The 57,201-nt window shown below is 61.6% G+C and carries 51 protein-coding genes and 1 pseudogene (2 of these 52 running past the window's edge); 27 read left to right on the top strand and 25 right to left on the bottom strand.

Features of this window, described 5'->3' with window-relative positions; all coding sequences use genetic code 11:
* From AB8A27_RS24405 to murJ, 3 genes are all read right to left on the bottom strand, one after another.
* On the bottom strand, positions 1-51 hold the 5' end (the start) of the coding sequence (locus AB8A27_RS24405) for a universal stress protein (protein WP_092141183.1). It extends 444 nt beyond the left edge of the window; 51 of the gene's 495 nt are visible here — the first part of the coding sequence; the start codon lies at positions 49-51; the stop codon falls past the left edge of the window.
* 157 nt (positions 52-208) lie between these two features.
* Entirely contained in the window at positions 209-1,261 is a 1,053-nt protein-coding gene (trpS, locus tag AB8A27_RS24400) for a tryptophan--tRNA ligase (RefSeq protein ID WP_441244130.1), read from the bottom strand.
* Between the two features lie 93 nt (positions 1,262-1,354).
* The gene (murJ, locus tag AB8A27_RS24395) at positions 1,355-2,905 is read right to left on the bottom strand and encodes a murein biosynthesis integral membrane protein MurJ (protein ID WP_441244129.1); all 1,551 of its coding nucleotides are present in this window, start codon (positions 2,903-2,905) and stop codon (positions 1,355-1,357) included.
* A gap of 160 nt (positions 2,906-3,065) precedes the next feature.
* On the opposite strand from murJ, the gene AB8A27_RS24390 reads away from it, so the two are divergent.
* Positions 3,066-4,067, top strand: coding sequence for an adenosine kinase (locus AB8A27_RS24390; protein WP_441244128.1), 1,002 nt, complete (start codon positions 3,066-3,068; stop codon positions 4,065-4,067).
* Between the two features lie 102 nt (positions 4,068-4,169).
* On the opposite strand, the gene AB8A27_RS24385 is transcribed toward AB8A27_RS24390, so the two are convergent.
* Positions 4,170-5,354 carry a serine hydrolase domain-containing protein gene (locus AB8A27_RS24385; protein ID WP_441244127.1) on the bottom strand — a complete coding sequence of 395 codons (1,185 nt, stop codon included), beginning with the start codon at positions 5,352-5,354 and terminating at the stop codon, positions 4,170-4,172.
* A gap of 274 nt (positions 5,355-5,628) precedes the next feature.
* Between AB8A27_RS24385 and AB8A27_RS24380 the strand changes: the two genes are divergently transcribed.
* Both AB8A27_RS24380 and AB8A27_RS24375 read left to right on the top strand, forming a co-directional pair.
* Positions 5,629-5,958 carry a hypothetical protein gene (locus AB8A27_RS24380; RefSeq protein ID WP_092141193.1) on the top strand — a complete coding sequence of 110 codons (330 nt, stop codon included), beginning with the start codon at positions 5,629-5,631 and terminating at the stop codon, positions 5,956-5,958.
* Between the two features lie 154 nt (positions 5,959-6,112).
* On the top strand, positions 6,113-7,603 hold the full coding sequence (locus tag AB8A27_RS24375; protein WP_115032241.1) for an NAD-dependent succinate-semialdehyde dehydrogenase: 1,491 nt from the start codon (positions 6,113-6,115) through the stop codon (positions 7,601-7,603).
* Positions 7,604-7,729: 126 nt separating this feature from the next.
* On the opposite strand, the gene AB8A27_RS24370 is transcribed toward AB8A27_RS24375, so the two are convergent.
* A complete protein-coding gene (locus AB8A27_RS24370) occupies positions 7,730-7,942 on the bottom strand; it encodes a hypothetical protein (RefSeq protein WP_441244126.1) in 213 nt (70 codons plus the stop codon).
* 279 nt (positions 7,943-8,221) lie between these two features.
* Here AB8A27_RS24370 and AB8A27_RS24365 point away from each other — a divergent pair, with 279 nt between their 5' ends.
* Positions 8,222-8,578 (top strand): hypothetical protein, encoded by a 357-nt coding sequence (locus AB8A27_RS24365; protein WP_441244125.1) that lies wholly within the window; start codon positions 8,222-8,224, stop codon positions 8,576-8,578.
* 37 nt (positions 8,579-8,615) lie between these two features.
* Here AB8A27_RS24365 and AB8A27_RS24360 read toward each other — a convergent pair whose 3' ends face one another.
* Positions 8,616-9,392, bottom strand: a complete 777-nt coding sequence (locus AB8A27_RS24360; RefSeq protein WP_441245007.1) for a hypothetical protein — start codon at positions 9,390-9,392, stop codon at positions 8,616-8,618.
* A 311-nt stretch (positions 9,393-9,703) separates the two neighbouring features.
* On the opposite strand from AB8A27_RS24360, the gene AB8A27_RS24355 reads away from it, so the two are divergent.
* Positions 9,704-10,852 carry an efflux RND transporter periplasmic adaptor subunit gene (locus AB8A27_RS24355; protein ID WP_441245006.1) on the top strand — a complete coding sequence of 383 codons (1,149 nt, stop codon included), beginning with the start codon at positions 9,704-9,706 and terminating at the stop codon, positions 10,850-10,852.
* A gap of 8 nt (positions 10,853-10,860) precedes the next feature.
* A complete protein-coding gene (locus AB8A27_RS24350) occupies positions 10,861-14,028 on the top strand; it encodes an efflux RND transporter permease subunit (protein WP_441244124.1) in 3,168 nt (1,055 codons plus the stop codon).
* A 42-nt stretch (positions 14,029-14,070) separates the two neighbouring features.
* Here AB8A27_RS24350 and AB8A27_RS24345 read toward each other — a convergent pair whose 3' ends face one another.
* The 5 genes from AB8A27_RS24345 to AB8A27_RS24325 form a co-directional block, all read right to left on the bottom strand.
* Positions 14,071-16,263 carry an SLC26A/SulP transporter family protein gene (locus tag AB8A27_RS24345; RefSeq protein ID WP_441244123.1) on the bottom strand — a complete coding sequence of 731 codons (2,193 nt, stop codon included), beginning with the start codon at positions 16,261-16,263 and terminating at the stop codon, positions 14,071-14,073.
* A 250-nt stretch (positions 16,264-16,513) separates the two neighbouring features.
* Positions 16,514-17,431 (bottom strand): phosphoribosylaminoimidazolesuccinocarboxamide synthase, encoded by a 918-nt coding sequence (locus AB8A27_RS24340; protein ID WP_441244122.1) that lies wholly within the window; start codon positions 17,429-17,431, stop codon positions 16,514-16,516.
* A 66-nt stretch (positions 17,432-17,497) separates the two neighbouring features.
* Complete coding sequence (locus tag AB8A27_RS24335; protein ID WP_441244121.1) at positions 17,498-18,415, bottom strand: pirin family protein; 918 nt, start codon at positions 18,413-18,415, stop codon at positions 17,498-17,500.
* A 104-nt stretch (positions 18,416-18,519) separates the two neighbouring features.
* Complete coding sequence (locus AB8A27_RS24330; protein ID WP_441245005.1) at positions 18,520-19,065, bottom strand: 3-keto-disaccharide hydrolase; 546 nt, start codon at positions 19,063-19,065, stop codon at positions 18,520-18,522.
* Between the two features lie 122 nt (positions 19,066-19,187).
* On the bottom strand, positions 19,188-20,108 hold the full coding sequence (locus tag AB8A27_RS24325; RefSeq protein ID WP_441244120.1) for a LysR substrate-binding domain-containing protein: 921 nt from the start codon (positions 20,106-20,108) through the stop codon (positions 19,188-19,190).
* Between the two features lie 52 nt (positions 20,109-20,160).
* Here AB8A27_RS24325 and AB8A27_RS24320 point away from each other — a divergent pair.
* Both AB8A27_RS24320 and AB8A27_RS24315 read left to right on the top strand, forming a co-directional pair.
* A pseudogene (locus AB8A27_RS24320) lies at positions 20,161-20,457 on the top strand (DUF1127 domain-containing protein); the annotation flags it as partial.
* A gap of 96 nt (positions 20,458-20,553) precedes the next feature.
* Complete coding sequence (locus AB8A27_RS24315) at positions 20,554-20,841, top strand: DUF1330 domain-containing protein (RefSeq protein WP_441245004.1); 288 nt, start codon at positions 20,554-20,556, stop codon at positions 20,839-20,841.
* 6 nt (positions 20,842-20,847) lie between these two features.
* On the opposite strand, the gene AB8A27_RS24310 is transcribed toward AB8A27_RS24315, so the two are convergent.
* A complete protein-coding gene (locus tag AB8A27_RS24310; RefSeq protein WP_441244119.1) occupies positions 20,848-22,212 on the bottom strand; it encodes an MmgE/PrpD family protein in 1,365 nt (454 codons plus the stop codon).
* 129 nt (positions 22,213-22,341) lie between these two features.
* On the opposite strand from AB8A27_RS24310, the gene AB8A27_RS24305 reads away from it, so the two are divergent.
* Positions 22,342-23,484 (top strand): FUSC family protein, encoded by a 1,143-nt coding sequence (locus AB8A27_RS24305; protein ID WP_441244118.1) that lies wholly within the window; start codon positions 22,342-22,344, stop codon positions 23,482-23,484.
* Here AB8A27_RS24305 and AB8A27_RS24300 read toward each other — a convergent pair.
* Positions 23,468-23,962: a hypothetical protein gene (locus AB8A27_RS24300; RefSeq protein ID WP_441244117.1), complete on the bottom strand. Its 495-nt coding sequence runs from the start codon at positions 23,960-23,962 to the stop codon at positions 23,468-23,470. The two genes, AB8A27_RS24305 and AB8A27_RS24300, sit on opposite strands and share 17 nt — an antisense overlap.
* A 49-nt stretch (positions 23,963-24,011) precedes the next feature.
* Positions 24,012-24,482 (bottom strand): DUF2867 domain-containing protein, encoded by a 471-nt coding sequence (locus AB8A27_RS24295; RefSeq protein WP_441244116.1) that lies wholly within the window; start codon positions 24,480-24,482, stop codon positions 24,012-24,014.
* A 121-nt stretch (positions 24,483-24,603) separates the two neighbouring features.
* On the opposite strand from AB8A27_RS24295, the gene AB8A27_RS24290 reads away from it, so the two are divergent.
* The 10 genes from AB8A27_RS24290 (at position 24,604) to ccoS (ending at position 33,238) form a co-directional block, all read left to right on the top strand.
* Positions 24,604-25,563: a tripartite tricarboxylate transporter substrate-binding protein gene (locus AB8A27_RS24290; protein WP_441244115.1), complete on the top strand. Its 960-nt coding sequence runs from the start codon at positions 24,604-24,606 to the stop codon at positions 25,561-25,563.
* Between the two features lie 93 nt (positions 25,564-25,656).
* Complete coding sequence (locus AB8A27_RS24285) at positions 25,657-26,031, top strand: nuclear transport factor 2 family protein (protein WP_441244114.1); 375 nt, start codon at positions 25,657-25,659, stop codon at positions 26,029-26,031.
* Between the two features lie 232 nt (positions 26,032-26,263).
* The gene (ccoN, locus tag AB8A27_RS24280) at positions 26,264-27,922 is read left to right on the top strand and encodes a cytochrome-c oxidase, cbb3-type subunit I (RefSeq protein ID WP_441244113.1); all 1,659 of its coding nucleotides are present in this window, start codon (positions 26,264-26,266) and stop codon (positions 27,920-27,922) included.
* 2 nt (positions 27,923-27,924) lie between these two features.
* Entirely contained in the window at positions 27,925-28,665 is a 741-nt protein-coding gene (ccoO, locus tag AB8A27_RS24275) for a cytochrome-c oxidase, cbb3-type subunit II (RefSeq protein ID WP_441244112.1), read from the top strand.
* Positions 28,666-28,667: 2 nt separating this feature from the next.
* A complete protein-coding gene (locus tag AB8A27_RS24270; protein WP_349509566.1) occupies positions 28,668-28,853 on the top strand; it encodes a cbb3-type cytochrome oxidase subunit 3 in 186 nt (61 codons plus the stop codon).
* Positions 28,844-29,725: a cytochrome-c oxidase, cbb3-type subunit III gene (ccoP, locus tag AB8A27_RS24265; protein WP_441244111.1), complete on the top strand. Its 882-nt coding sequence runs from the start codon at positions 28,844-28,846 to the stop codon at positions 29,723-29,725. The genes AB8A27_RS24270 and ccoP overlap by 10 nt, the downstream gene beginning before the upstream one ends.
* Entirely contained in the window at positions 29,722-29,934 is a 213-nt protein-coding gene (locus tag AB8A27_RS24260) for a hypothetical protein (RefSeq protein ID WP_441244110.1), read from the top strand. The genes ccoP and AB8A27_RS24260 overlap by 4 nt, the downstream gene beginning before the upstream one ends.
* A 16-nt stretch (positions 29,935-29,950) precedes the next feature.
* A complete protein-coding gene (locus AB8A27_RS24255; protein WP_441244109.1) occupies positions 29,951-30,751 on the top strand; it encodes a DUF2189 domain-containing protein in 801 nt (266 codons plus the stop codon).
* A gap of 70 nt (positions 30,752-30,821) precedes the next feature.
* Positions 30,822-33,086, top strand: a complete 2,265-nt coding sequence (locus AB8A27_RS24250) for a cation-translocating P-type ATPase (RefSeq protein WP_441244108.1) — start codon at positions 30,822-30,824, stop codon at positions 33,084-33,086.
* A complete protein-coding gene (gene ccoS / locus AB8A27_RS24245; protein ID WP_089263381.1) occupies positions 33,083-33,238 on the top strand; it encodes a cbb3-type cytochrome oxidase assembly protein CcoS in 156 nt (51 codons plus the stop codon). The genes AB8A27_RS24250 and ccoS overlap by 4 nt, the downstream gene beginning before the upstream one ends.
* Before the next feature lie 104 nt (positions 33,239-33,342).
* Here ccoS and AB8A27_RS24240 read toward each other — a convergent pair whose 3' ends face one another.
* Entirely contained in the window at positions 33,343-34,656 is a 1,314-nt protein-coding gene (locus AB8A27_RS24240) for an MFS transporter (RefSeq protein WP_441245003.1), read from the bottom strand.
* Between the two features lie 199 nt (positions 34,657-34,855).
* Between AB8A27_RS24240 and cyoA the strand changes: the two genes are divergently transcribed.
* The 7 genes from cyoA to AB8A27_RS24205 all read left to right on the top strand — a co-directional run bounded on the left by cyoA (position 34,856) and on the right by AB8A27_RS24205 (position 41,860).
* Positions 34,856-36,022 (top strand): ubiquinol oxidase subunit II, encoded by a 1,167-nt coding sequence (gene cyoA, locus AB8A27_RS24235; RefSeq protein ID WP_441244107.1) that lies wholly within the window; start codon positions 34,856-34,858, stop codon positions 36,020-36,022.
* Between the two features lie 14 nt (positions 36,023-36,036).
* Positions 36,037-38,061: a cytochrome o ubiquinol oxidase subunit I gene (gene cyoB, locus AB8A27_RS24230; protein WP_441244106.1), complete on the top strand. Its 2,025-nt coding sequence runs from the start codon at positions 36,037-36,039 to the stop codon at positions 38,059-38,061.
* Complete coding sequence (gene cyoC, locus AB8A27_RS24225) at positions 38,058-38,687, top strand: cytochrome o ubiquinol oxidase subunit III (RefSeq protein ID WP_441244105.1); 630 nt, start codon at positions 38,058-38,060, stop codon at positions 38,685-38,687. The genes cyoB and cyoC overlap by 4 nt, the downstream gene beginning before the upstream one ends.
* Positions 38,684-39,058, top strand: a complete 375-nt coding sequence (gene cyoD, locus AB8A27_RS24220; RefSeq protein WP_441244104.1) for a cytochrome o ubiquinol oxidase subunit IV — start codon at positions 38,684-38,686, stop codon at positions 39,056-39,058. Before cyoC ends, cyoD begins: the two co-directional genes overlap by 4 nt.
* On the top strand, positions 39,058-39,879 hold the full coding sequence (locus AB8A27_RS24215) for an SURF1 family protein (RefSeq protein ID WP_441244103.1): 822 nt from the start codon (positions 39,058-39,060) through the stop codon (positions 39,877-39,879). The genes cyoD and AB8A27_RS24215 overlap by 1 nt, the downstream gene beginning before the upstream one ends.
* 84 nt (positions 39,880-39,963) lie before the next feature.
* Positions 39,964-41,337, top strand: coding sequence for an ATP-binding protein (locus tag AB8A27_RS24210; RefSeq protein WP_441244102.1), 1,374 nt, complete (start codon positions 39,964-39,966; stop codon positions 41,335-41,337).
* Entirely contained in the window at positions 41,327-41,860 is a 534-nt protein-coding gene (locus AB8A27_RS24205) for a response regulator transcription factor (protein ID WP_441244101.1), read from the top strand. Before AB8A27_RS24210 ends, AB8A27_RS24205 begins: the two co-directional genes overlap by 11 nt.
* Positions 41,861-41,881: 21 nt before the next feature.
* Here AB8A27_RS24205 and AB8A27_RS24200 read toward each other — a convergent pair whose 3' ends face one another.
* Genes AB8A27_RS24200 through AB8A27_RS24185 form a run of 4 tightly spaced genes read right to left on the bottom strand, consistent with a single transcriptional unit; the run spans position 41,882 to position 46,006 of the window.
* Entirely contained in the window at positions 41,882-43,321 is a 1,440-nt protein-coding gene (locus tag AB8A27_RS24200; protein ID WP_441244100.1) for an amidohydrolase family protein, read from the bottom strand.
* Positions 43,322-43,333: 12 nt separating this feature from the next.
* A complete protein-coding gene (locus tag AB8A27_RS24195) occupies positions 43,334-44,359 on the bottom strand; it encodes an ABC transporter substrate-binding protein (RefSeq protein ID WP_441244099.1) in 1,026 nt (341 codons plus the stop codon).
* Between the two features lie 27 nt (positions 44,360-44,386).
* A complete protein-coding gene (locus AB8A27_RS24190; RefSeq protein ID WP_092141281.1) occupies positions 44,387-45,160 on the bottom strand; it encodes an ABC transporter permease in 774 nt (257 codons plus the stop codon).
* Complete coding sequence (locus AB8A27_RS24185) at positions 45,161-46,006, bottom strand: ABC transporter ATP-binding protein (RefSeq protein ID WP_441244098.1); 846 nt, start codon at positions 46,004-46,006, stop codon at positions 45,161-45,163. It abuts the gene before it with no gap.
* Positions 46,007-46,214: 208 nt separating this feature from the next.
* On the opposite strand from AB8A27_RS24185, the gene AB8A27_RS24180 reads away from it, so the two are divergent.
* Complete coding sequence (locus AB8A27_RS24180; RefSeq protein ID WP_441244097.1) at positions 46,215-46,880, top strand: GntR family transcriptional regulator; 666 nt, start codon at positions 46,215-46,217, stop codon at positions 46,878-46,880.
* A 27-nt stretch (positions 46,881-46,907) separates the two neighbouring features.
* Here AB8A27_RS24180 and gyrB read toward each other — a convergent pair whose 3' ends face one another.
* The 6 genes from gyrB to dnaA all read right to left on the bottom strand — a co-directional run.
* The gene (gene gyrB / locus AB8A27_RS24175; RefSeq protein ID WP_441244096.1) at positions 46,908-49,349 is read right to left on the bottom strand and encodes a DNA topoisomerase (ATP-hydrolyzing) subunit B; all 2,442 of its coding nucleotides are present in this window, start codon (positions 49,347-49,349) and stop codon (positions 46,908-46,910) included.
* Positions 49,350-49,575: 226 nt separating this feature from the next.
* Complete coding sequence (locus tag AB8A27_RS24170; protein ID WP_441244095.1) at positions 49,576-50,727, bottom strand: FUSC family protein; 1,152 nt, start codon at positions 50,725-50,727, stop codon at positions 49,576-49,578.
* Positions 50,728-50,828: 101 nt separating this feature from the next.
* Positions 50,829-53,000 (bottom strand): hypothetical protein, encoded by a 2,172-nt coding sequence (locus AB8A27_RS24165; RefSeq protein WP_441244094.1) that lies wholly within the window; start codon positions 52,998-53,000, stop codon positions 50,829-50,831.
* Positions 53,001-53,109: 109 nt separating this feature from the next.
* The gene (gene recF, locus AB8A27_RS24160) at positions 53,110-54,258 is read right to left on the bottom strand and encodes a DNA replication/repair protein RecF (protein ID WP_441244093.1); all 1,149 of its coding nucleotides are present in this window, start codon (positions 54,256-54,258) and stop codon (positions 53,110-53,112) included.
* A gap of 185 nt (positions 54,259-54,443) precedes the next feature.
* On the bottom strand, positions 54,444-55,562 hold the full coding sequence (gene dnaN, locus AB8A27_RS24155; RefSeq protein WP_089263411.1) for a DNA polymerase III subunit beta: 1,119 nt from the start codon (positions 55,560-55,562) through the stop codon (positions 54,444-54,446).
* A gap of 240 nt (positions 55,563-55,802) precedes the next feature.
* Positions 55,803-57,201: the 3' portion of a chromosomal replication initiator protein DnaA gene (dnaA, locus tag AB8A27_RS24150; protein WP_441244092.1), read on the bottom strand. 35 nt of this gene lie beyond the right edge of the window; the window shows 1,399 of its 1,434 coding nt (coding positions 36-1,434); the start codon falls outside the window, past its right edge; the stop codon is at positions 55,803-55,805.

The following is a 57,201-nucleotide window of genomic DNA, read 5'->3' as shown; positions in this document are numbered from 1 at the left end:
GAGGCATTTCGGCTTGTGGCCGCTTTCATAGCTACGTCGCTGGGTGCTCATGCATGTCCCGATGCTGTCGCGCTTATCGTGCGCCAAAATGTGAGCGGCTTGGCAATAACGTCATGCTGCCACGGCGCAGCCGCGTTCGACAAGCGCGACGCAGAGAGCATCTGCGTCGCGTCGATTGTGGCGGAGACAAGGGAAAACGACGGCGAAACTACCGCTTGTGGACGAAGCCCATGATGTCCTTCACGGACTTGATGGTTTCGGCGGCAATGACTCCGGCGCGTTCGCCGCCATCGGCCAGAACCTGATCGACATAGGCCAGATCGGATGTTGTTAGCCGCTTCATCTCACCGGCGATTGGTGACAGTTTTTCGACAGCGAGATCGACAAGGCTCGATTTGAAGCCGGAAAACTGTGCGCCGCCGAATTCCGTGAGAATGTCAGCCTTCGACCGGTTGGAGAGGGCCGCATAGATGCCGACGAGATTGTCGGCTTCCGGACGCGGCTCCAGGCCCTTCTCTTCCGACGGCAACGGTTCCGGATCGGTCTTCGCCTTGCGGATCTTCTGCGCGATCGTGTCGGCATCATCCGTAAGGTTGATGCGCGAATTGTCCGAGGCATCCGACTTCGACATCTTCTTGGTGCCATCGCGCAGGCTCATCACCCGGGTCGCTGGGCCGGTGATGACAGGCTCGGGCATCGGGAAGTAGGGACCCTCGTGGCCCTGTGCAGCAATGGACTCCGAGAAGTCGTTGTTGAACTTCTGAGAGATGTCGCGGCACAGTTCGAGATGCTGCTTCTGGTCCTCGCCGACCGGCACGTGTGTGGCGCGATACAGCAGAATGTCCGCGGCCATCAGCACCGGATAGTCATAGAGGCCCACAGACGCGTTTTCGCGGTCCTTGCCGGCCTTTTCCTTGAACTGGGTCATGCGGTTCAGCCAGCCGAGGCGAGCGACGCAATTGAAAATCCAAGCCAGCTCGGCATGGCCGGACACCTGGCTCTGGTTGAAGATGATCTGCTTTTTTGGATCGATACCCGAGGCGATGAAAGCCGCAGTTACTTCGCGCGTGTTACGGCGCAATTCATCCGGGCCGCCCCACACGGAAATCGGCACGGTGACGGCATGCATATCAACCACGCAGTAGAGGCAGTTATGCGTCTCCTGCAGTTTGACGAAATTCACGATCGCGCCGAGATAGTTACCGAGGTGCAGATTGCCCGTCGGCTGGACGCCCGAAAAGACCCGTTGAGTAAAAGCCATAACCAAGTTCCTGCGCGCCCGTGGTGGAATGCGGGCCAAGGGGCGTGACTTGCCATAGGCGCCGGGCGGCGTCCATTGCCAATGTGACCATGGCTAGATGGCAGGAGCCTTTCTGAGGGCGCCGCGGACTTCGGCCCAGCGCACTGCGCCGGTGAGCGTGAGCAGTGCTGCGTAGATTGCCAGCCCGGAAGCGATCAGGAGACCCAGCAAGCCCGCTCTCATGAGGCCGTGGGCCTGCGCCGTCCAGGGCAAGACCATATGCGCCGCGAGCCATAGCAGTCCGCCCATGGTCAGCGACGACAGGACGATGATCGGCAGCCGGCGTTTCGCACCCTTGTCGAGTGAGAAGCCGAAAGCTGCTGCGCTCCGGACGATCAAAAAGGTCGCGCTTCCCCACGCCGCCAGAGCGATCGCCGCCGCGATGCCGCTCGCACCGAATGGCCTATTCAAAACCAGTGCGGAAATGATTGCGACGATCAGGCCGACAAGTGTAGCGAGCAGCGGCGTCGTCGTGTCCTCGCGTGCGAAGAAGGCGGGCGACAAGGCTTTCACAAGCACCTGAGCGGGCAAGCCCAGCGCCAGCCATATCAATGCACTCGCAGTCGAAATCGTATCAGTTGCGCTGAACGCGCCGTGTTCGAACAGGAGCTGCACGATGAGATGGCTCAGGACCATCAGCCCAAGTGTTGCAGGTAGCGCAAGGCCGACTGCGAGTTCAAGCCCGCGCGATTCCGCCTGCGCGATGGCTGCGTGATCGTCTGATCGCACGGCGCGCGTCAATGCGGGCACCAGCACCGTGCCCATGGCCGTACCGACGATGCCGAGCGGCAGTTCAATCAGGCGATTTGCGAAATACAGCCACGACACGGCTGCCGGAGTCGTCGATGCGATGATTGCGCCGGTGACGATGAGGAGCTGCGGCCCGGAATTGGCGACCATGCCAGGCAGTGCCTTGCGGAAGAAGCTGCGCATCTCGCTATCGAGCGACAGTCGCAAGGGCGCCGCAAGATTGCCGCCGGATTGTCGCAAGATCAGCATCAGCAATTGCAGTAGCCCGGCGATGCCGACGGTGGCCGCCATGGCCATAGCGGCAGTGTCCGGCTCTTGCCGCCACACCAGCAGTAGGGTCATGACGGCGATCAGGGCGATGTTGAAGAGCAGTGGCGAAAATGCGGTCAATGCGAAACGGTGCTGCGCATTCAGCAGTCCCATCATGACCGTGACGGGGCCGGCGAAGGCGAGATAGGGCAGCATCAATCGCGCATTGTCGACGGCGAGCTGCAGCGTCGGCTGTCCGACGAAACCCGGGGCAAGCAGTGCGATCACGACCGGCATCGCAAAGCCGATCAGAATGGTCGCGACCATCAGCGCAACACTGATGGTGCCGAGCAAACGACCTGCAAAAGCGGCGGCCGCGATGGCGCCCTGCGTCGCCTGGATGCGCAGCCAGGCCGGAATGAGCGCCGCATTCAGCGCGCCCTCGGTGAGCAGCCGCCGGATTACGTTGACCAGCTGGAATGCGACCAGAAAAGCATCCGCGATGGGGCCTGCTCCGAGCAGCGCGGCGACCATCGCGTCGCGGGCAAAGCCCAGCAACCGCGACGCCAAAGTGCCCGTGGAAACGGTCAGGATGGAACGGATCATAGAACCATCGTAATGGGCTGTCCTTGCTGGCGCGGGGCAGAACGTGATAGTCGCTGCAGCCATCAAACCGGCCTTCACCGATGGCTCAACTTGGGCGACCGCGAGACGAGTTGAAACGGATTTTCAGCCTCATCGCAATTGCCGCAACGGGATATTCTTAATGACCTCAGCGAAATATGACGTGCTCGGAATCGGAAATGCGATTTTCGACGTGCTGGTGCAGGCCGATGACAAGTTTCTCGCCGCGCATGAGATGACCAAGGGCGGCATGGCGCTGATCGACGAAGCCCGCGCCGCTGCGATCTACAATGCGATGGGCCCTGCCACCGAAATGTCCGGCGGTTCGGCTGCCAATACCATCGTCGGCCTCGCCAGCCTTGGCGCGCGCGCGGCCTATGTCGGCAAGGTCAAGGATGATCAGATCGGCACGCTCTACACCCACGACATTCGCGCCGCTGGCGTTACGTTCGACACCAAACCCGCCACCGGTGGTCCGGCCACCGGCTGTTCCTATATCCTGGTGACGCCCGATGGCGAGCGCACCATGAACACCTATCTCGGTGCCGCGCAGGATCTGACACCCGACGATATCGACGCCGCTGCAGTCGCAGCCTCGTCGATCGTCTATCTCGAAGGTTATCTGTGGGATCCCGTCAGCGCCAAGGAAGCCTTCGTGAAGGCCTCGAAGATCGCCCATGACGCCAAGCGTCAGGTCGCATTGACGCTGTCGGACGCTTTCTGCGTTGGTCGTTACCGCGCCGAGTTTCTCGATCTGATGCGCTCCGGCACAGTCGATCTCATCTTTGCGAACGAGGCCGAGCTGACCTCGCTCTACGAAACCACGGATTTCGATGCGGCGCTGAAGCAGCTCGGTCAGGATACCAAGCTCGGCGTCGTTACCCGCAGCGAGAAGGGCTGTGTCGTGACATCAGGCGATGGCGTCGTTGCGGTGCCTGCCCACAAGATCGAGAAGCTCGTCGACACGACGGGCGCGGGCGATCTGTTCGCGGCGGGGTTCCTGTTCGGCCTGGTGCGTAACGCTGGCTATGAAAATGCCGGCAAGCTCGGAGCGATGGCCGCCGCTGAAGTCATCCAGCATATCGGCGCGCGTCCGCAGGTCTCGCTGAAGGACCTGGCCGGTAAGAACGGGTTGCCAGTTTAAGACGGCGACTCTCTGACTTTCCCTCGCGTCATGCCCGGCCAAAGCGCGAAGCTCGCTTCGCGCTGCTCGGCCATGACGTGGTGTGAGATACGCGCGTCGTAACTACGCCGCTTGCTTCGCGCCGAGCCCCGCATAGATCGCCTGCTCGAAATCCGAAAATACCTTCAAGCAAGTCGAATCCGCAAACGGCAGCACCTGCATCATGATGACGCCGGTGATATCTAGCGCGGGATCGATCCAGTAATAGGTGTTGGCGAGGCCGGCCCAGGCGAGGCTGCCGGCGCTGCGGCCTTCGGCTGACTGCGCAGTGTTGATCATGAAGCTGAGGCCGTATTTCTTGTCGATGCCCGGAAGGAAGTCGACATTGTTGCTGGCGGTCGGCACCGCTGAGGTCATCGGCGTCATGTTGAGTTCCCCGATGTGATTTTGACTCATCAGCGCGACAGTCTCCGGCTTTAACACCTGATGGCCATTGCCCGTCCCGTTGTTCAGCATCATTTGCGTAAACTTGATGTAGTCGGGAGCGGTACCATAGAGCCCTCCGCCACCGGCGAAGAATTCCGGATCCTGTTTGATCTCGAACGGGATCGGGCTCAGTGCACCGTCGGTGCCGCGGCTGTGCATGGCAACGAGGCGCTTGCGCTGCGCATCGCCAATCACGAAGGCGGTGTCGCTCATCCCGAGCGGCGCCAGCAAATGGTTCTGGAAATAGGCGTCGAGGCGTTCGCCGCTGACGGCCTCGACGACCTTGCCCACGAAGTCGATATTGGTGCCGTACTCCCAGCGGGTCCCGGGATCGCGCATGATCGGCACTTTCATGGCGGCGTTCAGTCCGGAGCGAAACGGCGGAATGCCGGTTGTTTCGAGATAGCGCACCATGTCGCCGTTCCACATGTCGTAACAGAAGCCGGCGGTGTGGGTCAGCAGATGCCGCAAAGTGATGGGTTGGCGCGGAGGGCGTAGTTTCGGTGTGCCTTCGCTGTCGAAGCCATCCAGGACCTGCGTCTCCGCGAGGTCCCGAAGCACGGCCGCCAGCGGTGCATCCAGCGTCAATTTGTCCTGCTCCACCAGCTGCATTGCCGCAGCAGCCGTGATCGCCTTGGTCATGGAGGCGATCCAGAACACGCTGTCCGGCGTGATGGTGGTATCCTTGGATGTGTCGCGCTTGCCGAACGCCCCCTGGTAGATGATCTCGTTCCGCGTCGCAGCCACCGCCACCGCACCGGGAATTGCGCCTGTTTCGCTGGCTTGTTGCAGAATCCGGTCAATCTCGACTTGAACTGACATCCGTTTCCTCTCCGATTTTCTTTGATCTTACTGATTTCTGGCGTGGAAACTCAACTTGGGCGCGAGGTCGTCGGTCTCGCGGATGTGATTACATTTGCGCTGGTTTTAGCATTTGAGGGGAACCATATCGGTCTTGGGGCGAGTTTGATCGCGCCTTGGAACGAAATTGGCGCAGCTGTGTTAAAAAAAATGACGTGAACGTCAAAGCGCCTTCCGACACTAATCCGTAAGACCATGAGTACCTGATGCAGCGTATCAGCTGCGGAGACCGACGATGATCGCGAACTGGACCGACTGGAAACATTATCCCCGCGCTTCCCGTGGCGAGAGCATCGAGGCCCCGATCGGTCCGGGAATTTTCGAGGTTCGCGTGGCGCAGACAGGTGCCCTTTTCGCTTTCGATGCGTCCGACAACCTGGCGCAGGCGCTGGCGAAGATCTCGGCCCCACCCAAATCGTTTATTTCCTGGTTCGGTCGCAGCGATGCCGCGATGCTGCCGGAGCTGGAATACCGAACCTTCTCCACGACCACCCGTGCCAACGCCCGCATCGCTTTCGAGCGAATGATCGATCGGCGCGAGACCTATATGCGCGGCGCGGCCTGATCGGGCTCGCGACACTCTGCGACTGTTGAATTCGGGCATTAAATACCCCTGCGAGCGATAGCTGCCATTCGCCGTGAAGGGGAGCTTTCGGGCCTATACTCCTCTACAAGTCCGCGGCTATACGTTCGCGACACTTTCCGCAGGAGAACCGCCCATGTCACCGACATCAGCCGCACGCCAGTCCACCGCCCCTTCGTTGCGCGACCGCCTCAAGGACCCCTCCCTGCTGCGCGACAAGTGCTATATCGACGGCGCCTGGGTCGGCACCGGCGAGACGGTGGTCACCAACCCGGTCAATGATGTCGAACTTGCCAAGGTGCCGAACATGAGCACCAAGGAAGCGACGCAGGCTGTCGAGGCCGCCGAAAGGGCGTTTCCGGCCTGGGCCAAGTTCACCGCCAAGCAGCGCTCCAACATTCTGCGCAAGTGGTTCGAGCTGATTATCGCCAACCGCGAGGATCTCGCGCTGATCCTGACCACCGAGCAGGGCAAGCCGCTGGCCGAAGCGCTGGGCGAGGTCGATATCGGCGCCGCCTATATCGAATTTTTCGCCGAGGAAGCCCGCCGCGTCTATGGCGAGACCATCCCGACCCAGCGTGCCGATGCCCGACTCCTCGCCATCAAGCAGCCGATCGGTGTGTGTGGCGCCATCACGCCCTGGAATTTCCCGAACTCGATGATCACCCGCAAGGTGTCCCCGGCGCTGGCCGCCGGCTGCACCGTGGTGCTGAAGCCTGCCAACGAGACGCCGCTGTCGGCGCTCGCACTGGCTGAACTCGCCGAGCGAGCCGGCGTCCCGAAGGGTGTGCTCAACATCATCACCGGCGATGCGTCGTCCATCGGCCTCGTGCTGTGCGAACATCCCGCCGTGCGCTTCGTTGGCTTCACCGGCTCCACCAATGTCGGTAAGATTCTCTACAAGCAGGCTTCGGTCGGCGTGAAGAAGCTCGGCCTCGAACTCGGCGGCAATGCACCTTTCGTGGTGTTCGACGATGCCGATATTGATGCCGCAGTCGAAGGTGCAATTGTTTCGAAGTATCGCAACATGGGCCAGACCTGCGTCTGCGCCAACCGCCTCTATGCGCAGGATGGCATCTACGATCAGTTCGTCGAGAAGTTGTCGAAGAAGGTCGCGGCGATGAAGGTCGGCGACGGCACCGAGCAGGGCGTCACGCAAGGCCCGTTGATCAACGAAAAGGCCGTCGAGAAGGTCGAGCGTCACATCGCTGACGCGGTGAAGGGCGGCGCGAAGATCGTCACCGGCGGCAAGCGTCATGCGCTCGGCAGCACGTTCTTCGAGCCAACGGTGCTCGCCAATGTGAGGCCGGATGCACTGGTTTCGCAGGAAGAAACCTTCGGTCCGCTGGCGCCGGTGTTCCGCTTCAAGGATGAAGCCGACGTCATCGCCATGTGCAACGCTTCGCCGTTCGGTCTGGCATCGTACTTCTATTCACGCGATCTCGGGCGTGTATGGCGTGTTGCGGAAGCGCTGGAGTCCGGCATGGTCGGCGTTAATACGGGCCTCATCACCACCGAAGTCGCTCCGTTCGGCGGCGTGAAGGAATCAGGCCTCGGCCGCGAAGGCTCGCATCACGGCATGGAAGAATATGTCGAGATCAAATACATCATGATGTCGGGGATCTGAGGCGTTCACCTCCGACCCAACTAGAATTCACTATGCGTCATGCCCGGCCAGCGCGAAGCAAGCTTCGCCAGATGTGCCGGGCATTTGCATTTGGGCTGGCAGTGCCGCTGGTTGAGCCAGCGTCGGTCAGTAGCAGCGACGTACGCGCACGCCATTGACCCAGACGGTGCGGCACGCGACCCCCACCGGGCGGCGCACCACGGCGGCGCCACGATAGCCGGCGCAGCCGGCGCGGTAGACGCCGCGTGCGCAGACGACGGCGTTGGCATCGGTGGCCTCAAATGTCATCGTTGTACCGAAGGTGAGAACGGCTGCAACCATCATCAAGAAAGTACGCATGGTGATCTCCCGGCTGTGTCGGTTGTCAAAGGTTTTGAGCAGAAAGGTTCGTTGGCTTCAGTAGTGGCATAAGCGGAATACAAAAAGAGCTTCGGAAATCGCTTTAACTGCAAAGAGTAGTTCGCAAGAACGCGCAAAAATCTCGCGGGTGATCAGAAATCCTGCAACGGCGCCTTGCGTCCTGATCCGGCATTACATCTACTAAACCTCGCAAATACTTGCCGACTTGAAACATGCGACGGGGCTATTTCACCCGATGTTGAAACAGCAGGAGGAAGCATGTCGGATTTCAGAACCAGGTGGTTTGCTTTTCATGATCGACATATCGAGCCCGTCTCAAAGGAAATATTCGGCCACGTCGAAAAGATGGTGATCGGCACTTTGATTATATCGGCCGGGGCACATGTATCGAGCGATGAGCCCTCTATCGCTCTGTTCGGATACCTGCGCCACGGTCTCATCGGTCGTGGTGTCGAACTGTTCGGAATCGTTCTGTTGCTGCTGAATTTCATCGATGGCCTCTACAAACTTGCAAAGCTGCAATGGCACGTCGCGTTTCAGATCGCGATGTCATTCTGCTACATCATGCTATCTGCCCGGTTGATACAGTTGATCCTTGCGTTTCGTGGAGAGTAACGGATGCGGTCGGCGAATCGCCGTCGCGCAGCCTCAGTCATCGTTGAGCGAACGGCGCCAGGACGCTGGTGCAAGCCGGCGAGAGCGAAGCGCTGTTGCTGGCCAGGCACTGCACGATACGGCCGCCACCCGGCGCAATGCCGCCGCAGAGCGATCTGATGTCACCTCCACACGCTGATCTCATCACGAGCAATTCTTCGCGTGGCCGCATCGGTCGCAGCGCGAGGATTGCGGGTGCGGCGGTCGCGGCTGCCGCAGCCGGAGCTGCAGTTGTGCCTTGCGCAGCGGGCGCCGCTGCGGCGGCCGTCCCGCCGCTGGCTGCACTGACGGCTTTCTCGCAACCCGCTGAAAGCTTGGCCTTGTTTGCCTCGAGGCACTGCAATGCCGGCGCTCCGCCGGTCGGCACGCCCTTGCAGACCTTCGGGTAGTCGCTACTACAGGCGCTGCGGATGGCCGCGATCTGTGCACTGCTCGGTTGCTTCATCGCTGCTGCCTTCGGTGCGGCAGTTGTGGCGGCGGGCTTGGCAGCCGGAGGTGTCGCCTCGGTCTTGGGCGTCGCTGCAGGTGTCGGTTCGGCGGCCTTTGGTGCAGCAGCCGGGGCTTCGACGGCCCGAACCGCGCCCGCACATGCTGACGAAAGGCTCGACATATTTTTCTGCAGGCACTGCAACGAGGCTTCTCCGCCGGGTGGAACGCTCGAGCAATGCGCGATGTAATCGGAGCGGCACTGCGTCTTGATCGCGTCACGCTGCGCCTGGCTTGGTGCCTGCGCAAACGCGGAGCTCGTGATCGTGAGTAGAGTAATAGTTGCCATCGACACGCGATGTCGCGCGGCTGAACCGACTATGAAATTCATCGATGAAACCCTCGTTGCTACGGCCCGATCAATCAGGGCAACTGTGCAAAATCTTCAAGAAGTGTGAGTTCTGAAAGGCATTCGCAAAAACAACTTTGGTCGGACATCATTTTACGGTTTCGGTTTCACTACAAGTGGATTGTTGCTATTGATCCGGACGGCCGTCGAATTTTTTTGGCCGAGGATTTTTTTGAGAGTCATTTGATTGAGGCAGGAAGATGCGATTTGTGCGCGCCTGTTCATCTGGACCGAAAGATCGCATTGAGCGGCTGCAGCATGTCACTGCCATACGCGCTGCCAGCGTTGTGCTGACAAGCCTCTTTTTAAGTGCCTGCGAGCAAAACACTTTCGTGCCGCCGCCGCCGCCGAAAGTTGAAGTCGCGGTCCCTGTGCAGCGCGGTATCACGCGCTTCCTCGAAGCGACAGGCAATACAGCACCGATCAAGAATGTCGATCTCGTGGCGCGCGTTCAGGGCGTTCTGCAGTCGATCAACTATCAGGACGGCTCCTTCGTGAAGCAGGGCACGACGCTGTTCACGATCGAGCCTGAGACATACCAGTTGAAGCTGGAACAGGCGCAGGCTGCGGAAGCCGGTGCGCAGGCATCTGCGAAGCAGGCGGAAACGGACTTCAAGCGCCAATCAGACCTCGTGTCCCGACAAGTTGTCTCTCAGTCAACGCTCGAGCAATCGACAGCGACACGCGAAAACTCCCAAGCCAATCTGCAACAGGCGCAAGTCAACACCAAGATTGCAGCCGTCAATTACGGCTATACGAATGTCATCGCTCCGTTTGACGGCATCGTCAGCGCGCACCTGGTGTCGGTTGGCGAACTGGTTGGTGTCGCGTCGCCGACACAGCTTGCGACGATCGTGCAGCTCGACCCGATTTATGTGAACTTCAACGTCAATGAACAGGACGTGCTGCGCATTCGGGATGAAGCCCGGCGACGGGGGCTGACGGTGAGCGATCTCAGGCAGTTGCCGATCGAGATCGGATTGCAGACCGAGACCGGTTTCCCGCACAAGGGCCAGATCGATTACATTGCGCCTACACTCAACCAGTCGACCGGAACGCTTCCGGTGCGAGGCGTGCTGCCAAATCCGAATCGCATCCTGTTGCCGGGCCTCTATGTCCGCGTTCGCGTGCCTATCGACAAGCAGGACAACGCCCTGCTGGTGCCGGATGTGTCGCTCGGCAGCGATCAGGCCGGGCGCTATGTGCTGGTCGTGAATAGTGACAGTGTCATCGAGCAACGCAAGGTCGTGACCGGCCCGCTGGAAGGTGAGCTTCGCGTGATCGAAAGCGGTCTGAAACCGGATGATCGCGTCGTCATCGCTGGCCTGCTGCGTGCCATTCCGGGGCAGAAGGTCGATCCGCAACTGAAAAAGATCGAAGCACCGACACCGACGAAATAGGACAGGCCATGATTTCGAAGTTCTTCATTGAACGGCCGGTCCTGTCCAATGTCATCGCGTTGCTGATGATCCTGATCGGTGGCGTCTCGCTCTATGGCCTCGCTGTCGCACAATATCCCGACGTGGTGCCGCCGACCGTCCAGGTGACGACGCGCTATCCCGGCGCCAGCGCCAAGACCATCATCGACACGGTTGCGCTGCCGATCGAGCAGCAGGTCAATGGCGTCGAGGACATGCTCTATATGCAGTCCTACAGCGCCGCCGACGGCACCTATTCGCTCACGGTCACGTTCAAGATCGGCACCGACCTCAATTTCGCGCAGGTGCTGGTGCAGAACCGCGTATCGAGCGCGCTGTCGTCGCTGCCGACCGCCGTGCAGAATCAGGGCGTTACCGTTCAGAAGAAGTCGACGGCGATCTTGTTGTTCGTGACACTGACGTCGCCAAAGGCGACCTATGACAGCCTGTTCCTGAGCAACTACGCCACGATTAACATCCGGGACGAGCTGTCGCGTCTGTCGGGGGTTGGCAATGTGACGGTGTTCGGCGCCGGCCAGTATTCGATGCGGATATGGCTCGATCCGAACAAGCTGCAGGTGCGCGGGCTGATGCCGCAGGATGTCATCCAGTCCATCCAGCAGCAGAGCCAGCAGGTTTCTGCAGGGCAGATCGGCATGCCGCCGACGCCTGCGGGCCAGGCCTTCCAGTACACGCTGAACATCAACGGGCGGCTGGATGATCCCGGTGAATTCGAGGACATCATCGTCAAGACCGGCGACAATGGCGATGTCACACGGGTCCGTGACATCGGGCGTGTCGAACTGGGTGCGCAGACCTACAGCCAGATCTTCTCGCTCAACCAGAAACCGGCCGTCGGCATCGGCGTGTTCCAGTCGCCGGGCGCCAATGCGCTCGAGGTGGAAAAGGCTGTCGAGAAGAAAATGGCCACGCTGGCCACGCAATTTCCCGACGACATCAAATACGACACGCCCTTCGACACCACGAAATTCGTCCAGGCATCGATCAACGAGGTCTACAAGACCCTCATCGAGGCCGGTCTGCTTGTGCTGGTGGTCATCCTGATCTTCCTGCAGGACTGGCGCGCGATGCTGGTACCCGCGACCACGGTGCCGGTGACGATTATCGGCGCCTTTGCGGCGATGGCGGCGCTCGGTTTCACGATCAATCTGTCGACCTTGTTCGCCATCGTTCTGGCCATCGGCATTGTCGTCGACGATGCCATCGTCGTTGTCGAAGGCGCGGCCTACAATATCGAGCAGGGCATGTCCGGCCACGACGCTGCGATCAGTGCCATGGACAAGCTGTTCGCTCCGATCATCGGCATCACGCTTGTGCTGATCTCGGTATTCCTGCCGGCGGCATTCCTGCCCGGGCTGACCGGGCGCATGTATGCGCAATTTGCACTGGTCATCGCGGCTACGGCGCTACTCAGCGCCGTCAATGCAGCGACGCTGAAGCCGACGCAATGCGCATTGTGGCTACGCCGCCCGGTGCCGCCGGAGAAGCGCAATTTCTTCTATCGCGGGTTCAACAAGGTCTACGATCGGCTCGAACGGGGCTATGCCGGCCTGATCGGTCGCATGGTCGCGCACAGCAATCTCTCGGTTGTCCTGGCATTGATCCTGATCGGGATCGGCGGTTACGGCCTGTCCCGGATTCCCACCGGCTTCATCCCGATCGAGGATCAAGGTTATCTGCTGGTTGCAGTCCAGTTGCCCGATGGCGCCGCGCTGGACCGGACGCAGCGTGTACTCGATCGGGTCAGCGAGTTGGCCGCGAAGACGCCAGCGGTGGAGCAGGTGGTTACTATTGCTGGCATCTCGGCGCTCGACAGCAGCTCCAGTCTGGCCAATGCCGGTGTCGCCTATCTGATCCTGAAGGAATGGAGCGAGCGCGGACCGGGGCAGGATCTTCGTTCGCTGTTCGTCGGATTGAACGAGAGCCTGTCGGTGATTCCAGAGGCGCGCATTCTGGTGATCCCGCCGCCGCCTATTCAGGGCATCGGCAATGCGGCGGGCTTCGCCATGCAGATCGAGCTGCGCGATGGCAATGCCGATTACAGCAAGCTGCAGGCGATCACCGGGGCGATCGTAGCCAATGCGCAAACGCAGAGCGCTTTGCAGCGCGTCAGTTCGCCGTTCCGCTCGATGGTGCCGCAGTTCGATATCGAGATCGACCGTATCAAGACCCAGACCCTGCATGTGACGACGGATCAGGTGTTCTCGGCCCTGTCGTCCTATCTGGGCTCGTCCTTCGTCAACCAGTTCAACAAGTTTGGCCGCACCTTTCAGGTCTATACACAGGCGGATGCCAAATTCCGGCTGACCGCCCGGGACATCGAGAACCTGATGGTTCGCAACCAGCAGGGAAACATGATCCCGCTTGGCACCGTGGCGAAGATTACGCCTGCCGTGGGGCCGTCGCTGATCAGTCTCTATAATCTCTATCCGACGGCGGCGGTGATCGGCCTGCCGGCACAGGGCTACAGTTCCGGGCAGTCCATGGCGCTGATGGAGCAGATTGCGGCGAAGACTCTGCCTCCGGGGACGGGCTTCGAATGGACGGCGATGTCATATCAGGAAAAGATCGTCGGCAATCAGCTCTATTACGTATTCGGTCTTGCGCTGTTGCTCGTCTATCTGGTGCTCGCGGGGCAGTATGAAAGCTGGTACGCGCCGATTTCGGTGATCCTGGCCGTGCCGCTGTCATTGCTCGGCCCGATGGCGGTACTCACAGCGCTACGGATCGAGAATAATCTCTACACCCAGATAGGCATTATCCTTTTGATCGCGTTGTCAGCGAAGAACGCGATCCTGATCGTCGAGGTGGCGATCGAACTGCATGTGCATGATCGCAAGCCGCTACTGGAGTCGGCGGTCGCAGCTGCACGCGCGCGATTCAGGCCGATCCTGATGACGTCCTTCGCCTTCATTCTCGGCGTGCTGCCGCTGGTGCTTGCGACGGGCGCCGGCGCCAACGCCCGCAAGTCGATCGGCATCACCGTATTTTCGGGCATGCTCGCCTCGACCTGCCTTGCCGTCCTGTTCGTTCCGACCTTCTTCGTCGTCGTCCAAAGATGGGAGAACTGGCGCGCCAGCCGCAAGGCAACGATACCTGCCAGTTCGACTGCCGGTGCCGGCGGCCCCAACGCGTAGCCGGCCGTGACGTTCGTTTCAGATGCGTCGTGCAGGCTGTTCTTACCTTCGCAGCACCGCGATCATCCGGCTGGCAAAGGCCAGCCGCTCTGCCATGACGGACACGAAATAGGTCAGTAGCTTCTGGCTCAAGGCTGGATGGTTCTGCTTGATGTCCTCGAAGGCGTCGGCACGCAGCAGATACAGCACGCTCGCAATTTCTGCCTGGATGGTGGCGCTGCGGGGGGCATAGGCGACGAGGCCCATTTCACCCACCGTCGTGTAGCGTCCGAGGCTGCGTACCCGCGTCAGCTTGCCATCGCCTGCGGGCACCATAATGCCGACCCGGCCGTCGAGAATGAAGTGCATGGAATCGGCAGCGTCGCCGGCCTGAACGACGATTTCGCCGGCGCCGACCTCGACGCGCTGGCAGCGTCGCATCAGTTCTTCGGAATCGTCGGCCGTGCGCAGGATCTTGGTGAACCAGTCGCGCAAGTTGGCTTCTTCTTCGGCGAGCCCGCGATGCCTGACGATCACCTCATTCTCGCACCACTCCAGCGCGTGATCGAGTTCGCCCATGACCTTGACGGCCTCGTCGATAAACAGGCTGGCACGTAAATTGCGATTGGCTGAGGGATGAAGATTGGCGAGCACCAGCGTGGTGCCGTGGCCTTCGGCGATGCGCTTGATCTGGGCGAAGCTGTGGGCCGCCGACGAGTCGATACCGGTCACCAGCTTGAAGTCGAACACCAGATAGCGGCATTCGGGATGACGGCGCAGCAGCGCCTTGACGTGCAGATACAGTCGGTTGGCCGAGCCGAAGAACAAATAGCTCTGCAGATTGAGACCCTGTATTTCGAGGCCATGCGCCGCCAGCGTGCGCTGGTCCTCAAGTGACCGATCAAGCGAACTGCGATACTCCGAGCCATCGAAACCGTATTTGATCGAGGACACTCGCGACACGCTGAGCGCGAAGGTGGTGCAGCCGATCACGATGCCGATCAGCACGCCGGCCACGAAACCCCAGGTGAGAATAATGACGATGATCGCCAGCAGCGACAGGTAATCGAGCAGCGAGAGCCGCTTACGGGAATCGATGATCCAGCGATGAAGTTGCTCTAGGCCGAGATACAGCAGCAGGCCACCGAGCACGAAGCGTGGCATATAAGCAAGCAGCGCGGGGTCGACGACGAGCATCAGCGCGGCTGCCGCGGCGACGGTGAGGCCCGAAAGCCGCCCGGTAGCACCGCTGTTGCGATTCAGGAGCGAGCGGCTGATCGAAATGCAGCCGGCATAGCCGCCGAGTACACCGGTCAGGATATTGGCCGCCCCGGTCGCATTGAGCTCGCGTTCGATATCGGCTTCCCGATGTGCGGCGACTTCGAGGCCCGTCGTATTGAACAGGGTGCTTACGGCCGTCACGAAGATCACAGCGATGAAATTGCCGATGAGTCCGGGAAGCGCCCGCCATGGGTAGCCGTCGCTGAAGAACGCCCAGGGCAAGGTCAGGCTGGCTTTCGGCGGCGATGCGAACGTCCAGCCGATTGCCTGGGCCTCGATTACCGATACGCCTGAGATCCGGAAGACGAGATGCGCAGCTATGACGCTCCCGAGAAGAATCATCGGCAGGCCCAGTGGCTTACGGGACCGATGCCAGGTCGCATAGATGGTCAGTGCCACGGCTGCGGCGGCCAGCAATTCGTAGAGCGTCATGGGATTGGCGAGTTTTGCCAGGTTCGCCCATTGCAGCTTGTGGCCGGTGATCACCTGAAAGGCGCCGGCGACAATCAGGCTGGCGGTGGCTCCGAGAAAGCCGCCGATGACCGGATAGGGCACATAGCGGATCGCGCGTCCCATGCGGGTAACGCCGAAGCCGCACAGCACGATGCCGGTGATGATCGTGGCCGAGGACAGGGTGATGAGTACCGGGCCGAGCAAGGCAGACGGTGCATCGGCCGTGACGATGTGCTCGACCAGGGCTGCCGCCAGGATGGCGGTGACGGCCGCAGTAGAGCTCTCGGGGCCGGCGACCGCGAAGGGAAACGAACTGCCGAGCGCGATCACGGCGGCGATGACGCTTGCAGAGATGAAGGTCGCGGCGATGCCGTAGGGCAGCAGCGAGGCCAGCGGCCCGGTGAAGATCAGCACCGAATAGGACAGGCCGAAGCTGATGGTGAGGACGCTGGCGATTAGGCCGCCGAACACGTCATTACGCCATGCGCGCAAAACATCTGGGCTGACAAGGGAGTCAGCCATGGGCGGCCACTTTCAAGGCGGAGAGGATGCTGGAGGCGGGCCAAAAGTATGTCACGCGCGAACCTGTAGGAGCGCTGCACGACAGGCGCAATCGCCGCCGTCTCTGGTAGACGACGGTGAGATGTACGGACAAGACTATTTTTATGACAGTCCGCTGGAAGGACGGTCAGACGCTCGGAGTTCGGTTCGGGACCCTTGGGCCGAACGCCAACTGTGTATGGTCGTTCACACCCGGATTTCCGGATCGGGCTCAGCTGACCACAAGTTCATGCCCGGTCAGGCGCCGATAGGCTTCCAGATAACGCTTGCTGGTGGCGTCGATCACCTCGGCGGGCAGCGGCGGCGGCGGGGCTTCGCCGTTCCAGCGGCCGGCTTTGCGCTCGATATCGAGATAGTCGCGCAGTGGCTGCTTGTCGAAGCTCGGCTGCGGCTGGCCCGGCTTATAGACGTCGGCGGCCCAGAAACGGGAGCTGTCCGGGGTCATCACCTCGTCGATCAGGATGATGCGGCCGTCGGCTTCCTTGCCGAATTCGAACTTGGTGTCGCCGATGATAATGCCGGCCTCGCGGGCGATCTCCTCGCCCTGGCTATAGACGGCGCGGGTCATGCTCTCGAGCGTGAAGGCATCTTCCTCCCCGATGATCTCGCGCATCCGGGCGATGGTGATGTTCTCGTCATGGCCGGTTTCGGCCTTGGTCGCCGGGCTGAACACCGGTTCGGCGAATTTCTGGCTTTCGAGCAGCCCCGCTTCCAGCTTCTCGCCGGCCAGCGTGCCTGACGCAGCATATTCCTTCCAGGCCGACCCCGAAATGTAACCGCGAATCACGCATTCGATCGGGAACACGGTGGTGCGCCGGCACAGCATGGCGCGTCCGGCCAGCGCGGCGCGATGGCCCTGGAGCGCCGGCACCTGCCTGATGATCTCGTCGGCATCGGCCGAGATCATGTGATGGGGCACCACGCCGCCGAGCTGGTTGAACCACCAGGCGCTGATCTGGGTGAGCACCGCGCCCTTCATCGGGATCGTTTCGTTCATGACAACGTCGAAGGCGCTGATGCGGTCGGTTGTCAGCAGCAATACGCGGTCGTCGCCGACGGAATAGATATCGCGCACCTTGCCGCGACCGATCTTGGGGAGTGGGAGATCGCTGGTGGCCATCGTGGTCATGTCAGGGTCTTTCGAAAGCAGAATCGTCCGGCGTCTGGCCGGTGGCGGCGTGATGAAGGAGTGAGCCTATTCCGGCAGTGGGATGAATTCGTGTTCGTTGGGCACATGGGCGAAGCGGCCGGTCTTCCAGTCCTCTTTCGCCTGCTCGATGCGCTCCTTGCTGGAGGATACGAAATTCCACCACAGATGCCGCGGACCTTCCAGCGCATCGCCGCCGAGGAACATCATGCGGGTATTGCGTGTCGCCTTGATGGTGATCGCGTCGCCGGGCCGGAAGATCAGCAGTTGCGGTGCTTCATGGCGATCGCCGGCGATCTCGATCTCGCCATCGACGATATAGACCGCACGCTCTTCATGGTCGGGATCGAGCGGCACGCTGGTGCCGGCCTCGACGGCGACTTCGGCATAGAACCATGGCGACACCATCGACACTGGCGATGATTTGCCGAAGGCGCTACCGGCGATCACGCGCGCGGTGAAGCCGGTATCGGTGATGGTTGGCAGGCTCTCGGCGGCATAATGCTGGAACGAGGGCGCGATCTCTTCGGAGCCCTTGGGTAGCGCGATCCAGCTCTGCAGGCCGAGCATCTTCTGCCCGCTCGCGCGCTGCACGTCGGGCGTGCGTTCGGAATGGGCGATGCCTTTTCCGGCCGTCATCAAATTCATGGCGCCCGGCTGGATCTCGCGGATATTACCCTCGCTGTCGCGATGCATGATGGCGCCGTCGAACAGATAGGTCACCGTGGCCAGGCCGATATGCGGATGCGGTCGCACATCCATGCCCTTGCCGGAAATGAACTGCATAGGCCCGAAATGATCGAAGAAGATGAAGGGACCGACCATCTGGCGCTTGCCATGGGGCAGGGCGCGGCGGACGAGGAAGCCGTCGCCGAGATCGCGGGTACGCGGTACGATCACAAGCTCCAGCGCGTCGCAGGTCTGCGCGTCGCCGAGGATCGGATCTTCTGATGGTTGCCAGCTCATGAGGGCTCCGTGGGGTTGGAGCCATCATAGCAGCATTTGGCGGGGCGGGTAAAACGGGCTCAGCCCGGATGGATCACTCCGTCCGGACTGAGGAATGGCTGTGCTTACAGCGGCTTGATCTGGACCTTGCGGAATTTCACCACACCGGAGCCGTATTGCAGGGCGATCGGGCCAGCGGCGTGCTTGGTGTCCTCGACGTCAACAGTCTTTTCGCCGTTCAGGATCACGGTGAGCTTCGGGCCCTTGGCGGTGATCTCGTAGGTGTTCCACTTGTCCGCTGCCTTGGGCATCGGATTGACCTTGGCCACATCGACGATGGCGCCGGTGCCATAGGACGGGTCGGGCCGCTTGTCGAAGATGTTGACCTCGTAGCAGGTCTTGCCGTCGATCACTTTCGGGTTGTCGCAGCGGATGAAGATGCCGCTATTGGCTTCGGCATCGGTCCAGAACTCGGCCTTGATCTGGAAATCCTTGTAGGGTGTCTTGCTGACGAGATAAGCGAGATCCTTGCCGGAGAGCAGCTTGTCGGCGGCGAGCGCCCCGTCCTTCATCTCCCAGTTGGCGTCGCCAACCTTGTCCCAGTCGCCCATCTTGGTGCCGTCGACCAGCGTGACCCAGGCGTCCGATTGGCTCGATGCCGATCTGATCATGTTAAACGCAGAAAGGCCGATCGCGACGCAGGCCGTGATCGCGGTGATGCGATTCATAAAGGTCTCCTCCCGTTTGCTTTTTATTGCCGTGACGTTAGCCACGGGAGGACTGGGTTGTAAATCTACTTCACATTGTGCAGTGCGCTAACGCTTGATGCTTTGTGCTTGGCTGCAGGGCCGCGAGCCGGTCGCGTGTCCAACAGCACTTTGTGTAGCGCCTGGACGTTCGGCGAAGCCGCGCCCTTGCGCCAGATCAGCACGGTCTCGGCGTGATTTTCTCCGCGCGGCAGGCGATGCACGGTGAGCCGCTTGCCCTCCGGGAATGTCGATAGCACGCTTTCCGGCAGCAGCGCGATGCCCATACCCGCGACTACGCAGCCGAGCATGGCGTGATAGGAGCCGAGTTCGATGGTGCGCTCGGGCATCTCGCCGCGCTTTGCATACCAGTCTTCCAGCCGCTTGCGATGCGGGCAGCCGTTCTCGAACACCAGTACCGAGCGCGGTGCGCTGTCCGTGCGGCCGATCGGCGGATGGCGTGGCGATGACACGATCACAGGTTCTTCGTCGAACGCATGCATGCGATCGAACGGCGCCGATGCAACCGGCTCGGCCACGAAGGCGGCGTCGAGATCGCCGGCGAGGATGCCCTTCGCGAGTGTCTCTGGATTACCGATGCGCATTTCGAGCTGCACATCGGGATAGCGACGGTGAAATTCATTGAGCGGTCCGGGCAACCGTACCGCTGCGGTGCTCTCCATGGCGCCGAGGCGGAAGATGCCGCGCGGCCGCGGGTCCTGCACCGCGTCTCGGGCCTCGTCGGCAAGTGCCAGCAGCCGGTCGGCATAGCCGAGCAGCGTTTGCCCTGCAGGCGTCAGATGCAGGCGCTTGCCCTCGCGCACGAACAGCGCCGTGCCGAGATCGTCCTCGAGCTGGCGCACTCGCGTCGTCACGTTGGACTGCACGCGATGCAACCGCTCCGCGGCGCGCGTCACGCCGCCTTCGCGTACCACAGCCCGGAAGATACGCAACTCGGACAGATCCATGCATCTCTCCATGAGATCAAGATGATCTTGATTATTCATTTTATGGGATGAAATGCGCCGGGTAAACCCGCCATGGCCAACGTTACCGCATAAGCAGAGAGGGGCGGACATGATCGACAATGAACCCAAACCGCACGCGCATGACGTCCGCTGCCTGACGCCGCTGCAATGGACCGCGCTGAAGCAATGCATCGTCCAGCGCGCCCGTGCCGAGCGCGGCCGGATGTTGCGTTTGGTCGCGATCGCCGCTGTCGCAGCGCTGTGCCGCGGCTGGCGCCGCCCGCGCGAGCGGCAACAGGCGCGCAATGAACTGCGCGCCATGAGCGACTACGAATTGCGCGATATCGGCGTGACCCGCGCCGGCATTGATGCGGTGACCCGCCGCGACGCGGTCGATGCGACGCAGGGCGCGCCACAACGATCACAGCAAAACTGGAGAGCCATGATGTCGAAAGCCTACTGGATTGTCCGCGTGTCGGTGCGCGACGAGACTCGTTACCCGGAATATCTCGCAGCGGCCAAGCCGGCGTTCGACAAGTTCGGCGCACGGTTCATCGTGCGCGGCGGCGCTTTCGAAACCATGGAAGGCGCCGCCCGGGATCGTAATGTGGTGGTGGAATTTGCCGACCACGCGACAGCAACAGCCTGCTACCGCAGTCCGGAATACGAAACTGCGAAAGCCATTCGCCAGAAATACGCTGAGGCCGACTTCATCATTATCGATGGCGTCTAATGCCTTTTATCGTCCCAGCGCGGTGGCGGTCGCAACGCGGTCGAAATTCTCGAGCGAGAGAATGGCGTCGGCGAATTTCTCGGCGCGATTGTTCAGTACGGGGCGTGCGAGCTGCAGGAACTTCTGCTGCATGGCCGCAGCATCCGGGAACGAAGTCGGCTCGCCCGACGGATCGGCATAGATGCGTTCATGCATGCCGTCTTCGGTGTGGATGCTGACGCGGGCGCCGAACGGATGGCGCTTGCCTTCGAGGCGTTCGTCCTGAACCACGTCGAAACGATCGGCCAGCGCGTCGATGGTCTTGTCGCCGAGGCGCTTGTAGTCGTCCCAGCCGAACGAGCCCTGATCGAGTGCCAGCGCGCCGGTGAAGAACATCGAAAACTGGCCGCCGACGATGGAGGTCGGGTGGCGCTTGGTGGCGGCGTCGCCGGTCAGGGTAATGCCGTTGCGATGCAGGCCGATCTCGACGCGCTTGACCTGGTCGGGCGTGAGATTGTGCTCACGGCGCATCGCGACCAGGGCGTCGATGGCAGCGTGGGTATAGCGGCAGCTCGGATAGGGCTTGATGCCGATCTTCATGGTCTCATAGACCGAGCCGAGATCGGCGACAGCCTTCTCCGGATGCGCGTCGTCGCTATAGCCGACCAGCAGGCCGTGCTTGCCCTCGACGGATTCTGTCGCGCCGATGAATTCGTTGCGCGCCAAAGTCGCGGCGATCACACCGTTCATGGCGGCGGCGCCGACCTGATAGCGCTTGTTCCAGGCGCCGTTGACGAGGAATTGCAGCGAGCCTGCCGCCTGGCTGCCCGACACGCCGAAGGCCGAGATGAGCTGATCCTTCGAGAGGCCGAACAATTTGCCGGCGGCCGCCGCGGCGCCATAGGTGCCGGCCGTCGCAGTGGGGTGGAAACCCTTGGCATAATGCGAGGTCGGGTCGAGCGCGTTGCCGAGCCGGCAGCAGACCTCATAGCCGGCGACGATAGCGGTCAGCACCTGCTTGCCGGAGGCGCCGACCATTTCGCCGACGGCGAAGGCGGCGGGCACCACGGGAGCGCTGGGATGCAGCGAGGAATCGGCATGGGTGTCGTCGAAATCGAGCGAGTGGCCAAGCGCGCCGTTGAGCAGGGCGGCGACGGCCGGCGTCCAGGTTTTGCTGTCACCAAACACGGTGGAATCGCCCTTGCCGTCCAGCGACAGGGTTTCCAGCATCTTGAGCAAGGAGGGGGTGGATTCGGCCTCGCTGCGGGCACGGATCGTGCTGCCGAGATAATCGAGGGTGAGGACCTTGGCGCGTTCCAGCACGTCCCGCGGTATGTCGTCGAATTTCAGGTTTGCGACATAGGCGGCAAGCGTTGCAGTCTCATTGGCCATTGTGTTTCCTCACTCTTATTGAAATAGCCTTAAGCGGACCAAATCGGCGTTTCAAGCCGGCAGGACGACGCGTGGATCAGCCATGCCGAAACCGGTTCGCCAAAGTTCGTTTCAGGGATCAATTTGGACATGTCCGCATCGAAGCGAATTCTCGGCTTCCTGAAACGGGTGATTGCCTTCTTCGGGGAGCGGAAGGTCGAACTCGGCCTCGGCGTCCGGGTGACCACAGCGGCGCTTGCTGCGCTGATCGTGGCCCTGACCGTTGGGCTGAAACTGCCGCTGTGGGCTGTGCTGACAGCCATCATCGTCACGCAAATGAGCGTTGGGCGCTCGCTGAAGGCGACGCGCGATTATCTGGTCGGTACGATCGGCGGCGCCATTTATGGCGGCGCGGTTGCGATCCTGATCCCGCATTCCAATGAAGGCGCGCTGCTTGCCGTTCTGGTGCTGGCGGTGGCGCCGCTGGCCTTCATCGCGGCGATCAATCCAAGCCTCAATGTCGCGACCGTGACGGCGATCATCGTGCTGCTGCTGCCAATGATGAATCACAATACGCCGCTGGAATCTGCGGTCGACCGCGTGCTTGAAGTCACGGTGGGCGCTATTACGGGTCTACTAGTGTCGTTCCTCGTGCTGCCGTCGCGGGCGCATAGCCAGGTCCGGGCCAGTTCGGCAGAGGCGCTCGATCTGATCGCGACGGCGCTCACGGAGTTGCTGGCTTCGCTGACGCGCGGGCGCGACAATGAGGCGCTGCACCGACTGCAGGATGGCATCGGTCATGCTCTTACAAGTCTGCAGGCGATTGGAGCCGAAGCCGAGCGCGAGCGTGCGGCGCATCTGTCCCGCGGCCCCGATACAGGTCCGTTGCTGCGTACGACGCTGCGGCTGCGGCATGACCTGGTGATGATCGGCCGCTCGACCGTGGTGCCCTTGCCATCCGCGCTTCAGGTTCGTCTTGCGGGCCCGCTGTCGCGCGTGAGCGATGCCATGGCGACGTTTCTGCATTCGATGGCCGTGGCGCTGCGCAGCGGCACCGGCGCGCCGGCGATCTGGCCGGTGCAGACGGCACTACAGGCCTATGCGGGAGAGGTCGCGGCGCTTCGTCAGGAAGGTCTGACGCGCGGATTGCCTGGCGATGTCGCCGAACGCTTCTTTGCCATCGGCTTTTCGCTGGAGCAGATGCGGCAGAATCTGAAGGATCTCGAACGCTGTGTCGCAGAATGGGCGGCTGCGGACCCGGATCCGGTCAAGGAGCCTATTGACGTGACCTGAGCGTCGCCAGAGCGTGGAGTTGAAGCTTTTCCGGGTCGCGCTCGCCGCGCGACGCTTCATCAAGGATGCTGCTTGAGAGCAGCTGAACGGCATCCGACGAAATCCGCAGTGGCAATTCGTCGAGGCAGAGATCCAGCGCCGTCGACATCGCAGCCACCGTCGCCGGGCCGAACGTCTGGTTTCGCGGGTCGTCGGCCTGCGGCGCGAGATCGGGCGACGCCACATCGCGAATGCGGGCCGACAGCCGCGTGGCTTCGGCGAGCACCCGCAGGTAAATCAGTCCGGCCTCGCCGAGTGCGTCTTCGTCGGTTTGCCCGGATCTCGCAACAGCGACAATGCGTGCCGCAAGACGGCGGCGGTTCTCGGCTGTATCGGCCGCTTCACCTTCATGCGCGACAAAAGGCTGCCATGCAGCGTCGAACGCGCGTGCCAGCGTCACCTTCAGCTCGTCATTCTGCGGGTCGATCTCGGATGTCATGCGGATTAACGGGTGGCGGTGGCACCAGTTCCCGCTTTGGTTGATAAATTCAGCGGGTTACCTGCTGCAGCATGGAACGGACCACCATCCGGTGAAACGGCTTGATGACCGCCAGATAGATGCGTCCGAGCCAATTGTGCATCAACACCACGGTGGTTGCCGTGACGCGCTGGCCGGCGCCCTCTGCTGCGACATCGATCACGACGCGGAAATCGAGATGGTTGTCGTTGAAGCCTGCGACCAGACGCTGTGGCGTCTGGCTGAGCACCGGGAAGAAGCCGACTTTGTCGATATCGGCTTGGCGCGCAGAATGTGCGGTCTTCAGTCCGAATGGCGCGACGATCAGATCCCGCAGCCGCATCAAGGCGTCCACCCAGCGCGGGGAGCGGCTGAGCATGCGTTCGGCGGCCTCACGGGCAGTGAGGTTCGTCGCGATGGAGATGCTGAACGCGTCGGCGAATTGTGCACCGCTCAAAAGGCTGTTGGTATCGATTGTCGGGTGAACCATCGAGACGGTCATCAGGACCTCCGTAAATATCAGGCGCGGCGCGCGGCGGTTACGCCGCTCTGCAGCATAACATGTCTTTGCGTCCGGCGCTGGATGCTCCCTAAGATGACGAAAAAATCAGGGAGGACTTGGAATGGCTTGGTTCAGGCTTGCTCCGCTCTGTCTGGCGCTGCTCGCGCCCCTCTCCGTGTCCGCGCAGGACTATCCCACGCGCCCCATTACACTCGTCGTGCCATTTGCCGCAGGCGGCAGTTCCGACGTCAATGCGCGGCTGATTGCCGAACAGATGAGCCGGCATCTCGGTCAGCCCATTGTGATCGAAAATATCGGCGGTGCGGGTGGCGCTGTGGCGCTGGCCCGTATCGCGCAGGCGCCACCTGACGGCTACACCATCGTGCAGGGCAATAGCGGCACCAATACCGCGGTCTATCTGTTCACGCCTGATGTGAAATTCGCGCCGTCGGATTTCGCCAGCATTGGCATGTTCAACAAGAGTTCGGCCATGGTCGCCATCCGGCGCAATTTCCCGGCGGAGAATCTCGCGCAATTCATCGCCCATGCGAAGCAGAACCCCGGCCGTCTCAATATCGGTCACTCTGGTGTGGGGTCGCAGAACTATCTGTTCTGCAAGGCGTTCGTTCAGGCTGCGGGCATCGATGTCACGCTGGTTGGCTATCGTGGTGGCGGTCCGGCTCTGAATGATCTGATTGGCGGGCAGATCGATGGCATCTGCGACTCCTCTGCGTCGGTGACCCCGGCGATTCAGAGCGGTCTTATTCGCGCCATTGCGCTGGCAGCCCGAACGCGACTTCCGCATTTGCCTGACGTCCCGACTGCGAGCGAGGCCGGATTGCCGCAATTTGAAATATCCGGCTGGTATGCGCTGTTCGCGCCGAAGGGCACACCCGCGCGGATCATTGAGAAACTGAACGCCGCGATGCGCTCGGCCGTCGCCAGTCCCGATTATCAGAAGCGGCTCGACGATCTCGGCTCGATGCCCGCCGCGGATGCCGAAATGGCGCCGGCCTATCTCGCGGCCTTTGTGCCGCAGGAGATCGAGCGGTTTCGAAAGATGCTTGCTGACAGCAAGTGATCCAAAGTTGGATGACCTATGCAACGGTATAGTATGGCCGTCATCGCTTTGATGTTATAAGGGTTCCAGTTCGGCTACCGGTGGGGGAATGCGTTGGCTTACGATCGTTCGACCGTTGAAGCGGTCATCCAGCATTATTTCGACGGCCTCTACGAGGCTGATGCCGATAAGCTTGGCGCGATCTTTCATCCGAGTGCAGATCTGCGCTGGGTCGAGAATGGCGAGCTGAAAGTGTTGGCCATGCCGGACTGGATGGCCATGGTCCGCAAGCGCAATTCGGGCAAGGTCGAGGGCAAGGCGCGCGAGGATTTCATCGTCACGATCGATCGCTCCGACGACAAGACGGCTTTCATCAAGGTGCGCTGCCAGCTGCCGCCGCGTTACTTCACCGATTACCTCATCGCGATGAAGCTCGCCGATGGCTGGCAGATCGTCTCGAAATCCTATCGTTACGACGTGAAGGACTAACAGGCGCCCTGCCTGCTCCTGCAGAGGAAACAGGCCAGGTTCGGTTGTGTTGCTTTGATTATAAGTATCAAAAATTGCGACTGATTCCGGTTGGAATCCGTTCGCGGACTTGACCTAAGTCAATTGGGGCGGCGGCGCAGTGAGCTAGTCGTGATGGCGTGGGAAGCTGTGCAGATCAGGCGCTGTGCGTCCTGCCTGACGAGCCGGTGCGAGACGAGCAGGGGATATCCGGATGATCGCGCAATTGACCAAATCAGAACGGCATCTCGCGTTGATCATCCTGCTGGCCCTCACGATTTGCGGTCTCGCGATGGCTATCGCCGGCCGCCAGGATCCGCTGGGCGTCCATGGCGCGATTGTCATGCTGGCCGGGATCGCCGGCATCTTCGGTGTCATTTATGTCTATTACGAGCCGGAGCCCGACGAGGCCCGGCTGGCACTGTATTACGACGACCCCACCAAGGTCGCGATCATCCTGGCGATGATCTGGGCTGTGATCGGCATGTTCATCGGCGACTGGGTCGCCTGGCAGCTGGTGTTTCCCAATCTAACGTTCGATGCAGGCTGGTCGAGCTTCGGCCGCATCCGGCCCGCGCATACCAGCGCGGTGATCTTCGGCTTTGGCGGTAATGCGCTGATCGGCACGTCGCTCTATGTGCTTCAGCGCACCTCGCGTGCGCGGCTGCCGGATCAGGTCAGCCCGTGGTTCGTGCTGCTCGGCTACAATCTGTTCTGCGTGCTCGCTGCTACCGGCTATCTGATGGGCGTCACCCAGTCGAAGGAATATGCCGAGCCGGAATGGTATGTCGATCTCCTGCTGGTGATCGTCTGGGTCGTCTATTTCATCATCTATCTGCGGACGCTGGCGCGGCGGAAGGAGCCGCATATCTACGTCGCCAACTGGTACTACATGGCCTTCATCCTGGTGGTGGCGATCCTGCACACCTTCAATAATCTGGCGATGCCAGTCTCGTTCGGTCACGCCAAGAGCTATTCGGCCTTTTCCGGCGTGCAGGATGCGATGACCCAATGGTGGTACGGCCACAACGCCGTCGCCTTCTTCCTCACTGCCGGCTTCCTCGGCATGATGTATTATTATCTGCCGGTGCGCGCGGGTCGGCCGATCTATTCCTACCGGATGTCCATCATCTCGTTCTGGGGCATCACCTTCATGTATATGTGGGCGGGCTCGCATCATCTGCATTATACGGCTCTGCCGCAATGGGTGCAGACCCTCGGCATGACCTTTTCGGTGATGCTGCTGGTCCCATCCTGGGCGTCGGCCGGCAATGCGCTGCTGACGCTGAACGGCGCCTGGTACAAGGTGCGCGACGATGCGACGCTGCGCTTCATGATGGTGGCCGCGGTGTTCTACGGCCTCACCACGTTCGAGGGATCGTTCATGGCGATTCGCTCGGTGAATTCGCTATCGCATTACACCGACTGGACCGTCGGTCATGTCCATGCCGGCGCGCTCGGCTGGGTGGCCATGATCACCTTCGGCTCGATCTATGCGTCGGTGCCGTGGCTGTGGAAGCGTGAGCGGATGTACTCGCCGGCGCTCGTCGAATGGCACTTCTGGCTCGCTGTCGCTGGCCTCTTCACATACGTCTTCGCGATGTGGAATTCAGGTATCATCCAGGGCTTGATGTGGCGCACCTATAACGACAGTGGCACGCTGTCTTACTCCTTCATCGAAACCGTGGTTGCGATGAAGCCCTACTATGTCGCGCGTGCGATCGGCGGCCTCCTGTTCCTGGCTGGTGCTGTCGTCGGTTCCTACAATATCTGGATGACGATCCGTACCGCCGGTCAGCCGGTCGACGAGCGTGCGGCGGATCTTCCGGTGGCACAACCCGCGGGCGTGCCTGCGCTGCAGCCGGGAGAATAGTGATGGGTTTCCTCGGTCTGCATTACAAGCTCGAACGCAAGACGATGAGTCTCGCCATCGGCATCATCATCGCCGCCAGCATCGGCGGTCTCATCGAAATCGTGCCGCTGTTCACGATCCATCAGACGGTGGAAGACGCACCGGACATGCGCGTCTATACGCCGCTCGAGGTTGCGGGCCGAAACATCTACATCCGCGAGGGCTGCTACGCCTGCCATTCGCAGATGATCCGCACATTGCGCGACGAGGTCGAGCGTTACGGGCCATATTCTCTCGCGGTCGAATCCAAATACGACCACCCGATGCTGTGGGGCTCGAAGCGTACCGGACCGGATATCGCGCGCCTCGGTGGCAAGTATTCCGACGAATGGCACGTCAAGCATCTGATCAATCCACGCGATGTGGTGCCGGAATCCGTGATGCCGCCTTATGCCTATCTCACGCGCGCCAAGGCGCGGATCGACGATCTCGGCCTGCATCTTGCCGCGCTTCGCAAGGTCGGCGTGCCTTATACGGACGAGATGATCGCCAATGCATCCAACGATGCCTATGGCCAGACTTCACCGGATACACCCTTCGCCGAAGGCGTCACCAAGCGCTATGGCGAGGCAACCAATGTGCGCGCCTTTGACGGTCAAGCTGGCGAGCCGACGGAGATGGATGCGCTGGTCGCTTACTTGCAGATATTGGGCAAGCTGACTGATGCGGCTCACAAGGCCAAAACGGCTGCAGCGGGAGAGTGACGATGGAGCATGAGACCACCGTCTGGTTCGCGAAGTCCTTCGGGCTGTTCTACCTGATCGCCATGTCGATTGGCGTGGTGGTCTATGCCTACTGGCCGAAGAACAAGACGTCGTTCGACTCTGCAGCGCAGTCGATCCTCGACCCCTCTGTTGAGGACAAGCCATACGAGGCGAAGCGATGGCAGTAGAGGAACGCGATCCCGTCTCCGGTTATCTCACCACCGGCCACGAGTGGAACGGCATCAAGGAACTGAACACGCCGGTGCCGCGTGTGGTTTACTTCTTCCTCTGGGCGACCTTTCTCTATTCGGTCGTTTACTGGATCCTGATGCCGGCCTGGCCGCTGGGCGTGACCTACACCAAGGGCCTGCTCGGAATCGACCAGCGCAATATCGTTGCGGAGCAGCTCAAGGACGCGACCGTGGAGCGCGCCAGGTGGAGCAAACTGATCGAAACCGAAAGCTTTGAGGCGATCCAGGCTGACAAGCGGTTGATGACGATCGTGCGGCAGACCGGCGCGACGTTGTTCGGCGATAATTGCGCGGCCTGTCATGGCCGCACCGCCGAGGGCGGCAGCGGCTTTCCAACATTGGTGTCTCAGGCCTTCCTATGGGGCGGCACACCTGATGCGATCGCCGAGACGATCCGCGTCGGCATCAATTCACCGCACAAGGATACGCGGACCTCGCAGATGCCGGCCTTCGGCCGTGACGGGATGCTGAAGCGCGAGCAGATCGATGATGTCGTCGACTATGTCCGCAGCCTGTCGAATCCCGCAGTGGCCAAGGCGATCGCGCCTGCGAAGCTCGCCAGCGGCAAGGCGGTGTTCACCGACAACTGCGTCGCCTGCCATGGCGAGAACGCGACCGGCAATATCGAACTCGGTGCGCCGAACCTGCGCGACAATTTCTCGATCTATGGCGGTGACGCCCAGTCGGTCTTCACCACTGTCTGGGGTGGCCGGCAAGGCCATATGCCGAGCTGGGATTCGCGGTTGTCGGCGCTCGATCGCAAGATTCTCGCGCTCTATCTCGTCAACCTCAGGGCTGCCGGACCATGAGTGCAGCAGCGAAGCACGTCAACGCGAAGGTCTGGATCTGGATGGCGGTTGCTGCCGGTCTGCTGCTGGTGCTGATGGCCAATGTTCATCTGGTCTATGTGGCGTTCTCGTCGCAGCCCGATTGCATCGATCACGTCAGGCGCGGCGCCAGTGCCGCGGAAGTCGGCAAATTCAGTGCGGCATCCTCGTCATGCACACCGCGTCATTGAGATTGCGAGGTTGAAGATGGATCTTCCAGCCGTTGCCCCTCCGTTGCCACCCTCAGCGTCGTGGAATCGCCATGTCGCGCCATCCGTCGCTTTTGACTGGCTCAAAGCCGGCTGGCGCGATCTGACGATTTGGCCATCTGTCAGCCTCGCATATGGCGCGTTGGTTTTTGTTATCTCGGTCGTGCTGGTCGGCGGGCTGTTCGCCTTCGGCTGGGACTACATCCTGTTTCCGGCCTTTGCCGGCTTCATGGTGGTCGGCCCGGTGCTCGCCATCGGGCTCTATGAGAAGAGTCGCCGGATCGCCGCCAATGAGCGGGTGTCGCTACTGCAGATGATTCTCGTCCGGCCGAAGTCAGGCGGGCAGGTGCTGTTTGCGGGCCTCTTGTTGTGCTCGCTGATGCTGGTCTGGATCCGCGCCGCGGTGATCATCTACGCGCTATTTTTTGGCATGAACCCGTTTCCCGGCCTCGATGGTGTTGCGGCCATGCTGTTCACTACACCCGTCGGCTGGGCGATGCTGATCGCTGGCACCGCGGTCGGCGGCATCTTTGCGGCATTCTCCTTTGCGATCAGCGTGTTCGCCATTCCCATGCTGCTCAACGAACGTGTCGATGCGCTCACCGCCATGGGCACGAGCATGGGGATGGTCTGGGCCAATCTGCCGGTCATGCTGACCTGGGCGGGAATCGCCCTGGCTTTGTTCTTGATCAATGTCATGACCGGTCTGCTCGGTATGATCGTTGTGTTTCCCGTGCTTGGTCACGGGACATGGCACGCCTATGTGGCGATGAAGCCAGGTGTTGAGGTGACTAGCTAAAGCATGATCCGGAAAAGTGGGAGCCGGTGTTCCGAAAGGATCATGCTCAGAGTGAGAAACGAGGTCTCCGATGAGTTGCTGTGGCTCAGGAGCAGAATTGGCAATGCTGGCGGCGCCGGATCCGCGCGAAGTCCTGCTGGTCAGCCGCAGCATTGCCGGCGGTTTGAGGCAGACCGATCTCTCCGTGCCGGACGTTCACTGCGGCGCCTGTATCCGCACCGTTGAGAAGGCGCTCGGCGCGCTCGACGGCGTGACCTGGGCACGGGTGAATCTCTCGACCAGGCGCGTCACCATCAAATGGCGCGCCGATGCCGCGCCGCCGCCCTTCATCGAAACGCTGCGCAATGTTGGCTATGAAGCGCATCTGTTCGAGGTCGATGGCGATGCCACGGATACAACGCTGTCGGAGCTGATCCGTGCGCTCGCGGTGTCGGGTTTTGCGGCGAGCAATATCATGTTGCTGTCGGTCTCGGTGTGGTCCGGTGCCGAGCCCGCGACACGCGATCTGTTCCACGGCATCTCTGCGCTGATCGCGCTGCCGACGCTGATCTATTCCGGCCGGGTATTCTTTCGCTCGGCCTGGCAGGCGCTGCGTCACGGTCGCACCAATATGGATGTGCCAATTTCTCTCGGCGTGTTGCTGGCCTTCGGCATGAGCCTGTACGAGACCGCGATTCATGGTCCGCATGCCTATTTTGATGCGTCGGTGACACTATTGTTCTTCTTGTTGATCGGCCGCACGCTCGATCACATGATGCGTGAGCGCGCACGTGTCGCAGTCAAGGGGCTCGCGCGTCTGGCGGCGCGCGGTGCGCTGGTTCTGCAGAGTGACGGTGCGCAGATCTATCTGCCGGTCGGCGAAATCACGCCGGGTATGACCATCATGCTCGCTGCCGGCGAGCGCGTGCCGGTCGATTCGCAGGTCGCCAAAGGTTTGTCCGAGCTCGATGTCTCGCTGGTCACCGGTGAGAGCGTGCCGCAGCCGGCACTGCCGGGGTCGATACTGCGCGCCGGCACGCTGAATCTGACAGGACCGCTGACGATTACCGCGATAGCTTCCGCCAACGATTCGTTCCTGGCCGAGATGCTGCGGATGATGGAAGCTGCGGAGCAGGGCCGTTCGGTCTATCGCCGGATCGCTGACCGTGCGGCGGGGCTCTATGCGCCGGTCGTGCATCTGACCGCGGCCATCACGCTGGCTGGCTGGATGTTTGCCGAAGGTGATTGGCACCATGCCATCACTATTGCGGTCGCAGTGCTTATCATCACCTGTCCCTGTGCGCTTGGTCTTGCCGTGCCGATGGTGCAGGTCGTCGCCGCACGGCGGCTGTTCGAGAATGGCATCATGATCAGGGATGGCGGCGCGCTGGAGCGCCTCGCCGAAGTCGATACGGTGGTGTTCGACAAGACCGGTACGCTGACGCTAGGCAATCCGCGTGTCGTCAATGCGGTGACGATCGCGCCCGCGACGTTGGCGCTGGCCGGCGCGGTTGCCGCATATTCGCGTCATCCTTATTCGCGCGCGCTCGCTGCGGTCGTTCCGACGGCGCAGGCTCCGATCGCGCTAGATGATGTTTCCGAACATCCCGGCTGCGGCATGGAAGCGCGCCTCGGCGGCAGCGTGTTCCGTCTCGGTCGGCCGGAATGGGCCCTCGCCGATACCAGCAACATGGATCTCGATGGTTCCTCCGTGGTGCTGTCGCGCGATGGACAATGCGTGGTGGATTTCCGCTTCGAGGATCGGTTGCGCGCGGGCGCAGCCGAGACGGTCGGCGAATTGAAGCGCGACGGGCTGGCTGTCGGGGTTGTCTCGGGAGATCGTGAGACGCCTGTGCGGATGCTTGCCAGCGGCATGGGTGTGCCGTATTTCGCAGGCGTGCTGCCGGGCGGCAAAGCGGCCCATGTGGCAGAGCTGGCATCCGCCGGCAAGAAGGTCCTGATGGTTGGCGACGGCTTGAATGACACGCCGGCGCTCATGGCCGCGCATGCGTCGATGGCGCCGGCATCGGCTGCCGATGTCGGGCGTAACGCCGCAGATCTCGTCTTCCTGCGCGAGGATCTGTCGGCCGTGTCGCAGGCAATCGCGGTTTCGCGCGAGGCAGGGCATCTGGTGCGGCAGAATCTCGCGCTCGCGGTCGGCTACAATCTCATTGCGGTACCGATCGCGATCATGGGCCACGTCACGCCGCTGGTCGCAGCCATCGCGATGTCCGGCTCGTCCGTCGTGGTGGTGGCCAATGCGCTGCGGCTGCGTGGCCGCGGCAAATCCGAGAAGCCTCAGGGCGCAAGCGCATCAACGCCGGGGATGTCGGTCAGAATGGAGCCGGCGGAATGACGGACTATTTCTATCTGATCCCGATCGCCATCGGGCTTGGTCTGTGCGGCCTCGCGGCGTTCCTGTGGTCGCTGAAATCAGGTCAGTATGACGATCTGCAAGGCGCCGCTGAACGCATCCTGCATCAGGACGATGTGCCGCTGTCGCACTAGAGCGCTTTCGCGCGGGGGAGTGCCGGTTCGCGTTGGGAAACGTGCAAACAAAAGGGCCTCGGTTCTGATCAGAACCGAGGCCCTTCTTTTAGTGGCGATGTTGCTTACGGCTGGATCGCCGAGGCATCGCGGCTGGCGAACTGCCGGTTGATCGAGATCGCAAGCAGGGTCATGACCGCGCCCGACAGCAGATAGACGCCCGATGACGACAGGCCGAAGCGGCTCGACATCACCAGCGCTACGAACGGCGCGAAGCCGGCGCCGAACAGCCAGGCAAGGTCCGTGGTGAGCGCCGAACCCGTATAGCGGAAGCGCTTCGAGAAGCTCGATGCGACCGAGCCGGACGACTGACCGAGCGACAGGCCGAGCAGAATGAAGCCGGTCACCATGAAGGCCAGTTCGCCGACGATGCCGCCGTCCAGCATCTGCGGTGCGAAGCCGCTGAACACGGCGATGGCAATCGCCGAACCGGTCAGCAGCGTGCGGCGGCCGACCCTGTCGGCGACGTAGCCCGAAACGATCATGGCGATGATGCCGAACACGGCGCCAATACATTCGACGAGCAGGAAGCGGCCGGGGGCTTCGCGGGTGAACAGGAATACCCATGAGAGCGGAAACACCGTGACCATGTGGAACAGCGCGAAGCTCGCCAGCGGTGCGAAGGCGCCGATGACGACGGTGCGGCCCTGCTGGGCAATGGTCTCGGTGACCGAGGACGGCTCGAGTTCACGGGCTTCGAACAGTTCCGTATAGCCCGGCGTCACCACCATGCGCAGACGTGCGAACAGCGCGACGACATTGATGGCGAAAGCGACGAAGAACGGATAACGCCAGCCCCAGTCGAGGAAGTCTTCAGCGGACAGGGTGTCGACGAAGAAGGCGAACAGCGCGCTGGCCACCAGCAAACCGATCGGCGCGCCGAGCTGCGGGATCATGGCGTACCAGCCCTTCTTGCCCTCCGGCGCATTCAGCGCCAGCAGCGAAGCAAGGCCGTCCCATGTGCCGCCCCAGGAAATGCCCTGACCGATACGCGCCGCGGCGAGCAGCCAGGCCGAGGTAATGCCGATGGATTCGTAACCGGGCAGGAAGGCGATGGCGACGGTGGCGACGCCGAGCAGGAACAGCGCGATGGTCAGCTTCGCGCCCTTGCCCTGGCTGCGGTCGATGGCCGTGAAGATCATCGTGCCGATCGGGCGGGCGATGAAGGCCAGCGCAAAGATCGCAAAGGAATAGAGAGTGCCAGTCAAGGGATCGAGGTGGGGGAAGACGAGCTTCGGAAACACCAGCACAGAGGCGATCGCATAGACGAAAAAATCGAAGAACTCGGACGTTCGGCCGATGACGACGCCGATGGCGATCTCGCCCGGGTTGACCTCACCGTGGCCATCCGCGTGCAGAAGGCGCGCATCCTGTTCCATCGTCGATGACGTCTGCGCCATTTTTTCTATCCGTCGGTGGTGTGTTGAAAGTAATGCAATCGACGCCCAAAGGGCGACGCGAGGTTGACGATTTGTCGTGAACGGCGTCTCCGAACCATTGGACAAATTGTCCAATGTTGCCCTGCAGCAAATGCGCCTAACCGTGCGCGAGAACCGTCACTATGAAATAGGTAACACCTTGAGCCGCCTACGGATCCTTCTCTTGCTGCCCTTGGTTGCCTTGCTGGGCGGATGCAATTTCGTTGTGATGAATCCTGCGGGCGACATCGCAGTGCAGCAGCGCGATCTCGTGGTGATTTCCACCGTGCTGATGCTGCTGATCATCGTGCCGGTGATGGCGCTGATCGTGTTCTTTGCCTGGAAGTATCGGCAATCGAATACGGCCGCCAAATATGAGCCAGACTGGGATCACTCGACCCATCTCGAGCTGGTCATCTGGGCGATGCCCCTCCTGATTATCATTTGTCTCGGCGCTGTGACCTGGTCCAGCACCCATCTGCTTGACCCGTATCGCCGACTGGACCGGATTGCGCCCGGTAATGCTGCGAGCCTCAACGAACCGCTGCAGGTCGAAGTCGTCGCGCTCGACTGGAAGTGGCTGTTCTTCTACCCCGAATACGGCATTGCGACGGTCAATGAACTGGCCGCGCCCGTCGATCGTCCGGTGCGCTTCAAGATCACTGCCTCGTCGGTAATGAACTCTTTCTATATCCCCGCGCTCGCCGGTCAGATCTATGCGATGCCCGGAATGGAAACCAAGCTGCATGCGGTCATCAACAAGGCCGGCGTTTATGACGGCTTCTCGGCGAACTATAGCGGCGCCGGCTTCTCCGGCATGCGCTTCAAGTTCTACGGCGTCGATCAGGCTGGCTTCGATGCCTGGATTGCCAAGGCCAAGGCGAGCAGAGATGCGCTGAGCCGCGAGGCCTATCTGGAGCTCGAAAAGCCCAGCGAGAACGTGCCGGTTCGTCTCTACAAGGAAGTCGCGCCTGACCTCTACAAGGCGATCCTCAACATGTGCGCCCAGCCCGGCAAGATGTGCATGAGCGAGATGATGGCGATGGACGCGAAGGGCGGTCTCGGTCTCGCCAGCGCCCGCAACATCCTGCCGCTGAAGTACAATATCTCGATGCTCGACGGCTCCAGCTCGACCAAGAACTACGTCGCCAGCGTCTGCACCCTCGCCGAGGCGGCACGCGAAGCAGCCGATCACCGCTCGTCGACGGCTCCGCTCGACCCAACACCGGTCACAGGTGCTGGTCTCACGCGCCCGGGTGCCGCCCCCGCGCCGTTCAATTTCACGCCTGCGCCGTCGCCTGCCGAGCGGCGCGCTTCCAACACCTGATCGGGTCGATCTAAATGTCTGATACAGCCGCATTGGCAAATACCGGGCTTGCGAAGCTCATTTTCGGCCGCCTGTCGTTCGAGTCGCTACCCTTCCACGAGCCGATTCTCGTCGCCACTTTTGCGGGCGTCTGCCTCGGCGGCCTCGCGCTGGTCGCGGGCCTGACCTACTTCCGCCTCTGGGGTTATCTCTGGAAGGAGTGGTTCACCAGCGTGGATCACAAGAAGATCGGCATCATGTATATGGTGCTCGGCCTCGTGATGTTCCTGCGCGGCTTTGCCGACGCACTCATGATGCGCGCCCAGCAGGCGATGGCTTTCAATGGCTCCGAGGGCTTCCTACCGGCGCACCATTACGACCAGGTGTTCACCGCGCATGGCGTGATCATGATCTTCTTCGTGGCCATGCCCTTCGTCACCGGTCTGATGAACTACATCGTGCCGCTGCAGATCGGCGCCCGCGACGTCTCCTTCCCGTTCCTCAACAATTTCAGCTTCTGGATGACCACCGGCGGTGCGATCCTCGTCATGATCTCGCTGTTCGTCGGTGAATTCGCCAAGACCGGCTGGCTCGCTTATCCGCCGTTGTCGAATCTCGGCTACAGTCCCGACGTTGGTGTCGATTACTATATCTGGGCACTACAGGTCGCCGGCGTCGGCACGACGCTGTCGGGCATCAACCTGATCGCGACCATCGTGAAGATGCGCTGTCCCGGCATGACCATGATGAAGATGCCGGTCTTCACCTGGACCTCGCTCTGCACCAACGTTCTGATCGTCGCGTCCTTCCCCGTCCTCACCGCCTGTCTGGTGTTGCTGTCGCTCGACCGTTACGTCGGCACCAACTTCTTCACGAACGATCTCGGCGGTAATCCGATGATGTACGTGAACCTGATCTGGATCTGGGGTCACCCGGAAGTCTACATCCTGGTGCTGCCAGTCTTCGGAGTATTCTCGGAAGTGACCTCGACCTTTTCGGGCAAGAAGCTGTTCGGCTACACCTCGATGGTCTACGCCACGATCGTTATCACGATTCTGTCCTACCTTGTCTGGCTGCATCACTTCTTCACCATGGGTTCGGGCGCCAGCGTGAATTCCTTCTTCGGAATCACGACCATGATCATCTCGATCCCCACCGGTGCGAAGATATTCAACTGGCTGTTCACGATGTATCGCGGCCGCATCCGGTTCGAACTGCCGATGATGTGGACGATCGCATTCATGCTGACCTTCGTGATCGGCGGCATGACCGGCGTTCTGCTCGCGGTCCCCCCGGCCGACTTCGTGCTGCATAACTCGCTGTTCCTGATCGCCCACTTCCACAATGTCATCATCGGTGGCGTCGTGTTCGGCGTGTTCGCGGCAATCAATTTCTGGTTCCCAAAGGCATTTGGCTTCAAGCTGAACCGGTTCTGGGGGCTGGTGTCGTTCTGGTGCTGGGTGCCTGGCTTCTGGTTGGCTTTCGCGCCGCTCTATGTGCTCGGACTGATGGGTGTCACCCGTCGCCTTCGCGTGTTCGATGATCCGTCGCTGCAGATCTGGTTCGTTCTTGCCGCGCTTGGCGCGTTGCTGATCGCAGCCGGCATCGGTGCGCTGCTGGTGCAGATTGCCTACAGCATCTGGAAGCGCAACGAGCTGCGCGACACCACTGGCGATCCGTGGAATGCGCGTACGCTGGAATGGGCGACTTCGTCGCCTCCGCCGGACTACAATTTTGCTTTCACCCCGGTGGTTCACGACAATGACGCCTGGTACGACATGAAGAGCCGCGGTTATCAGCGTCCGCTGCAGGGCTTCAAGCCGATCCATATGCCGAAGAACACCGGCGCAGGCATCATCCTGTCGGCCTTTGCCACTGCATTGGGTTTCGCGCTGATCTGGTACATGTGGCTGTTCGCAGCGGTGTGCTTCGTCGTGCTCGTGGCCGGCGCCATCTACCACACCTTCAACTACAAGCGTGATTTCCACATCTCGGTGGATCAGGTCATCAACACTGAAGCCGAGCGCACCAAGCTCCTGTCAGCACAGGTCGTATCATGAGCGCACCGATTCAAACCATAAGCGGCGCTGCGCCGGTCTTCTACGTCGTCGACGAGCATGATCATCCGCCGGGCGGAAGCACCATGCTTGGCTTCTGGCTCTATCTGATGAGCGATTGCCTGATCTTCGCGATGCTGTTTGCGACTTTCGGCGTGCTTGGCACGAGCTACGCCGCCGGTCCTGGCCCGAAGGATCTGTTCGACCTCAAGCTAGTCGCGATCAACACTGCGATGCTGCTGTTCTCGTCGATCACCTACGGCTTTGCGATGCTGGAGATGATGAAGGGCAGAGTGAAGTCGACCCAGATGTGGCTGGCCGTCACCGGCCTGTTCGGTCTGGCCTTCCTGTGCATTGAACTCTACGAGTTCCATCACATGATCCATGAAGGTGCTGGTCCGTGGCGCAGCGCCTTCCTGTCGTCCTTCTTCACGCTGGTCGGCACCCACGGTCTGCACGTCACTTTCGGCATCATCTGGCTGGTGACGCTGATGGTGCAGGTGGCGAAATTCGGTCTGATCGAGGCGAACCAGCGCCGGCTGATGTGCCTGAGCATGTTCTGGCACTTCCTTGACGTCGTCTGGATCGGCGTCTTCACCTTTGTTTATCTGCTGGGAGTGCTGCGATGAGCGCCGATGCACATGCCACGCACGGACATGGTCACGATGATGGTCGCGACCATGGTTCGTTCAAGTCGTATATGACTGGCTTCATCCTCTCGGTCATCCTTACCGCCATTCCGTTCTGGCTGGTGATGACGGGGGCGATCGAGAACAAGAACTGGACTATCGCGATCGTCGTTGCGTTCGCTGTGGTGCAGATCGTGGTTCACATGATCTACTTCCTGCACATGAACACGACGTCGGATGCCGGCTGGACCATGATGGCGCTGATCTTTACGATCATCGTCGTGGTAATCGCGCTGAGCGGCTCGCTCTGGGTGATGTACCACCTCAACGTCAACATGATGCCGGTTCACGACATGAGGAATATGCCCTGATGGCCATGGTGCGCGCCAACGACGGGATCGTCGTGGGCCGCCCGGCCAGACGGGAGTCGTCTGAATCGAAAATCGAATCCGGGCGGTCGCCGCGTAGCGCGACGACCCTCACGGTGCTAGGTCTGCTGGCACTGCTCGGTATCGCGGGGTTGACCGCGCTGGGCATCTGGCAGGTTGAACGCCGCGCCTGGAAACTGGATCTGATCGCACGTGTCGATCAGCGCAGCCACGCCGCGCCCGAAGCTGCACCCGGGCCTGCGGCGTGGCCTGCGATCAATCGCAATGACGATGAATATCGTCGCGTCAGCATCGCGGGGCGGTTTGTGCCGGGCGCTGATACTCTGGTGCAGGCCGTCTCGGATCTCGGCGCCGGTTTCTGGGTGCTGACCCCGCTGCGCGTCGAGGCCGGCTACACCGTGCTGGTGAACCGGGGCTTTATCAGCCCGGAGGAGCGCAAGGCTGACGTATTTGCGGCGCCCGCGACGCCGGTGTCGGTAACCGGCCTGCTGCGCGTCACCGAGCCGAAGGGCGGGTTCCTGCGCTCAAATGATCCCGCCGCACAGCGCTGGTATTCCCGCGACGTCGAGGCCATTGCCGCCAGCCAGAAGCTCGACGCTGTCGCACCCTATTTTATCGATGCCAATGCTGGGCTGGACGCACCGGGTCAGCCCCATGGCGGCCTGACCGTGATTGCCTTCCCGAACAACCACGTGGTTTATGCCATCACCTGGTTTGGGCTCGCTCTGATGCTGGCCGGCGGTGCTCTGTTCGTCGCTCGCGACGAGTGGCGGATTCGGAAAAAATCATTACCTCGCGTATGACGTCATGGATGATGCGCTGGTCCGATTCAGGCCGGCCGATCAAGCTGACGGGGCCAGATGCCGGGTTTGGGAGCAGAGAGCAACGTGAGGACACCAGATGTCACTGGCGTCAGTGCGGTGACCCCGTCGCCTGTCGACGCTGTGGGGGGCATCACACCTGTTGCGCTCGAGGCTTTACCGCTCGACGAGACCACCAATATCAAGAATATCAATCTGCTGATCCAGTTGCGCTGGATCGCAGTAGTCGGACAGGTCCTGACCATCGGCTTCGTGCATCTGGTGATGGGCATCGCGCTGCCGTGGATGGCCATGGTGGCGGTGCTGTGTGGCTCGGTATTCCTCAATGTCATCAGCCAGGAGTGGTTGCGCCAACAGACCGATGCGCGTGACCGCGAACTACTTCTGCTCCTGCTGCTCGACGTGGCGGCTCTGACGGTGCAGCTCTATCTGAGCGGCGGCGCGACGAATCCATTCGTGTCGCTCTATCTGCTGCAGGTGACGCTCGGAGCAATGCTGCTGAACGGTCGCTCGACCTGGGTTGTGGTCGTTGTCGCCTGTCTGTGTTTCGCCGGGTTGATTGTGTTTCATCGCCCGCTGGACCTACCGGACGCGCTGCGTGACAATCTGTTCCAGTTACACATCATTGGCATGCTGATCTGTTTCGTGCTGGATGCGGCGCTCATCGTTGTTTTCATGACTCGCATCGCACAGAACCTGCGCGAGCGGGACGAGGGTCTCGCAGCACTGCGCCAGCAGGCCGCAGAGGAAGACCATATCGTGCGCATGGGCCTGCTCGCCTCTGGTGCCGCGCATGAGCTTGGTACGCCGCTGGCATCGCTGTCGGTCATCCTCAGCGACTGGCGCCGCATGCCGGCGCTCGCCAAGGACCCTGAGCTGATGGAAGAGATCGCTGAAATGCAGGCCGATGTACAGCGCTGCAAGTCGATCGTCACCGGCATCCTGATGTCAGCGGGTGACATGCGCGGTGAAGCGCCTGCCATCACATCCGTGCACGATTTCTTCAGTGAACTGGTCGAGGAATGGCGCATCGCGCGCTCGAGCAGAACGCTGGTCTATGAAAACCGGTTTGGCGAGGATATGCCGATCGTTTCGGATTCTGCGTTGAAGCAGATGATCTTCAACGTACTAGATAATGCGAATGAAGTATCGCCGCTCTGGGTTCGTCTTGCCATCGAGCGCGATGAAGACCAGCTGGTACTGAAGGTCAGCGACATGGGACCGGGTTTCGCCAAGGAGATGCTGGCGAATCTCGGAAGACCCTACAATTCAAGCAAGGGCCAGTCCGGGCGCGGACTCGGTCTGTTTCTGGTGGTCAATGCCGTCCGCAAACTGGGCGGTACGGTGATGGCGGAGAATCGTCCCGTGGGCGGCGCCCTCGTGTCGTTGTCGCTGCCACTGTCGGCCCTCGCGATTGGAGCGCGTAAACATGTCGGATGAACGTCTGCTGATCATTGTCGAGGATGATGAGGGTTTCGCGCGCACGCTGAAGCGCTCGTTCGAGCGCCGCGGCTATACCGTGCTGCACGCCGACGGCTTCGAGACGCTGACTGAGGTACTGGGCGACAAGGTGCCTGGCTATGCGGTGGTCGATCTCAAGCTCGGGGGAGCCTCGGGCCTTGCCTGTGTCGAAGCACTGCACGCGCTCAGCCCGGAGATGCTGATCGTGGTGCTTACCGGCTATGCCAGCATCGCCACGGCCGTGGAGGCGATCAAGCTCGGTGCATGTCATTACCTTGCCAAGCCCTCGAACACCGACGATATCGAGGAGGCCTTCCAGAAAGCGACCGGCGATGTGCAGGTCGCGCTCACGGAACGCCCGACCTCGATCAAGACCCTGGAATGGGAGCGCATTCACCAGACGCTGGTGGAAAGCGATTTCAACATTTCGGAGACCGCGCGTCGTCTCGGTATGCATCGTCGGACGCTGGCGCGGAAGCTTGAAAAACGTCAGGTGAACTGAACCCGCTCGCGACTGGGCGAGCTAGCAACACCCCTGTTGCTGGAACCAGTGCGACACAGCGCTTTCGAATGGTGCCCAGGCGTGCTCGAACGCCTTGAACTGCGGCACGCTCTTGCGATAGAGCCCGCGCAACTCGGTTTCCATAGCCTCCAGATCGACGCCGGTCGGCTTGCCATCGCGGCTGATGGTGCGGCCACCCACGATCACGTCGCGGACGCAGCTTGTGTTGCCACGGGCAAATAGCATGTCGAGTGGATCGACCGGTATGATGGCATCGCGGTCCAGCTGGCCGATATCGAGCGTCACGAAATCCGCGGCTTCTCCGGTCGCCAGTGTGCCCGTGCCGGGTGCGCCGATTGACTTGCGGCCGTTGCGGATGGCGAGCGCCAGAAATTCTGTCCGGCTCCAGGTGCGGTCGAAGCCGAGGCCATCATGGGCCATCTGCACGAGGCGCATTTCCCGGATTGCGTCATCGTCCTCGTCAAGGGCGACGCCGTCGATCCCGACCGCAATCAGACAGCCGCGACGATGGGCGTCGGCAATTGGCGCTAGGCCCGAATGCAGATGCAGATTGGAGCTGAAATTCGTCACGATGGCCGCGCCGGACTCGGCGATCATGTCGAGTTCGTCCGGCCGGGCGTGAATGCAATGGGCCAGAGTCAGCCGGTTGGATAGCAGGCCGATATCTTTCAGGAAGCGCACCACGCCGCCGGGAAAGGCGCGGTCGGCCCATTGCCGTTGGTAGATTGTCTCGAGCAAATGCATGTGCACGCGCCGGCCGGTGGCGGCGGAACGCTCGGCGATGGCTTCGAGCAAGGCAGGTGAGCACCATTGCACGCTGGCCGGGCCGAACTGCACGTCGATCATCGGTCCGGCAATGGCGGCGTGAATCGCTTCGACACGATCGAGATATTCCGATGGTGTCGGGCTCGGACGAATGAACATGTCCTGGATCGTGTTTCGGTCGTCTTCGGGCAAGGTGGCCAGCACATCGGCGCTGTCGCCATAGACGATTGGATTCTGGTCGCGCACGGCCAGTGCAAAGGCCAGCCGAATACCAACATCAGTGGCGGCCTTCGCAATCGCAATCGACTCATCGAGGATCGGCATCTTGCCGCTTGGACGGGTGTAATGAATCATAGCGCCGCCGCAGCCTGCACGCGCCGAGCGGGCGAGCGAGACAGCGGCGGCGAGATAAGGATCGGGTGGGGTACCGAAGGCCGAACGCGCGATCCACGATTCCAGTGGCATGTTCGATGCGCCGAAGGACGTCATGGATGGTCGCGCGTGGTCGTGGGCATTGACCAGCGCGGGAATGATCAGGTGGTTTGTCTGCGGCGAAATGCTTGCACCGGTTGAGACACTCGTGATCAGGCCATCCGCATGATGGATGCTGGCCTGAGGTACGAGACCCCGATCTGTAGCGGTGAAGATATTCGTCGCAGACGCAACCTGGGTCATCTAAGGCGTCGTCTAGTTTGCTGTATAGACCAGTTCACGATCCTTGCGCTCCGGCAGGAAGTCGCGCGAGAAGATTTCCTTCGGGGTCGGAGTGCGCTTCAGGTCGTAACCTTCGACGACCATACTGATGGCGCGGGTCATGCGGTCATCCTTGATGTCGCCGACGCCGATTTCCTTCATCTCTGGCGAGACCATCAGCTTGTCGAAGGAATACTGCAGCCGGCGCTTCTCGACGGGGACATCGATCAGATTGTCGAAGGCGACGACCGAGGCCATGCCGGCACTCTGATCCTTGGCGACGGCGATGTTGGCCTTGTTGATCGCGCGGACAAGACCGGCAACGGCCTTCGGGTTTGATGCCAGCAGTTTCTGCGATACCATCACGCCGTTCGAATACAGGTCGAGGCCGAATTCACCAAACGAGAACCACTTATAGTCCTTTTCGGGATCCTGGCGGTTGAGGACGAGGTTGAAGTAGCTGGTGATATTGAAGACCAGTGCGGCGTCGATGTCGCCCTTGATCAACATCGGCTCCTGCAGATTGGGCGCCATGTTCGTAACCTTGATCTTGTCGCCGGCGAGACCGTTCTTCTGGATGAAAACCGGCAGCAGGCGGGTCGTCGGTGTGCCCTGCGCGCCGCCCAGCGTGTGACCCTCGAAATCCTTGATGGTCTTGATGCCGCTGGTGTTCTTGGTGACGATCGAGAAGGGCGGCTGGTTCCACATCATGTAGACCATGACGGGCGCGTCCGCAGGGCGTGTCGATGAATTCTGGATGATGGCGTTAACGTCGCCGAAGCCGGCATCCCAGGCGCCGGACATGATGCGCGTCACGGTCGCGCCCGATCCTTCGCCCTGATCGATGACGACGTTCAGGCCCTCTTCCTTGAAGTAGCCTTTGTCCTTTGCGTAGAAGAATGCCGCGTCACTTCCTTGGGTTTTCCAGCCCAGCGTGAACTTGATGGTCGTCTCCTGAGCGAAGGCGGAGCCTGTGAGCAGGACGCTGCCGACGGCGAGGGCGGTCAATCTCTTCAACATGACGTTCTCCTGGTTGGTGTGAGGTGATTAGGTCGCAACGAGATCGTTCTTGCGCGTGGCCCAGCCAGTCACGCGCGCCTCGATCAGAGAGAAAATGACGTAGAGCGCCACGCCGAGGATCGCGAGAATGAACAGGCAGGCGAACACCAGCGGGACGTTGAAGTTTGACGATGCGCTCATCATCACATTGCCGATGCCGCGATTGGACGCGACGGTTTCCGCCAGGACGGCGCCGACGAAGGCGTAGCTGACCGCGACTTTGAGCGAGGCGAAGAAGAACGGCATGGTGCGCGGCAAGCCGACATTCCAGAGAATATCCAGCTTGCTGGCGCCAAGGGCCTTCAGCACGTCCTCCAGCTCCGGCTCGGTGGTGGCGAGACCGGTCGCAATGTTGACGACGATGGGAAAGAAGCAGATCGACAGCGCGGTCAGGATCGCAGGCACGGAGCCCGAGCCGAACCACAGCACGAAAATGGGCACGACGGCGACCTTCGGGATCGACGAAAAGCCGACCAGCAGCGGATAGGCAGTGTCATAGGCGACTTTGGAGACGCCAATGACCGCACCCAGCACGACGCCGAGGCCGACGCCGAGCGCGAAGCCGGCCATGGTGGTGCTGAGGGTCTGGATGATATGCGGCCACAGCACCGGAAAGCGCGCAATCAGTGTCGCGAGAACATCGGTCGGGCGCGGCAGGATCAGATCGGACATGCCCGAGATGATGCAGAACAGCTGCCATCCCGCGAAGAACGCGACGATCAATCCGAACGACCAGAGTTTCTGACGGAGGCCGAGATTCATTTATGCCTCCTGCGTGGCCGGAGCATTGCTCCGCGCATTGACGATGAGGTCGCGCAGACGCTGGTTCAGTGCAACGAAGTCGGGTTCGAAGGTCATGGGGATGGTGCGCGGGCGCGGAAAATCCACCGCGCTGTCGTCGAGGATGCGGCCTGGGCGCGCGCTCATCACGCAGATGCGGCTGGCGAGGAAGCCGGCCTCGCGGAGATCGTGCGTGACGAGCAGCACCGTCGGTTTGTGTTGCAGCCAAAGGCTTTGCAGGATCGACCAGAGTTCTTCCTTGGTGAACTGGTCGAGCGCGCCGAACGGCTCGTCCAGCAGCAGCATGCGCGGTTCATGGATCAGCGCGCGGCACAGATTGGCCCGCTGCAGCATGCCGCCGGACAACTGCCAGGGATACTTGTTGCCGAAGTCCTTGAGGCCGACCTGCGCCAGCAATGCATGGGCCTTGTCGCGAAATTCGCCTTTGCGCTTGTGTCGATACTCGGACCGGAACGGCTCCACGATTTTGAGCGGAAGCATGATGTTCCGCTCGATGGTCAGCCAGGGCAGCATGGTCGGGTTCTGAAACGCCATGCCGATCCGCAGGGCCTTGGCAGCGACCTCACGTCCGCCGACGATGACGACGCCGGTGGTCGGGCGGAGCAGATTGCTCACGAGCTTGAGGATCGTCGACTTGCCGCATCCCGAGGGGCCGACTAGGGCGAGGAATTCGCCATCCGGAATGCTAAGGTTTGTCTCGGCGAGCGCAGGCGTGGCCGTGGGACCGCGGCCGAAGGTTACCGAGGTCGCCGACAGTTCGATGGCGGTCGGCCTGCGCTGGGCTCCGGCGGCCCCGATGTCTTGCATACTTTTCATAACAATAAGTGCATGCAATTGGGGTGCCACTTGAGTCCGGGGCGAAACGTTGTCATTTTACGTTCGCTCGCCATTCCATGCGGAATTATTGGGCAGCCACTCTCTTCGATTGCATGCACTTCGGGCACGGCCCGTGTGCGGAGATCGCGACAGGTTCGATTGAATGCCAGAAGCGCCGAATTCAAAAGACAAGGTTGGGATGATCTGCCGAGCGCTGCGGCGGGCGATCATCGAGCAGGCCCTGGAACCTGGCGCCAAGCTTCCCGAGGACTCGCTCGGTGAACGCTTCGGCGTCAGCCGTACCATCGCCCGCTACGCGCTCGGGCAACTGGCCTCCGAGGGGCTGGTCGAGCTGCGTCGTAACCGCATTGCTGTGGTGGTGACGCCGAGCTGGCAGGACGCGCGTGATATTTTCGACATCCGGATGGATCTCGAACGGCTGATCGTCCGCAAAATCGCCGGCAAGCTCAGCAGCAGCCAGATCGCGCGGCTCAAGGCGCATGTGGAGGCGGAACGCGAGGCGGAGCATGGGCCGAACGCGGTGTCGATCCGCCTGGCGACGGAATTTCACATCATGCTGGCGTCGATGACCAACAGCCCGGTGCTGGTCCGCTATGTGAGCGAGATCGCCTATCGCTGCTGTCTGACGTTATCGCTGTTCAGCCGGCCGCATTCATCGGAATGCGGCATCAACGAGCATATTGCGATCATCGAGGCGCTGCAGGATGGCGACGCCAACAAGGCGATGTCGCTGATGCATTCGCATCTGGATTCGGTCGCCAACCGTGCGCTGGTGGAGCCGACCCCGGCGCGAGGGCGGGATCTGCTCGACGTACTCGCGCCCTATGCCGAAGAAACGACCTAGCGGCCTCGGCAGCGCGGTTGTCTTTGGTTACACGTCCACATTCGCGCTGAGCGAATTGTCCTGAATGAATTCGCGGCGCGGTTCGACGACGTCGCCCATCAGCTTGGTGAAGATGTCGTCGGCCTCGTCGACTTCCTTAACCTTCACCTGCAGCAGCGAGCGCTCATTGGTATCGAGCGTGGTTTCCCAGAGCTGACCGGGGTTCATTTCCCCCAGACCTTTATAGCGCTGCAGAGCCACACCCTTGCGGCCGGCATCTGTCACGGCCTCGAATAGCGTAACGGGGCCGTGAATCGGGAATTCCATGTCCTTGCGGCGCAGGATGCCGGATTTCGGATAGGCCTCCTGCAGGCGTGCCGCATATTCGTCGAGCTTGCGGGCGTCGGCCGAACCGAGCAGCGCTTCGTCGATGAACGCGACTTCCTTCACGCCGCGGATGGTGCGTTCGAAGAAGAAACCTTCGCCTTCGCGGAACTCACCGACCCAGCCACGTTCGACTTCGTCCGCCAGTGCGTCGAGGCGGCGCGCGATATAGCTTGCCGCTTCGTTGGCGCTGGCCAGATCACGTGTGACATCGGTGCTGAGCACGCCAGCAATGGCTGCTTGCTCAACCACGCTGCGATTGTAGCGCGAATGCAGGTTGTTCAGCGTCAAACGGATGACGCGGGCATCTTCCACAAGCGACAGCAGATCGCGGCCGGTGCGCTCTTCGCCGGATGAGAGGCGGAACAGGGAGTCGTCGAGACCGGTCTCGATCAGGTAATCCTCCAGCGCGCGTTCGTCCTTGAGGTATTGCTCGGACTTGCCGCGCGTCACTTTGTAGAGCGGAGGCTGCGCAATGTAGAGGAAACCACCTTCGATCAGCGTCGGCATCTGGCGGAAGAAAAACGTCAGGAGCAACGTGCGGATATGCGCGCCGTCGACGTCGGCGTCCGTCATCAGAATAATCTTGTGATAGCGCAGCTTCGAGAGATCGAAGTCGTCGCGGCCGATACCCGTGCCGAGCGCGGTGATCAGCGTGCCGATTTGTTCGGACGACAGCATCTTGTCGAAGCGCGCGCGCTCGACATTAAGGATCTTGCCGCGCAGCGGCAGCACCGCCTGGAATTCGCGGTTGCGGCCCTGTTTCGCAGAGCCGCCTGCCGAGTCACCCTCGACGATGAACAGTTCGGACTTGGCGGGATCGCGTTCCTGGCAGTCGGCGAGCTTGCCGGGCAGCGACGCGATGTCGAGCGCGCCTTTGCGGCGGGTCAGTTCGCGCGCCTTGCGTGCGGCTTCGCGGGCCGCACCGGCTTCGATCACCTTGTTGACGATGATCTTAGCTTCGGTCGGATGTTCCTCGAACCATGAAGCGAGCGCTTCATTGAGCACGTTCTCGACCACCGGACGCACTTCCGAGGATACGAGCTTGTCCTTGGTCTGCGACGAGAATTTCGGGTCCGGCACTTTCACCGAAAGTACAGCGGTAAGACCTTCGCGGCAGTCGTCGCCGGTCAGCGCGATCTTTTCTTTCTTGGCCACGACTTCGGCATAGCCATTGACCTGACGCGTCAGCGCACCGCGGAAGCCGGCGAGATGGGTGCCACCGTCACGCTGCGGGATGTTGTTGGTGAAGCACAGCACGTTCTCGTGGTAGCTGTCATTCCACCACATCGCGACTTCAACGCTGATACCGCCCTGTTCGGCGCGCATCACGATTGGCGCCGGCACCATCGCCTTCTTGTTGCGGTCGAGATACTTGACGAATTCCTCGACTCCGCCCTCATACATCATGGTCTCGGTCTTCTCGACCGGATGACGCAGATCCGCCAGCTTGATATTGACGCCGGAATTCAGAAAGGCGAGCTCGCGCAGGCGATGTTCGAGCGTTGCGAAATCATATTCGAGCGTCGTAAAGGTTTCGGCCGAGGCATAGAACGTCACTTCGGTGCCGCGCTTGCCATTGGCATCGCCGACGACCGCCAACGGCGCAACAGAATCGCCGTGCGCGAATTCGATGCGGTGCTCCTTGTCATTGCGCCAGACGCGCAGGATCAGCTTGCTCGACAGCGCGTTGACGACGGAGACACCGACGCCGTGCAGACCGCCGGACACCTTGTAGGAGTTCTGGTCGAATTTTCCGCCGGCATGGAGCTGGGTCATGATGACCTCGGCCGCCGAAATGCCTTCGCCCTTGTGAATGTCGACGGGAATGCCGCGACCGTCGTCGCGCACCGTCACTGAGCCGTCGGCATTCAGAATAACTTCGACAGCGCTGGCATGACCCGCGAGGGCTTCGTCGATCGCGTTGTCGACGACTTCGTAGACCATGTGGTGCAGGCCGGAACCATCGTCCGTGTCGCCGATATACATGCCCGGCCGCTTGCGGACGGCGTCGAGTCCCTTCAGGACCCGGATCGATTCCGCGCCATATTCAGCGGGAATGGCATGCTCAGTGTCGGCGATCGGTTGCCGGGCTGGTTCAGTCATGTAGGGGCCTTCGAAGGTGTGCCGAATCAGCGCGGAAAACGGCGCCTGAATCGCTCTATTTGTGCCACGAAAGACGCATTGCGCCTAGCGCAAAGTAACGTGCAGCAAGCTATTGAATAAATGGGATTTTTTGGCGCAATTTCAAGCCGGATCGAGGCCGTTTTTACAGCCTGATTTCGCGCCTGTTCCGGGCGTCGAAATGCCCGGCTTGCGTGCATTCCGGAGGCTATTTGTCGGCCAGTTCCGCAGCGGGCTTGGTGGCGTTTATTTTGAGTCCGCGACGGGCGATCAGATGCGCGGCCAGCACCACCGGCTCCAGCAGCACCATCCCGAACAGAATGCCGAACAGGCGGTCATAACCGGGCTCCAGGGCGGCATTGGCGTAGTTGTCAGGCACCAGCACCACAAGGAAAGCGAGCGTGAACTGCAGGCCCGCGTAGCTCATGGAGGGCGGGCCATTTTCGACGTGACGGCCGATCATGACGCCGAGCGCTAGTCCGATGGTCATTACGACCGGCGAATGCTGGCTGACCAGCAGGATCGCGCTGGCGAGCAGACCGCCGGCGAGACAGCCAACCAGCCGATTCATCATGCGCGAGGAAACCGGGCTGAGCATGCCTTCCGCGAGGGAGGCAGCCGGCACCAGCATGACCGCGAAGATCGTGATGCTGGACTGGCTGAGCGAGGGAATGCCGAGCCAGAGCCACGCCCAGGGGATCAGCGCCAGCGCAATGCCGCCGACCAACGCGTGACGCGCCACTGTGGCGTGCCATTGCCGCGTCGGCTGGTTGTACGGCTTGGCGCGCAGATTGTTGTCCGGATTCGGTAGCGCGCGCCGCACTGTCCAGGTCGAGATCGCGCTGACAATGACACAGGCGGTGGTGCCGGCCAGTACTTCGAGCACGCGCGTCGAGGCAAAGCGAAGGATCGGCTCCCGCGCATGTTCCATGCCTTCGATCAGCACCATCAGAAAGGTGAGGCCGGTGAACAGCCACGCATAGGCACGGCGACCGACGATGGCGAAATAGAGCGTGATGCCGCCGCCGATCAGAAGGCCAAGACTTAGCAATAACGGCTGCTTGAGCAATAGCGGCGCGGCCGCAAGCGCGATCCCTGCACCTGCGAGCGTCCCGATCACACGGAGCAATCCGCGCGTGAAGCTTTCGGTGACATGCGAACGCATCACCATGTAGCCGGAGAAGGCCGCCCAGCCGACATTCTCGGCACCGATGGCGTGCGAAAAGACGATCGCCAGCAGCACCGAACAAATGCATTCGACCTCGTCGATCATGCGCGGTCCGGGGACCGGCAGCGACCGCATTTCAGTCCCGAATGCGCGCGCGATCCGCGACAGGTGAATGGCCAGAAATACCAGCATGGCCAGATATTTATGCCGCCCGGCGCCACCCACAACAGGCGATTTTTCATGGCCCAATGCTGCCGCGGATACGCTCGCCGGTGCGACCGTGCGCTTCGTCTTCAGTAAAGCTGCAGGGGGAGGATGTCCCGACCGTCGGGGCCGACCATCAGACCCCAGCTGTCATTGGCCGCGACCTTGATCGTGCTGTCATGCGCGGGTTTGCCAGCGGCCCTGATTGTGACCTTGTAGGCACCGGGCGGCAGTTCCATCGTCGGCCCGTTCGGATTCTGCGGACCGCCTACGCCGGGCCCAACCTTGATCGTCTTGTTATTGACGCTGACCGACACTTCGGCATCGCCCATATTTCCGAACAGCAGCCGAACCTTGCCCGGTGCGGGTAGAATGCCGGCCTTTGTTGCTTCTGTGGGATGGCGCACGACAAGACTGACCGTGGTCTCATCGTTGCGACGCTCCAGCTTCAGCATGGCGGGACCGCCGGGGGCCTTGAAGGCCAGCATGGCGGTGTCGGGCTTGATGACCGTGCTTTTTGTATCTTCCTGCCACTGTCGCTGCGTGAGTTCGCGCCGGTAGAACGCCAGAACAGAATCCAATCCGGCAGGAATGGAGGCGTTCAATTCATGCCGGAATGGTGCGCCACCGGGCAGCCCGGATTTGCCGAGCGATCGCAACGTCCGCTGTTTCGGGGTAGGATAATCGGCATCGCCATCGGATTCGAGAACCTGTTCGATACTCTTGGCGTTGTCCGTCGTGGTCTTGTTGCCGGCAGAGGCTGCAACAGGCGCGCCCTTCAGGCCCGAGCCTGTCGCCGTAACATTCACCTTCGGGCCCATCTGCATCGCCGTCAGCGCGATGCTCTGACCGCTTTTGCTGAAATTGAGCACCACCATGTTGGGATTGTTGATGACGGATGGCATGGCCTTCCAGCCGAGCGTCTTCATCCCGCCACGATAGAAGTCCGCGATAGCGCCGGCGCTGGAGGTGCTTGCAAATTCAAGCTTGCCGGCTTGTCCGTCGAATTCCACTTCGCTGGCCGTGTCGGGCACGGGAATGGGTACAGCGGAGCCACTCATCGTGCGGAGCGGAGCTTCCGGTCCACGCGCCGACTGTGCCGCGGCGCGTCTCGCATTGTCTTCGGCAATCACAGCCTGGCCAAATGAAAGCGCATCCTTCATGAAGCGGTCGTCTGCTTCCTTTTTGGCCTTCGCGCGCGCTGCGATCACAGATGGCAGAACCTGCACGTCGATCTGCACGGTGGTCAGATCGTATTTGCGACCAATCTGCATCGTCGCAGTTTCCTCCGGGGAGGTGAATGCGAGCGAGGCGCGATCGGCGGTGACGACGGTGTCCTTGCTTTGTTCGATCCAGCCTTTCTTGCCGAGTTCGCGGCGATAGAAGGCGAGCACGGGGCCAAGCTCTGCCGGGATCAGCGCATGCGCTTCACGCTTGATGGAATCTGCGCTGCCGGTGGTTCCGGCGGATTTGATGCGCTCCGGCTTTGGCAGGCCGGCAGATTCAGAGCCGGCGACCAGCTCCTGCGGGAGTGCGAATGGCGCGACGCGAATCTCGACACTGGTCTTGCTGTCGGCGCCTCGTTGCAGGGTCAGCATCACTGGCAATTGCCGGGTGTTGCCGTCGCGGGTGAAATAGACACGCACGCCGTCAGCGATCGTTTCGTCAATCTTCGCGTCCGGCCAGCGAGCCTCCGCCGCACTCGCGGATAGTGGCGACCAGCCCAATGCAGCGAGCTCTTTCTGAAAGAAAGCCAGCGTTGCGTCGACCGTTTCAGGGGTCGCGCATCCGAGATATGGCCGCCGCTCGTCATAGATGATGTCGGTTGCTCGTTCGGGGAAGGGCAGATTCACTTCCAGGCGCTGCGAGCTGTAGCTGACGCCGGACCGGTCCGTTCGGCTGCCGTCGGTCATAAAAGATGCCGACACACCCTGCGCGCCCTTCTTGTACCAGCGACTGCGCTTCGAGGCCTCGAATGGCGGCGTGTAGGCGATCCAGCCATCGGCGGCGAGTAATCTATCGGTGCTGGCAATGGTATCTGCAACGGTGCCCGCGCCAAAATAGCTGGCGCTGAGGTTAGGATATTTGGCGGCTTCCGGCCGGGCCGTCGCACCGTCGATGTACGGCAGCGTCCTCACATCCACCAGGCCGTCTTCGGCGCGGCAGGCCAGCGAGCCGCCGGCGATGGCTGTACTGACAAGCAGGGCCAACAGAGAGTGTCTGGCCGCGAACTGCATCACGCGCTTGCTTGAAAACATCACTGAAAGCCTCCGACGTTTGGTGACGCGCATGCAAAAGCGCCGCCCACTAGGGCAGCGACATCATTTGCGCGGGGCACTCAGTGTGAGTTCCGAGAGGTGTTGCTTTGGTTCAACCGGTGGACTGGCGCCGGGTAATCCGTCCATTCGCGACGTCGAAGATCTCGCCGGAGGGGCCGATATCCCCGAAAGCAGCAGGATCAGCGCCGGTCATCCAGACCTGGGCGCCCAATTTCGCGAGTTCGCCGAACAGCGACTTGCGCCGGTCAGGGTCGAGATGGGCGACGACTTCGTCGAGCAGCAGCAGAGGCGTGATGCCGGTCATCTCGGCGACCAGCGTGGCATGTGCGAGCACGAGGCCGATCAGCAGCGCCTTCTGTTCGCCGGTGGAGGCGTCGCGCGCCGGCATGTTCTTCGGCGCATAGATCACCTGCAGGTCGGTGAGATGCGGGCCGTCGAGTGTACGGCCGGCAGCGGCATCGCGCGGGCGACCATCACGCAGAATCTGGCGATAGCGATCTTCGACCGCTGTGGCCGGCTCATTGACCAGCGCATTCTCCATCCATCCATCGAGCATGATGAGTGCGGATGGAAAGGCCGAGGCTTCGCCGCGGACGCGCAGCATCTCTGCGAGCCGCATCGCGGTCTGGCCGCGCATGGCTGCGACAGCAACTGCGAGTTCGGCTGTCTCGCGCTCGATGGCATCGAGCCAGTGGCTGTCACCGTTGCGCTCCTCGAGCAGGCGGTTGCGTGAGCGCAGACTTCGCTCGAGCGCGGAGACGCGACCGGAATGGTCCTTGTCGATGGCCAGCACGAGGCGGTCGAAGAAGCGCCGGCGTTCGGAGGCGGCACCCATGAACAGCTGGTCCATCGCGGGCGTCAGCCACACCATGCGCAGGTGATCACCGAATGCCGTGGCAGAGCCTACCGGCTCGCGATCGATGCGACAGCGACGGCTGGTGGAGGCGCCTTCAGCGGTGGGGGCATCGATTCCGGTGCCGAGCGTAGCGAGGCCCACTTCGCCTTCGACGGTCGCTGATACGGCCCATGAACCGTCACCTTCGTTATTCGCAACGTCTTCAAGCGTCGCGCGTCGCAGGCCGCGGCCTGGCGACAGAAACGAGATCGCCTCGATGCAATTGGTCTTGCCGGCGCCGTTCGGGCCGACGAGAGCGACCATGTTCGCCGACGTCTCCAGCGATGCCGCGCGATAGCTGCGGAAGTTGGTGAGCGACAGGCGATGGATGCGGGAGGCGGTCATCGGCAAAATTCTCTCGTCATGCCCGGCCAAGCGCGAAGCGCTGCTTCGCTCGATGTGCCGGGCATCCACGCCCTTGCGGAATGGCCGTTAAGACGTGGATGGCCGGGACATCGAGCGAAGCAACGCTTCGCGTTAGGCCCGGCCATGACGACATCTAGTGAGTCTATGCGGCGCCAGAAGGGGCCTCACACCCGCATTGGCATCAGCACATAGAGGGCACCCTTGGCGTCCTTGTCCTGCACCAGCGTCGGCGAGCCTGGATCGGCGAGGCGCAGTACGGCGACTTCGCCTTCGATCTGGGCGGCGATGTCCAGCAGGTAGCGCGAGTTGAAGCCGATATCGAGCGCGTCGGAGGCGTATTCGACCTCGAGCTCTTCCGTCGCACTGCCGGAATCCGGATTGGTTACCGACAGCACCAGCTTGCCCGCCGACAGCGCGAGTTTCACGGCGCGGCCGCGTTCGCTGGAGATTGTCGAGACGCGGTCGACGGCGTTCTCGAAATCCTTCTTGTCGATCACCAGTTCCTTGTCGTTGTTCTGCGGGATCACGCGGCCATAGTCCGGGAACGTGCCGTCGATCAGTTTCGAGGTCAGAACCACATTGCCAAGCGTGAAGCGGATCTTGCCCTGCGACAGCTCGATGGTGATCTCGGCTTCCAGATCCTCGATCAGGCGCTGCACTTCACCAACCGTCTTGCGCGGCACGATGACGCCCGGCATGCCGTCGGCGCCCTTGGGCAGTTTGAGGTCGATCTGAGCCAGACGATGACCGTCGGTGGCGACGGCACGCAGGGTTGCTGCGGTCGCGGTGCCGGCGGCGTGGAGATAAATGCCGTTGAGATAATAGCGGGTCTCTTCGGTGGAGATCGCAAACTGCGTACGGTCGATCAGGCGCTTGACGTCGGAGGCGGGCAGCGCAAACGAATGCGTCATCTCACCGGCGGCGAGATCCGGGAAATCATTCTCCGGCAGCGTCTGCAGGGTGAAGCGCGACCGGCCGGCGCGGATCGCCATCACCGAGCGGTCGCCATCGGCTTCGAGCACGATCTGCGAGCCGTCCGGCAGCTTGCGGACGATGTCGTAGAACATATGCGCAGGTACGGTGGTGGAACCGGCGGTGCCGACTTCGGCGGCCAGGGTTTCCGTGACTTCAAGGTCGAGGTCGGTGGCCTTCAGCGACAGCCGGGCATTTTCGGCGCGGATCAGCACATTGCCCAGGATCGGAATCGTGTTGCGGCGCTCGACCACGCGATGCACGTGGCTCAGCGACTTCAGGAGTTGCGCGCGTTCGACGGTGACCTTCATAACAAAACCCGCCCGATTCAATCCGGTGTCGTGTGGAAATGCCCGGCAGCCCGAACGGGCGCCGCGGCGATGACACCCGCAAGCTCGATCAAGTGGATTTTGCTCAATCCCGCGGGGGACCGCAAGGTGGCGTGGATGGCCGGGAAGCGCAAGAGAGATGCGCTTCCGGCCCCCAGTTTTGACGGTTAACACCCCCGTCCTGCCCCCGGTGCGCGCTTCGGCGCGCCGGGACGGGACGCTTTACTCCTGCAGCTGGCGCTTCAGCGTTTCGACCTCGTCCTGCAGGGCCACGTCCTTGCCGACCAGCGCCTCGATCTTGCGTACGGCATGCAGAACGGTGGTGTGATCGCGGCCACCGAAGCGGCGGCCGATTTCCGGCAGCGAGCGCAGCGTCAGGGTCTTGGCCAGATACATGGCGACTTGGCGGGGGCGCACGACATTCGCGGTGCGGCGCGACGACAGGAGGTCGGACCGGCTGACATTGTACTGGCGCGCGACGACACGCTGGATGTCCTCGATCTTGATGCGCTTCGGCTCCTGCGGGCGGATCAGGTCGCGTACTTCGCGCTCGGCCATTTCCAGCGTGACCGGCGTAGCATTCAGCTTCGAATGCGCCAGCAGGCGATTGATCGCGCCTTCGAGATCGCGGCCGTTATGGGTGATGGTACGGGCCAGATAATCCAGCACCGGCTCCGGCACGTCGAATGAGGCGTGATGCGCACGGGCGGCGGCAACGCGCGATTTCAGGATGCCCAGGCGCAGCTCTTCGCCGAGCGAGCTCATTTCGACGACGAGACCGCCGGCGAGGCGCGAACGCACGCGTTCGTCGAGGCTTTCCAGATCCGACGGCGGGCGATCGGCGGCGATCACGACCTGGCGGCCGGCATCGATCAGTGCATTCAGCGTGTGACAGAACTCGGCCTGCGTGGTCTTGCCCTGCAGGAACTGGAGATCGTCGATCACCAGCACGTCGATGCCGCGCAGCGCTTCCTTGAAGGCGAGCGCCGTCTGGGTCTTCAGCGCAGCGACGAAGCCGTACATGAACTTCTCGGCGGTGAGATACAGCACCTTGCGGTCGGGGCTGGAATTGCCGGCCCAGGTCACGGCCTGCAAGAGGTGAGTTTTGCCGAGGCCGACGCCGGCATGGATATAGAGCGGATTGAACATCACCGGATCGCCGCGACGACCTTCCGCCACCTGACGTGCGGCGGCGTGGGCCAGCGTGTTGGCGCGGCCGAGCACAAAGCTCGCAAAGGTCAGGCGGGGATCGAGTGGCGAGCCGCCGAGTGCTTCATGGCTTGCGGACACCGGCGCGGTGGCCGTGGCGCGGAGTTCGGGTGCCGGGCGGTTGGTGGACGTTTCGGTGCGGCGTGCTTCGGCTGGCGCGACGGCTTCCTTGTTCGCGGGCGCAACGTTGCGCATCGCCGAACGCACGGTGAGATCGACGCGATGAACCTGCGGCATTTCGGCCTGCCAGGCGTTCAGCACGCGCTCGGCATAGTGGGCCTGGATCCAGCTCTTCAGGAATCGGGTGGGTACCGAAAGATGGACGCTGTCGTCCTGCACGCTTTCGAGATCCATCCGCGCGAACCAGCTGGAGTAAACGTCTTCGCCAACCGTCGACCGCAGCCGACCTTTC

It is taken from the genome of Tardiphaga sp. 768_D3_N2_1 (assembly GCF_052076105.1).
In the GTDB taxonomy this organism is placed as follows: domain Bacteria; phylum Pseudomonadota; class Alphaproteobacteria; order Rhizobiales; family Xanthobacteraceae; genus Tardiphaga.
Note: the sequence above shows the minus strand (reverse complement) of the source record. Positions and strands in the feature narration are given on the sequence as shown.

Bases quoted from the DNA above. Each gene is read 5' to 3' on its own strand.
- AB8A27_RS24315 (WP_441245004.1), top strand. From the start codon at position 20,554: ATGTCGAAAGCCTACTGGATTGTCCGCGTGTCGGTGCGCGACGAGACT.
- AB8A27_RS24330 (WP_441245005.1), bottom strand. From the start codon at position 19,065: ATGATCAGATCGGCATCGAGCCAATCGGACGCCTGGGTCACGCTGGTC.
- AB8A27_RS24195 (WP_441244099.1), bottom strand. From the start codon at position 44,359: ATGTTGAAGAGATTGACCGCCCTCGCCGTCGGCAGCGTCCTGCTCACA.
- AB8A27_RS24375 (WP_115032241.1), top strand. From the start codon at position 6,113: ATGTCACCGACATCAGCCGCACGCCAGTCCACCGCCCCTTCGTTGCGC.
- ccoS (WP_089263381.1), top strand. From the start codon at position 33,083: ATGACGGACTATTTCTATCTGATCCCGATCGCCATCGGGCTTGGTCTG.
- AB8A27_RS24325 (WP_441244120.1), bottom strand. From the start codon at position 20,108: ATGGATCTGTCCGAGTTGCGTATCTTCCGGGCTGTGGTACGCGAAGGC.
- AB8A27_RS24385 (WP_441244127.1), bottom strand. From the start codon at position 5,354: ATGTCAGTTCAAGTCGAGATTGACCGGATTCTGCAACAAGCCAGCGAA.
- AB8A27_RS24310 (WP_441244119.1), bottom strand. From the start codon at position 22,212: ATGGCCAATGAGACTGCAACGCTTGCCGCCTATGTCGCAAACCTGAAA.
- cyoD (WP_441244104.1), top strand. From the start codon at position 38,684: ATGAGCGCCGATGCACATGCCACGCACGGACATGGTCACGATGATGGT.
- ccoN (WP_441244113.1), top strand. From the start codon at position 26,264: ATGATCGCGCAATTGACCAAATCAGAACGGCATCTCGCGTTGATCATC.
- AB8A27_RS24205 (WP_441244101.1), top strand. From the start codon at position 41,327: ATGTCGGATGAACGTCTGCTGATCATTGTCGAGGATGATGAGGGTTTC.
- ccoP (WP_441244111.1), top strand. From the start codon at position 28,844: ATGGCAGTAGAGGAACGCGATCCCGTCTCCGGTTATCTCACCACCGGC.
- AB8A27_RS24170 (WP_441244095.1), bottom strand. From the start codon at position 50,727: ATGCTGGTATTTCTGGCCATTCACCTGTCGCGGATCGCGCGCGCATTC.
- AB8A27_RS24305 (WP_441244118.1), top strand. From the start codon at position 22,342: ATGTCCGCATCGAAGCGAATTCTCGGCTTCCTGAAACGGGTGATTGCC.
- AB8A27_RS24340 (WP_441244122.1), bottom strand. From the start codon at position 17,431: ATGACCACGATGGCCACCAGCGATCTCCCACTCCCCAAGATCGGTCGC.
- AB8A27_RS24365 (WP_441244125.1), top strand. From the start codon at position 8,222: ATGTCGGATTTCAGAACCAGGTGGTTTGCTTTTCATGATCGACATATC.
- trpS (WP_441244130.1), bottom strand. From the start codon at position 1,261: ATGGCTTTTACTCAACGGGTCTTTTCGGGCGTCCAGCCGACGGGCAAT.
- AB8A27_RS24345 (WP_441244123.1), bottom strand. From the start codon at position 16,263: ATGGCTGACTCCCTTGTCAGCCCAGATGTTTTGCGCGCATGGCGTAAT.
- AB8A27_RS24390 (WP_441244128.1), top strand. From the start codon at position 3,066: ATGACCTCAGCGAAATATGACGTGCTCGGAATCGGAAATGCGATTTTC.
- AB8A27_RS24290 (WP_441244115.1), top strand. From the start codon at position 24,604: ATGGCTTGGTTCAGGCTTGCTCCGCTCTGTCTGGCGCTGCTCGCGCCC.
- AB8A27_RS24240 (WP_441245003.1), bottom strand. From the start codon at position 34,656: ATGGAACAGGATGCGCGCCTTCTGCACGCGGATGGCCACGGTGAGGTC.
- AB8A27_RS24260 (WP_441244110.1), top strand. From the start codon at position 29,722: ATGAGTGCAGCAGCGAAGCACGTCAACGCGAAGGTCTGGATCTGGATG.
- AB8A27_RS24360 (WP_441245007.1), bottom strand. From the start codon at position 9,392: ATGGCAACTATTACTCTACTCACGATCACGAGCTCCGCGTTTGCGCAG.
- AB8A27_RS24380 (WP_092141193.1), top strand. From the start codon at position 5,629: ATGATCGCGAACTGGACCGACTGGAAACATTATCCCCGCGCTTCCCGT.
- AB8A27_RS24295 (WP_441244116.1), bottom strand. From the start codon at position 24,482: ATGACCGTCTCGATGGTTCACCCGACAATCGATACCAACAGCCTTTTG.
- AB8A27_RS24180 (WP_441244097.1), top strand. From the start codon at position 46,215: ATGATCTGCCGAGCGCTGCGGCGGGCGATCATCGAGCAGGCCCTGGAA.
- AB8A27_RS24350 (WP_441244124.1), top strand. From the start codon at position 10,861: ATGATTTCGAAGTTCTTCATTGAACGGCCGGTCCTGTCCAATGTCATC.
- murJ (WP_441244129.1), bottom strand. From the start codon at position 2,905: ATGATCCGTTCCATCCTGACCGTTTCCACGGGCACTTTGGCGTCGCGG.
- cyoB (WP_441244106.1), top strand. From the start codon at position 36,037: ATGTCTGATACAGCCGCATTGGCAAATACCGGGCTTGCGAAGCTCATT.
- AB8A27_RS24335 (WP_441244121.1), bottom strand. From the start codon at position 18,415: ATGAGCTGGCAACCATCAGAAGATCCGATCCTCGGCGACGCGCAGACC.
- recF (WP_441244093.1), bottom strand. From the start codon at position 54,258: ATGACCGCCTCCCGCATCCATCGCCTGTCGCTCACCAACTTCCGCAGC.
- cyoC (WP_441244105.1), top strand. From the start codon at position 38,058: ATGAGCGCACCGATTCAAACCATAAGCGGCGCTGCGCCGGTCTTCTAC.
- gyrB (WP_441244096.1), bottom strand. From the start codon at position 49,349: ATGACTGAACCAGCCCGGCAACCGATCGCCGACACTGAGCATGCCATT.
- AB8A27_RS24200 (WP_441244100.1), bottom strand. From the start codon at position 43,321: ATGACCCAGGTTGCGTCTGCGACGAATATCTTCACCGCTACAGATCGG.
- ccoO (WP_441244112.1), top strand. From the start codon at position 27,925: ATGGGTTTCCTCGGTCTGCATTACAAGCTCGAACGCAAGACGATGAGT.
- AB8A27_RS24185 (WP_441244098.1), bottom strand. From the start codon at position 46,006: ATGCAAGACATCGGGGCCGCCGGAGCCCAGCGCAGGCCGACCGCCATC.
- dnaN (WP_089263411.1), bottom strand. From the start codon at position 55,562: ATGAAGGTCACCGTCGAACGCGCGCAACTCCTGAAGTCGCTGAGCCAC.
- AB8A27_RS24250 (WP_441244108.1), top strand. From the start codon at position 30,822: ATGAGTTGCTGTGGCTCAGGAGCAGAATTGGCAATGCTGGCGGCGCCG.
- AB8A27_RS24270 (WP_349509566.1), top strand. From the start codon at position 28,668: ATGGAGCATGAGACCACCGTCTGGTTCGCGAAGTCCTTCGGGCTGTTC.
- AB8A27_RS24300 (WP_441244117.1), bottom strand. From the start codon at position 23,962: ATGACATCCGAGATCGACCCGCAGAATGACGAGCTGAAGGTGACGCTG.
- AB8A27_RS24255 (WP_441244109.1), top strand. From the start codon at position 29,951: ATGGATCTTCCAGCCGTTGCCCCTCCGTTGCCACCCTCAGCGTCGTGG.
- AB8A27_RS24215 (WP_441244103.1), top strand. From the start codon at position 39,058: ATGGCCATGGTGCGCGCCAACGACGGGATCGTCGTGGGCCGCCCGGCC.
- AB8A27_RS24190 (WP_092141281.1), bottom strand. From the start codon at position 45,160: ATGAATCTCGGCCTCCGTCAGAAACTCTGGTCGTTCGGATTGATCGTC.
- AB8A27_RS24370 (WP_441244126.1), bottom strand. From the start codon at position 7,942: ATGCGTACTTTCTTGATGATGGTTGCAGCCGTTCTCACCTTCGGTACA.